Consider the following 57,671-nt stretch of genomic DNA (forward strand, 5'->3'; position numbering starts at 1 on the left):
TTCAAAAATTCATTCAAATTTTCTTGAAACGCTTTTTCTTCGCTTTGTTGTTCTTGTGTATAAGACCAAAGTTTTTTTACCATTTTAACATCTTGTAAAGTTTGGGGCAAATAAAGACTATCTAAAGTAGGTTTTGGAATCATTTTTTCTGACTGAAGTGCACTTGAAACTGTCTTATACACAGTGTTGTAAACATATCTTTCATCTCTGAACTTTATCTCAAGTTTTGCAGGATGAACATTTACGTCAATGTCAACAGGGTTTATCTCTATAAACAAAAATACAATAGGAAATCTACCTGTTAAAATTGAATTTTTAAAAGCCTCGTCAATACAAGTAGAAAGAAGCTTGCTTCTTATAAATCTTCTATTGACATAAAAATGATAACCACTTCTTGTTGATTTGCTCAAAACTGGGTTTACAAAAAAGCCCCATACTTTTAAACCTTTTTCTTGGTGTGAAAAGTCAATGAGGTTTTTTAAAATCTCTGACCCAAAAACTGAGGCAATAGCAGACTCTACTTTACTATCCCCTGGTGTAAAAAGTTGCCTTTTATTGTCTACCTGCATCCTAAAAGAAATCTCTGGATAGCAGATTGAAATCTTTTCAACAACTTCAATACAGTATTTTTGCTCAGTAGAAGGTGATTTTAAAAATTTTAGCCTCGCTGGTGTATTATAAAAAAGGTCTTCAATTGTAATTTTTGTTCCTTTTTCAAAAGGATATATGGTTTTTGAAAGAACTTTTCCACCTTCAACCTCTACCTTACACCCTTGTTCCTGTTCATAGTGCCTTGAGATAAGAGTGACTTTTGAGACGCTTGAAATTGCACAAAGTGCCTCTCCTCTAAAACCCATTGTTGTAATTTTAAAAATGTCGTCAACTGATTTTATCTTACTTGTTGTGTGCCTCTCAAAAACGTATTCAATGTCATCAGAGTGAATACCTTTGCCATTGTCATAAACCTCAATTTTTTTTATACCACCTTTTTCTAATTTAATATCAATCAAACTTGCTCCTGCATCAATGGAATTTTCAATTACCTCTTTTAAGCACGATGCAGGCCTTTCGACAACCTCACCAGCTGCTAAAATGTGAGTAATCTCCTCAGATAACCTATTTAACTCTTTCATAACAGTTGCCTCTCTCTTGCTTTAATTATCTCATGTTTTAACTCGCTTAAAATGTTTAGCGCCTGAATAGGAGTTATATTTAAAATGTCAAGGTTTTCAATCTTCTCTATTACCTCATCTTTCTTGTATGAAAAAAACTCTATCTGCTCAGTGAATTCTCTTTTTATCTCCTTTCTCAATCTCTTCGCCTCTTTCCGATTTATATCAGCCTCTTCAAGCTTTTTTAAGATTTGCTCTGCTCTTTGCAAAACCTCTTCAGGAATACCAGCAAGCCTTGCAACATGAATACCATAACTCGAATCACAGCCACCCCTTACAATCTTTCTCAAAAATATAATGTTTTTTCCCTCTTCTTTTACGTCAACCCTATAATTTTTTACACCTGAAATCTTCTCTTCAAGCTCTGTAAGTTCATGATAGTGAGTTGCAAAAAGAGTCTTTGCACCTATTTTAGATTTGTCAGCAACATATTCTAAAACAGCCCAGGCAATTGAAAGTCCATCGTAAGTGCTTGTACCTCTTCCCACCTCATCAAATATTATAAGGCTTTTCGGCGTTGCATTTTTTAAAATATTTGCAACTTCACTCATCTCAACCATAAAAGTGCTCTGGCCAGAGGAGATGTCATCTGATGCTCCAATTCGTGAAAAAATCTTATCCACTATACCAATCTGCGCTTCTTCTGCTGGAACAAAGCAGCCCATCTGTGCCATTATGACAATTAGTGCCACCTGACGCATGTATGTAGACTTTCCTGCCATGTTAGGTCCTGTGATTATCAAGACTCTGTTTTGGTCATTGTCAAGTTCTGTGTCATTTGGAACAAAGTTGCTATGGCCTATCATCTTTTCAACAACAGGATGTCGACCATTTTTTATATAGATTCTATCGCCTAAATAAACGGTGGGTTTTGTATATCTGTTGTCAATAGCAACGTGAGCAAATGAGCAAAGAGCGTCAATTATAGCTATACAACTTGCTGTCTTTTGAATTCTATCTATCTGACTTTCTACTTGGTCTCTTATCTCACAGAAAAGCTCATACTCAAGCTCAACAAGTTTTTGTTCTGCATTTACAATCTCATCTTCTAACCTCTTCAGCTCTTCTGTGACATATCTTTCTGCGTTTGCAAGAGTCTGTTTTCTTATATAGCGCTCGGGAACAAGTGAATAGTTAGATTTGGTTACCTCAATGTAATATCCAAAAACCTTGTTATAGCCTATTTTTAAATTTTTGATACCTGTTAGGTTCCTCTCCTTTTCTTCATATTGAATAAGAAGTTCTTTACTATTCTTTGAAATATTTCTCAGCCTGTCTACATGGTCATTAAATCCGTCTTTTATAATCCCGCCTTCTTTCAAGCCTACAGGTGCATCTTCGTTTATTGAAGAATCAATTAGATTATATACATCTTCTAACGTGTCAAGTCCATCATAAAGTTCTTTTAACAAAGGTGATTTAAACTCTCTCAAGAGTTCTTTCAGCTGCGGTAAAACCTCAATTGATTTTTTTAAACTTAGCAAATCCTTTGCGTTTACACTCTTGTAAGCAAACTTTGAAGATAGTCTTTCAATGTCATATATTCCTTCTAATAGTCCTTCAATCTGCATTAAAAGTGGAAAATTGTTGTAAAGTTCTTCAACTGCATCAAGTCTTCTGTTTATCTCCACAACATCAATTAAAGGTCTTTCAAGCCATTTTTTAATTAGTCTTGAGCCCATTGATGTTTTTGCCTGGTCCAAGATTCCAAAAAGACTATTTTTCTTTGAACGAGTAATTATACTCTCTGTCAACTCCAAATTCCTTTTTGTGTTAAAATCAATTTGAAGATAATTCTGTACTTTGTAAAACTCAAACTTTTTTATATAATTAAATGAAATCTTTTGGGTATCTACTAAATAATTTAGTAAATTCCCAACAGATAGTGCCATTTTGTCATTCAGATTGGTAATTTGCATCTGTTTATCTATTAAATCATAGCATTTATCAATATCAATAAACTCTACTTTTTGAATAAATGAGTTGTAGTTCTCTTTAATAAGCTCATAGAGCTCGTCATCCAAATGAGAAACTAAAATTTCACTTGGAGCATACTTACTAATCTCATTTATCATTTTTTGGATATCATTTTCAATTAAACAAGCGTACATCTCACCTGTTGATATATCAACAAATGTCAGAGCAAAATTAGTTTCAGCTCTTGCAACACAGCAGATAAAGTTATTTGCCTTGCTAAAGTTTTCATCAATAAATGTACCTGGTGTGATAATCCTGGTAATCTCTCTTTTCACAACACCTTTTGCAAGCTTTGGATCTTCCACCTGCTCACAGATAGCTACTTTGTATCCTTTTTCAATAAGCTTTGCAATATAACTATGTGCGGAATGATAAGGAACCCCGCACATAGGTGCTTTTTCATTGTTTCCACAATCTCTTGCTGTTAGGGCTATCTCAAGCTCTTTTGAAGCAACCATTGCATCGTCAAAGAACATCTCATAAAAGTCCCCAAGCCTGAAAAACAAAATACAGTCTTTTACCCTTTGTTTTATCTCCATGTACTGCTGCATCATTGGGGTAAGCTCTTGCATAGTTCATATCACCTCACCATAAAGCCAATGCCTTGAGGCTTCCAAAATCTTTACATTTACAAACTTGTACATAAACTCATCAGAACACTTCACATTTACTATCTTGTTAGTCCTTGTTCTTCCTTCAAGAAGATTATTCCTCTTCGAGTACCCATCTATCAGAATTTCATATACTTTCCCACGCATTTGCTGATTCTTTTTCAAAGCTATTTCTTCCACTAATTTTACAAGCCTTTGAAACCTTTCATGTTTTACCTCATCAGGCACCTGATTTGGCATTTGCGCTGCTTTTGTTCCTTTTCTCTTGGAGTACATAAAGGTAAACGCTGAGTCAAACTCAACTTTTCTGACTACATCTAAAGTATCTTCAAAATCTTCTTCTGTCTCGCCTGGAAATCCTACTATAATGTCTGTTGTAATTGCTATGTCAGGAATGTTGTTTTTTAGCTTTTCAACAAGTCGCAGGTAATCCTCTTTTGTGTAGTGCCTGTTCATCTTTCTTAAAATCCTTGTTGAACCCGACTGTACTGGTAGATGTATATGCTCACAAACCTTCTCCAAGTCCCTCATTGCAAAAATTAGCTCATCTGACAAATCTTTTGGATGTGAGGTCACAAACCTTATTCTCTCGATACCTTTTATATCATTTACCTTTTCAAGGAGTTTATAAAACGGAATTCCATCGGGCAAGTCTTTACCGTAAGAGTTCACGTTCTGCCCAAGTAGTGTGACCTCTTTTACTCCATTTGCTGCAAGCTGCTCAATTTCAAATATAATCTCTTCAGGTCTCCTACTTCTTTCTCTTCCTCTGACATAGGGTACAATACAATATGAACAAAAGTTGTTACAACCATAGATTATGTTGACAAAGGCACTGACACCTTCTCTTCTCGCAGTTGGAATGCCTTCTACAACTACATCTTCATCTTCTGCAACGTCAATTACTGTTTGTTGTGTAGTAATTGCTTTGTACAAAAGTTGAGGAAATCTATGAAGGCTTTTTGTACCAAAAATAATGTCTAAAAATGGAAATAACTTAGCAAGCTTTTGTGCAACTTCAAGTTGCTGAGGCATACATCCACATACACCTATTATCAAGTCTGGTTTTTTGTCCTTTAATCTCTTTAGAGGACCAATATTACCATACACTCTCGACTCAGCATGTTCTCTCACAGCACATGTGTTAAAAATGATAAGATCTGCTTCTTCGACATTTTGAGTCTCTGCATATCCCATTGCATTTAGCATTCCTGCCAATTTTTCAGAATCATGGACATTCATTTGACATCCATAAGTTATAATGTGATATGTTCTGTTTTTCCCATTTTTAAAATAATACTCTGAGTTCAACTTTTCAATCTCTTCAATGAACTGTGCTTGAGTACCAAAATCTATATAATAAATTCCTCTATTTTCCAAGTTTTATCCCCCTCAAAGTTTTTTCATTTAACAAGCTTTATTATAACATTTTGTGCATGGAATTATAATATCATATGGTCCCATTTTTTTCTTAATATTTGGAGCAAAATCAGAACAAAATTAATATTGAAATCTCAAACAATCATCGAGAAAAAAGGAGGAAAAATTCATGCCAAGGAGAAAAAGGCTTGTTCCAGAAGCTGCTCCTCAGCTGGATAAATTAAAACAAGAAACAGCCCAAGAGGTTGGTGTAACTCTTGACAACTACAATCCAAACATTACAACAAAGCAAGCAGGAACTGTTGGTGGATATATGGTCAAAAAGATGATTCAGGACTATCAAAACAGGGCAAAGAACCAGCAGTAACAAAAAACGGCAGAGGGAAATTCCCTTCTGCCTTTCACCTTATTCAGATTAATTCCTTACAGAGAATAAACCTCATTTGCTGACAGTATCCTAACATTGTTTTCTTTTAAGACGTTTACTGCATAATCGCCATTTTCAACTTTCAAGATTACAAGAGCTTCATCAGTTATCTTTCCTACAAAAGCATACATGTATTCAATTCCTATGTCGTTTTTATATAGAATCTCAAGCACTTTGGCAAGACCGCCTGGTTTGTCTTCAACAGCTATTGCAATCACGTCTGTTGCAGAGACTGTAAATCCATTTTCTTTTAAGACCTGCAAAGCTAAATCAGGCTTGTTAACAATTAGTCTCAAAATACCAAAGTCTGTGGTATCAGCAATTGAAAGAGCTGAGATGTCAATGTTGTTCTTTCCTAAAATACTTGTCACCTCAGCAAGTCTTCCTGACTTGTTTTCTAAAAACACAGAAATCTGCTTTACATACATTCTTAAAAACCCTCCTGAATATTTTCAAACTCCTTTACTAATTATATTAATACCCATTTTGCCTATATCTTTCTCTTGTCAATTACTCTTTTTGCCTTTCCTTCACTTCGCTCAATTGTTTTTGGCTCAACAAGCCTTACCTTAACTGAGATTCCAAGTGTGTCTTCAATTGCTTTTGTTATTTTCTTTTCAAGCTGTTCAAGTTTTCTGACCTCATCTGAGAACATTCTTTCAGAAACCTCTACCAAAACTTCCAAAACATCAAGATTATTGACTCTGTCAACGATTAACTGATAATGAGGTTCAACCTCGCCCATCTCAAGCAAAACACTTTCTATCTGAGATGGGAAAACATTAACACCCCTTATTATTATCATGTCATCAGTTCTGCCAATAACCTTTTCCATTCTAACAAGAGTCCTGCCACATTTGCACCTGTCATAATGAAGAGCTGTTATATCCCTTGTTCTGTATCTTATAAGAGGAAGCCCTTCTTTTGTTATTGTAGTAAATACAAGTTCACCATACTCACCCTCACTTAATACCTCTCCTGTTTCAGGATTTATTATTTCAGGTAAGAAATGATCTTCATTTATGTGCATACCACACTGGTATTCGCACTCAAAAGCAACACCTGGGCCAATTACCTCAGAAAGCCCATAGATATCATATGCCTTGATATTGAGCTTTGATTCTATCTCTTTTCTCATATTTTCAGACCATGGCTCTGCTCCAAATACACCTGACTTGAGCTTCAATTGAGACTTGTCAATTCCCATCTCTTCCATTGTTTCAGCAAGATAAAGTGCGTAAGATGGTGTACAAGCCAAAACTGTTGTACCAAAGTCAACCATTAGCTGAATCTGTCTTTTTGTATTGCCAGATGAAATTGGTATGACAGATGCACCAATTCTCTCTGCACCATAGTGTACTCCAAGACCACCTGTGAAAAGTCCATAACCATATGCAATCTGGACAAATGAATGCTTATCTGCCCCTGCTGCAACAAGTGTTCTTGCCATAACCTCAGACCAGATCCCGATGTCATGTTTTGTATATCCTACAACTGTTGGCTTTCCAGTTGTACCAGATGATGCATGAATTCTTACAATCTCGCTTAATGGCACAGCAAAAAGGCCGTATGGATAGTTGTCTCTCAGGTCTTGTTTTGTTGTAAATGGAAGTTTTTGTAGGTCGCTTAAGTCTTTTATATCCTCAGGAATAAGTCCTAACTCCTGCATCTTTTTTCTGTAATACGGAACACTTGTATAAACTCTTTTTACTGTCTCAACCAAGCGTTTTAGTTGAATTTCCTGCAATGTACCCCTCTCCATACACTCCATATGTTCATCCCAATATCTCATCTTAAATTTACACCTCACCTAAATCTACATTTCTACCTATCGCAAATGCCTTAAGATTTATCTCAACAAACTCTGGTTTTACATTATTCTCTATAGCCTTTCTAAAATAGCTTTCTTCAATTCCTATAAGTCTGCTAAACACGCCTAACATTATAGTATTCTGAACACGTGGACTTCCTATTTTAGTGAGCAAAGATGGGATATCAACCTTATAGAACTTTACTCCAAGCTTCTTTACAATCTTATCCACATCAGGATACTTATATACCCCAGTAATAACACTCATCGGAGTGATTTCATAGTCAGAGTAGATTAAAATCCCTTCTTTTTTTAAAAACTCAATCCAGCGCAGAGCTTCTAACTTTTCAAATGCAATTATATAGTCAGCCTCTGCTTTGTCTATAAGTGGTGAAAATACCTTTTTGCCTGCCTTTACATATGTTACAACACTGCCTCCTCTTTGTGCCATTCCATGGACTTCTGATATTTTTACATCATATCCTACATTCAAAAATACCTCTCCTAAAATCTTACTCAACAAAATATTTCCCTGTCCACCAACTCCGACAATTAATATGTTGAGATTTTCTTTCATCACGTCACTACTCCTTTACACTACTTATTGCTCCAAATCTGCAGATACTTTCACACATCCCACATCCAAGGCACAAGTTCTGGTCAATCGTAGGTACCTCTTTTAGTGATATAGCAGGACAGCCTAAGCTTAAACATAGCTTACAGTTTTTGCATTTATTTTTGTCAATGTATCTTTTTGATAACACATATTTATACCTTCTATGAAGTCTACAAGGTGCTCTGACAATTAAAACCTTAACACCTTGTACATCAAGAAGAGCACTTATTTTTTTGATGTTCTCATTGATATTGTATGGGTTTATCTCTTCGACAACTGAACATCCTATAGTCTTGCAAAGACTAACCAAGTCAAGTTTAAAAGTCTCCTCTCCCCTAATTGTATATCCAGTTGCTGGATGGTCTTGATGCCCTGTCATTCCAGTTGTGGAGTTATCTAAAATCAAAAGCAGTATGTCAGATTTGTTATAAACAGCATCAATAAGCCCTGTTATTCCAGAATGAACAAAAGTTGAATCACCTATGACTGCAACTGCTTTAGCCTTCTTATTTGAGGCCTTTGAAATGCCATGAGCCATTCCAACACTTGCACCCATACAAATACATGTATCCATAGCTTTAAAAGGCGAAAGAGCCCCCAACGTATAACAACCTATATCACCTGTTATTATAATGTCTTTAATTTTACCCAAAACGTAAAAAATACCTCTGTGAGGACACCCAGGGCACAAAATAGGAAGTCTTGGAGGAAGCTCTTCATTCAGTTTATAAGGAGGCTCAACTTGCGTCTTTTCAATTGCCGACTTTATGAACGAGGGCGAATATTCACCTGTCATCTTAAAGATCTCTTTGCCAACTGCATTTCTTATTCCCATTGCCTTTATATTTTCTTCTAAAAAAGGGTCAAGCTCTTCAACAATATAGACTTTTTCAAACTTACTGCAAAAATCTTTAATTAATTTCTCTGGCAGTGGCCAAACCATTCCCAGTTTTAAAACCCAAGCGTCAGGATATGCTTCTTTTACATACTGGTAAGCTATACCTGCTGTGATAAAGGCTAAATTACTTTCACCTTCCTCAATTCTATTAAGCTCTGTTTTTTCGGCAAACTCCTTTAAGTCATTTAACCTCTTTTCAACAATTTCATGCCTTTTTCGTGCCATTGCTGGCATCATAACATATTTTTGAATATCCTTTTTATATTCATAACCTCTTTCAACTCGGCTACCTTCTTCCACTACTGATTGAGAATGTGAAACTCTTGTTGTAAGCCGCAAAATTACAGGTGTATCGTACTTTTCACTTATTTCAAAACCTTCTTTCACAAAATCCACACACTCTTGGCTGTCAGCAGGCTCTAAAACTGGCACTTTTGCTGCCTTTGCAATATTTCTTGTGTCCTGCTCATTTTGCGAAGAGTGCATGCCAGGGTCATCAGCAACAGCTATTAAAAGTCCGCCATTTACCCCTGTGTAAGATACAGTAAAAAGCGGGTCTGCTGCAACATTCAAACCCACATGTTTCATCGAACATATTGCTCTTTTACCATAGATAGCCGCCCCAATCGCAACCTCTAAAGCCACCTTTTCGTTCGGTGCCCATTCACAGTAAATCTCATTGTACTTGGATATGTACTCTGTAATCTCTGTTGAAGGTGTACCAGGATAAGCAGTTGCAACCTTCACACCTGCTTCATAACATCCTCTGGCAACTGCTTGATTCCCAAGCATAAGTCGTCTCAATAGTCTCAGCCTCCAATTTATTCTTTGTTTTTTAGTTTGCTTGCTTCCTCAAATCAACAACTCTTTTTGCCTTGCCAGTTGTTCTTTCAAGAGTCTTTGGCTCTACCAATTTTACTTTTACATTTAAACCTAAAACTGTATAAATTCTGTGCTTTATCTTGTTTTCCAGCTTTTCAAGTTCAGCATACCTTTCTAAAAGCTTCCCATCTACAAGCTCAACATGTACTTCTAAATCATCTAAATATCCTCTTTTTGTAACAACCAGCTGATAATGTGGTCCAATTCCTTCTATTCCCATTAAAACACTTTCAATTTGCGAAGGAAATACATTCACACCTCGAATAATTAGCATATCGTCTGTGCGTCCTTTTACAGAGGTCATTCTGACATTTGTCCTTCCACATTTGCATGGTTCAAAAATTAGTGATGTAATGTCTCTTGTCCTATACCTTATGAGCGGCATTCCTTCTTTCGTGATTGTTGTCAAAACAAGCTCACCTGTTTCGCCCTCTGGTAAGACCTCACCCGTCTGGGGATTTATAATCTCTGGATAGAAATGGTCTTCATTTATATGAAGTCCTTCTCGAAACTCGCACTCTCCTGAAACACCCGGCCCAATAATCTCAGACAACCCATAGTTTTCTGTTGCAAAAAGACCCCATTTTTTCTCAATCTCTCGTCTCATCTCTACTGTTGAACTCTCTGCACCAAATAATCCTATTCTGAGTTTCAGCTTTGACCTGTCAATATTGAGTTCATTTGCAACCTCATCCATGTAAAGTGCGTAAGATGGAGTACAAACCAAAACTGTTGCGCCAAAATCTTGCATTACCATAAGCTGCTTTTCTGTATTACCACTTGAAATAGGAATTACAGTTGCACCAACTCTCTCTAAACCCTGATGAAGTCCAAACGCTCCTGTAAAGAGTCCATAGCCAAATGCTATCTGAGCAATGTCATGTTCTCTTACCCCTGCTGCTGTTACAATTCTTGCAACCACCTCTGTCCAGATTTCCATATCATGTTTGGTATATCCTACAACTGTAGGTTTTCCTGTTGTGCCTGAGGAGGCGTGAATTCTAACAATCTTTGAAAGAGGGACAGTAAAGAGTCCATATGGATAGTTCTCTCTCAAATCATCCTTTGTTGTGAAAGGAAGAAGCTGAATGTCTTTAAGAGTTTTGATGTGATGTGGCTTTACTCCAATTTCATCAAATTTCTTACGGTAAAAAGGAACATTTTCATAAACCCTTTCTACCGTCCTTTTAAGCCTTTCAAGTTGCAGTTCTTCATATTGTTTTCTGTTTAGTTTTTCATATTCTGACCATATCATTCCAACCTACCATCCTTCCTGATTATGTATATTGCAGAATATAATAAATTATAATTATGAGCTTTCTTAAGTTATTATATTGTAATATTTGATGATTTTCAAGCAAAAAGGCAAACAAAAAAGGGCTACCTCATTTGACTCCCCTTTGAGATAGCCCTACTTTATTATTACAAATCTGCCATCTTCAACGTCAATTTTAATACTATCCCCTTCGTTAATTGTACCTTTTAGGATTTCTCTCGCAATTAATGTCTCAACATTTTTCTGTAAAAACCTCTTTATCGGTCTTGCACCAAAGTTTACATCAAATGCATTTTCCATTACATATTCTTTTGCTCGCTGTGTGAGCACAATCGAAATTCCCTTTTCAATAAGCCTTTGCTGAATCTCAGCCACTCTAAGGTCAATAATCTTTATTACTTGTTCTTTTGTGAGAGGTTTGAAGATTATTATCTCATCAAGCCTGTTTAGAAACTCTGGTCTAAAGTGTGCTTTGAGTTCTCTGTCTATGAGTCTTCTTGTATTTTCATCTATTTCGCCGTTTGAGATGTTTGCATTCAAGAGATACTCACTTCCCAAGTTTGAGGTCATTATTATAATTGTATTTTTAAAGTCTACCGTTCTCCCTTTTGAATCTGTGAGCCTTCCATCATCCATTATCTGAAGCAAGATATTGAATACATCATGGTGAGCTTTTTCAACCTCATCAAATAAGACAACAGAATATGGTTTTGTTCTGACAGCTTCGGTAAGCTGACCTCCTTCTTCATACCCAACATAACCAGGTGGTGCACCAATAAGTCTTGATACAGAGTGTTTTTCCATGTATTCTGTCATGTCGATCCTTATCATGTTGTTCTCAGAGTCAAATAAAGCCTCCGCTAAAGCCCGTGCAAGCTCTGTCTTACCAACACCTGTTGGCCCTAAGAACAAAAATGTTCCAATTGGCTTTCTTGGGTCTTTTATTCCAGCCCGTGCTCTCATTATAGCATTGCAAACAGCCTCAATTGCTTCATCCTGACCAACAACTCTTCTGTGAAGTATTTTGTCAAGCTCTAAAATCTTTTGCCTTTCTGTTTCAACAAGCTTTGCAACAGGAATTCCTGTCCACCTTGACACAATCTTTGCAATCTCTTCTTCTGTAACCTCTTCTTTTAAAAGTCTTTTTTCTGGCGGAATCTTTTCTATTTCTTGGCGTTTTTGCTCAAGCTTCTTTTGAAGATCTAATAGACTTCCATATTTTAGTTCAGAGAGTTTATTCAAATCATAGTTTCTCTCTGCTTCTTCTATTAGAATTTTAACATCTTCAATTTCTTCTTTTATTTTTCTTATCTCCTTGATAAGTTCCTTTTCATATTCCCACTGAGCAGAAAGCTGGTTTGCTCTGTCATTTAGTTCTGCAATCTCTTTGTCTATCTCTTCCAATCGTTGCCTTGTACTTGGATTTTCTTCCTTTTGCAAAACATTCTTTTCAATTTTCAGCTGCATAATTTTTCTTGTAATCTCATCAAGTTCTGTAGGCATTGAATCTATCTCTGTTCTCAGAAGTGCGGCAGCTTCATCAATAAGATCAATTGCCTTGTCTGGTAAGAACCTATCTGTGATATACCTATCAGAAAGTTTTGCGGCAGCAATCAAAGCATCGTCTGTAATTCTTACACCATGGTGAATCTCAAACCTCTCTTTAAGTCCTCTTAAGATAGAGATTGTATCCTCTACAGACGGTGGATTTACTAAAACCGGCTGAAATCTTCTCTCCAAGGCTGCATCTTTTTCGATATATTTTCTGTACTCATCAATTGTAGTTGCACCTATACAGTGAAGCTCTCCTCTTGCAAGCATAGGTTTTAAAAGATTTCCTGCATCCATTGCACCTTCTGCTCTTCCTGCACCAACTATATTGTGAATCTCATCAATAAATAAAATTATTCTGCCTTCTGATGCCGTAATCTCGTTCAAAACCGCTTTTAGTCTTTCTTCAAACTCACCTCTGTATTTTGCACCAGCTATCAGCGCACCTAAATCAAGTGCAAAGATGGTCTTATCCTTCAAGCCTTCTGGAACATCACCTTTGACAATCCTTTGTGCAAGCCCCTCTACAATAGCAGTTTTTCCAACACCAGGCTCGCCAATCAAGACAGGGTTGTTCTTTGTCCTTCTTGAAAGAATCTGAATTACTCTTCTTATCTCTTCATCTCTTCCAATAACAGGGTCGAGCTTTCCTTTTTTTGCAAGGTCAGTGAGGTCACGACCATATTTTTTCAACACCTCATATGTTTCTTCCGGGTTTGGATTTGTTATCCTCTGGTTTCCTCTTATTTTATAAAGCTGTTGCAAGAATTTTTCGCGGATAATCCCATACTTTCTGAATATAGTTTTTGTAGAAGGATGGTCATAGTCTATCATTGCAAGATATACATGTTCAACACTGATATACTCATCTTTAAACTTTTTTGCCTCATCTTCAGCTCTCAATAGTATTTCGTTTAAAAATCTATTTACATACACAGCCGAAGCCCCAGGGCCATAAACCATTGGAATCTTTTTTAGTTGATCTTCTATATCTCTTTTGTATATTTCTGTATTTATTCCCATATTTTTTAGTATCTTTGCAACAAGCTTGTCATCTTCATTTACAAGGGCATAGTGCAAATGCTCTACTCCTATCTCCTGATGTTTATACAAGATTGCAGTATTTTGTGCGTCTAAAAGAGCAGATTGTAGGCTTTGTGTAAATTTTTCCATATTCATATGTCTTTCACACCTCACACCTAAGAGCTTTTTAGAATAAAACAATCAGGGAAGGTTACTGCCTTCCCTGATTGTTTCTATTCGATGTCAATTGTTCTAACATTTGGTTTTGATGGTCTTTCTTTTGGAAGAACAATTCGCAGAATCCCATCTTCATACTTTGCTTTAATACCGTCCTCTTTTACATTATCAAGGTAGAATGTTCTGCTAAATGCTCCATATCTTCTCTCTCTTCTTATAAAGTTCTCTCTTTCTTCTTTTTCCTCTTGCTTAGTTTCTGCCTTTATAGTGAGTTTATTGTCGTAAAGCTCTATTTTGATGTCCTCTTTTTTAACCCCAGGAAGCTCAGCTTCAATGATATACTCGTTTTCAGTCTCCTTGATGTCTGTTCTCATAAATCTTGAACCTCTTTCAAACGGAGCAAAGAAATCCTCAAACCAATCGTCAATGTCAAAGAACTCTCTTTCAATTCTTCTCATGATGTCAAATGGTTTTCTTCCAAATGGAACAATGTCTCTTAACATTTCACATCACCCTCCTCTTGACTTTTTTTGACTTTTGGAAGGTTTTTAAAGTGGCGAACCATCGCCACTTGTAATTTGATTTTGACTATCTTTGACTTTCACTTACTATTATACATTTTTTCACATTCATCTCAACTTTCAAATTTAATCAAATTTCTTGATTTTTTTAAGTTTTTCTCATTCAATATTTATTTTTCTCAGTCTTTCTTAAGATTATTCTATCTTTTCTGTCAAAAGTTTCTGAAGCTCTTCTATAAAGGTATTTATATCTTTAAATTGCCTGTAAACAGAGGCAAATCGCACATACGATATCTCATCAAGTTTTTTCAACTTTTCCATAACCATTTCGCCTATTTCCCTTGAAGAAATCTCATCTCTCATAGAGTTATAAATCTCATTTTCAATCTCATCTACTATTTTGTTCATCTGCTCAATAGACACAGGCCTTTTTTGACATGCTTTTATAATCCCATTGAGAATTTTGCTTCTGTCAAACTCTTCACGGCGGTTGTCTTTTTTTATAACCAAAATAGGCTGTCTTTCAATCTTCTCAAATGTAGTAAATCTCTTCTGACATTTCAAACACTCTCTTCTTCTTTTAATTGTCCTTCCTTCATCAGCAGGTCTTGTGTCAATTACCTTGCTATCTTCATATCCACAATATGGGCATCTCATACTTTCATCTCCAATTCCTGATTGTATATCACAGTACAATTTTTCCCACTGCTTTTTGCACGGTACATCGCAATATCAGCACATTTTATCAAATCCTTAACATTCTCGGCATGTGCTGGGTAAGAAGAGATTCCAAAGCTCACTGTAATCTTTGTCTGGACAAGATTATCTTCTATTGTTTCGTTCTCAATTGCTCTTCTTATCCTCTCAACAACCTTGTAAGCCTCCGAACTTTCAAGATGACTAAATACAATCACAAACTCTTCGCCGCCATACCTTGCCACAATATCTCCCTTTCTAATCTTTTCTTTCGCAATCCTAACAATTGTCTGTAGTACTTTGTCTCCAAACAAATGCCCATATGTATCGTTGAGTTTTTTGAAATTGTCAACGTCAAACAATGCAACACTAATAGGATATCTACCATTTGAAGCTTCAATTTCCTTTTCTAAAACTTCATATAGGTAAATACGGTTATATGCACCTGTCAAGCCATCAACCATTGCCATACTTCTCATTTGCTGATACAGGCTTGAGTTTTCTAATGCAATTGAAACCTGAGCAGCAATAGAAGTTAAAAACCTCAAATTGTCCTCTGTAAAAATATCTTCAAATACATGTTCAAGCAATATTACTCCATACTTGTCATTTTTTGTAGAAAGAGAGGCATACATAATCGCCTTTGTTGGTCTTCCGTCAATAAATGGGCAATCTTCTGCTCTTACTCTATTTCTATACCCACTCTCACAATTCATTGCAACGTTTTTAAGCCATTCAATTTTTTCTTGTTTAAAACTCTCTTTTTGTTCATTCTCAGGAAGATTAGAATATGCAACGTATAGCTCTGTTTTATCTCTATTAAATAGTAAAATAGAACTCTTGTCAACTCCTGTTACACCAATCAATACATCGTTTACAAATTTCAAAAGTTCGTTAGTATCTAAAATTTGAGTTATTATTTTACTGATTTCTTGTAGATTGAAAAACTCACCAAGAGAGATATTAAGTCTTTTATTTATCTCTTTAAGATAGCTTATTTCCCTTTCCAATTCCTTTATCTTCACATCTTTAGCCTTATTTAACTCTACGTAATTTTTTATCTTTTCTTCCATTTGTTGTACTTGCGCTTCTAAGCTGCTAATTGAATTTCTTTGAACAACTTCAACTTTACCAGCGTTGTAAATCCAAAAAACATAGAAAAGGATGTATAATAAATTTCTAAAAACTTCAATGTTTATATCGCCTGAAATAAAATTACGGAATATGAAAAGAATATAAGAGAATATTAAGATAACTACTACTTGTCTGATACCACTCATTTTAATTCTTCCGAGGTAAAATAAAAATACCAATGATATAATAAACATGAGGTCAAACAGTTTTTCATACCCAAAGAAAAAGATAAGATTTATAATCTCAAAAAATTTAAGGTACTTATAAATCTCTTCGCTAATCTCAACCCTGCCACTAAAAAGCCATACTTTAAAGAAGTTATAGCCTACTGATACAAATAAAAATATAATCGGCACAAGCCAATCAGAAAAATAGGAGAGATTGTAATTTTTCGAAAACAAAAGCCTATCAAAAACTAAGTACAGGCCAACTGCTCCTATTAAAAACCATGAAACTTTTATGTATTCTCTTTCAATAACTATCTTTTGAGCATTCACAAGACTTCCTCCCACCTTTTACAATCCATTACTTTGAAGTTCCAACTTTTTTTTTTTTTTTTTTCATAAATGTAATATATTTACATCAGGCTAAAATACAACACAATTATAAAGATATAAGTCTCTTATTAAAATTATATTACATATTGCACTTACTGTCCACAAAAAAAGTACCCTTTGAAAAGGGTACTTTTTAGTAAAGACTTTATTGGAAGATTGTACAATTTTACATATTTAACATAAGTGAAATTTTTCTTTGAAGTTCCCCTTCGCTCATATAAAGCTTTGCTATACCTTGCTCAATTGCCTTTTTTGCCACAGCCAAGGCTACCTCAAATGAAGTCCTTCTGTCAAATGCCTTTGGAATTATATAATCTTCACTTAAGTTCTCATCTGCAATCTTTGCTATCGCTTCTGCTGCTGCAATTTTCATCTCATCGGTTATTCTCCTTGCTCTTACATCAAGCGCTCCCCTAAAAATGCCAGGAAAAGCTAATACATTGTTTACCTGATTGCTAAAATCGGAGCGGCCTGTGCAAACAATCCTCGCCCCCGCTTTTTTGGCCCTATCTGGCATAATCTCTGGTATAGGGTTTGCCATTGCCATAACAATAGCATCTTTTGCCATATTCTTTATATCTTTTTCGTCAAGCACGTTTGCAACCGACAATCCAATAAAGACATCGGCACCTTTAATTACATCATGAACAGAACCTCTCAAGAGATCTTTATTGGTAATTTTTGCTATTTCTTGTTTGTATTTGTTCATATCTTCTTTTCTTCCATCATAAATTGATCCAAGCCTATCACAAATAATCACGTTCTGTGCCCCGTATTTTATCAAAAGTTTTGAGACTGCAATTCCAGCTGCCCCAGCTCCGTTGATAACTATCTTTACATCTGAGATTTTCTTGTTTACAAGCCTTAAAGAGTTTATCAAAGCAGCCAATACGACAACTGCCGTCCCGTGCTGGTCATCATGAAATACAGGAATATCAAGCTCCTCAATGAGCCTTTCCTCAACCTCAAAACATGCAGGAGCCCCTATATCCTCAAGATTTATTCCTCCAAATGAGGGTTCAATAAGTTTTATTACCTTTACAATCTCTTCCACATCATTTGAATTTATACAGATAGGAAAAGCGTCAACCCCGCCAAACTCTTTAAACAAAACTGCTTTTCCCTCCATCACAGGAAGACCAGCATAGGCACCAATATTGCCCAATCCTAATACAGCTGTTCCATTTGTAACAACTGCAACCCAATTTGACTTTGAAGTGTATTCATAAACAAGTTCTCTATCTTTTGCAATCTCTTTACATGGCTCTGCAACACCAGGGGTGTAATAGATGCTCAAATCATTTGCATCATTTATTGGCACTTTGCTTTTGAGCGCAATTTTGCCTTTGTGCTGCTTGTGAAGTTTTAAAGCTAAACTTGCAATTTCCATATTTTCTTTGCTCCTCTCATTTTACTTGATCTTTTAAAAAATCTCAGCTACTTTTGTTACCATCTTCTTTTTTAAGATTTTCTATATACTCTTTTATTTCTTTTTCTTTTCCCATTTCAGTAGGATAATAGTACCTTCTTCCAACAAGCTCATCAGGCAAATATTGCTGTTTTATCCAGTGATTTTTAAAATCATGTGGATACAGATACCCTACTCCATGTCCAAGTTTTTCTTCACCATGTGAAGCCATTCTCAAGTGCATGGGAATGCTTTTAATAGGAGTATTTTTAGCATCCTCAAGTGCCTTTTCAATTGCTAAATACGCTGAGTTGCTTTTTGGAGCACATGCAAGGTATATAGTAGCCTCAGATAAAATTATCCGAGCCTCAGGCATTCCAACAAACTCACAAGCCCATGCAGCAGATGTTGCCACATTTAGTGCCATAGGGTCTGCCAAACCAATGTCCTCTGCTGCTAAGATTATAAGTCTTCTGGCAATAAATTTTATATCCTCACCGCTATCCAGCATCTTTGCAAGATAAAATAGAGCAGCGTCAGGGTCAGAACCCCTTACGCTTTTGATAAACGCCGAAATTGTATCATAATGCATATCACCTGTGGCATCATAAAGACTTACCTTTCTGCTTGAAAGGTTGCCTATGGTGTCTTGGGTAATCATAATTGTTCCATCTTCCAAAGGCTTTGTTGAATAAACACAGGCTTCTAAAATATTTAAAGCAACCCTTGCATCACCATTAGAAAGCCGTGCAATAAGTATTTTGGCATTCTCTTCTACTTTTACATTCATTTTTCCAAGGCCGTTTTCCTTATCTGAGACTGCTCTGTCAATAATCTTTATAATATCCTCTTCCTTTAAAGGAAATAGCTCAAAGACAAGAGAGCGAGACACCAGTGCTTTGTTGACCTCATAAAACGGATTTTCTGTTGTGGCTCCAATCAAGACTATTATTCCCTCTTCAACAGAGGGTAAAAGTGCATCCTGTTGAAGTTTGTTAAATCTGTGTATTTCATCAATAAATAAGATTGTCTTTCGACCACCTTGTGAAAATTCAAGTTTTGCTTCTTCTATAATCTTTTTTATATCATTAATCCCAGCAATAGTTGCATTTATCGATTTAAAGATTTTGTTTGTAACCTGTGCAATAACATGAGCAATTGTGGTCTTTCCTGTACCAGGTGGTCCATATAATATTATAGAAGTAAGCTTATCATTTTTTATGAGATTGTAAAGAGGTTTACCTTCACCTAAAATATGCTCTTGCCCAACAATCTCTTCAAGTCGTTTAGGTCTTAACTTATACGCAAGAGGAGATTCTCTTTTTAGCCTTTTTTCTCCTAAATACTGAAAAAAATCCATTTTAAACTCACCAGAACTTTATTCCTATTCGCTAAATTCACTATAAAGTGGATACTTTTCACACAATGCTTTAACCCTTTGTAAGATGTTATCATCTGTATCAGAATTTGTCAAAGTATCATGAATAATATCCGCAACTTCTATCATGTCTTCTTCCTTAAACCCACGTGTTGTCACAGCTGGAGTACCCAGCCTTATTCCACTTGTCACCATTGGACTTTGAGGATCAAAAGGAATTGCATTTTTATTACATGTTATATTCAAGCTGTCAAGTCTTTTTTCTGCATCTTTACCAGTGATACCTTTGTTTCGCAAATCAACAAGCATTAAATGATTATCCGTGCCACCACTCACAAGTCTAAATCCTCTTTCCATTAGCCTTGAACTGAGTGCTTTAGCATTCTTTAAAATCTGAATCTGATAGTTTTTAAACTCTTCTGTCATTGCCTCCTTTAGAGCAACTGCTTTTGCTGCAATTACATGTTCTAAAGGTCCCCCTTGAATGCCGGGGAATATAGACTTGTCAATCAGCTTTGCATATTTTTCCTTACATAGGATTAACCCCCCTCGAGGACCTCTAAGTGTCTTGTGAGTTGTTGTGGTAACAAAATCGGCATATTCAACAGGCGATGGATGAAGTCCTGCTGCAACCAAGCCTGCAATGTGTGCCATGTCAACCATCAAATATGCACCAACCTCGTCAGCTATCTCCCTAAACTTTTTAAAGTCAATAACTCTCGGATAAGCTGAAGCACCTGCCAAAATTAGTTTCGGTCTGTGTTCTTTTGCAATTCTTAAAACCTCATCATAGTCTATTGTCTCTGTTTCAGGGTCAACACCATAGGAGACAATATTATAAAGTTTACCAGAAAAGTTAACAGGACTTCCATGCGTAAGATGCCCACCATGTGAAAGATTCATGCCGAGTATTGTATCTCCAGGATTCAACACTGCAAAATACACTGCCATATTTGCCTGAGCACCAGAGTGTGGCTGGACATTTGCATGCTCTGCTCCAAATAGCTTTTTTGCTCTCTCAATAGCAATTGATTCAATAACATCAATATACTCACAGCCACCATAATATCTTTTGTTTGGATACCCTTCTGCATATTTATTTGTCAAAGGTGAACCCATTGCTGCCATCACAGCAACAGATACAAAGTTCTCTGAAGCAATGAGTTCAATCTTGTTTTGCTGCCTTTTTAGCTCATTTTTGATTGCTTCAGCTATTTCAGGGTCAGTATCCTTTACTAAATTATAAAAATACATTTGCATGCCCCTTTCTGAATATTTTTTCATTTCCTATATACAATGTTTGCAATTTATGATTATACACTAAAATTGTCCTTGTGTATATTATATTTTAGCTGTACTTTCAAAGTCAATCATTTTGCTGGAAAAGCACTGCACAAACTTTAATGTTCACAAGATAGTTTGAAGTACTATATAATCTTATTATAGACTTTTGAAAATTAAACAAAAGGAGAGCTAACGTTAAAAATGATGAGTCCAAAGGAGCTTATTGAAGTTGCACTTTTAGCTGGTGAGATAATGTTAAAAAACGGAGCTGAGACTTACAGGGTTGAAGATACAATGGTAAGGATATGTTCAAAAGGAAACTTGAAATTTGCTGAAAGTTTTGTCATCCCTACTGGAATTGTTGCAACAGTTGCAGATGAAGAAAACAACCTTTTGACTATTTCGAAGCGAATAAAGAACAGAACTATCGATTTAAACAAGATATCTCTTGTTAACCAGTTTTCAAGAGATTTTCAAAAGCATGAGTATGGTTATGCCCAATCAATAAAGATTTTGAATGACATACAAAACAAAAAAGGTTACAGCAATAGGATGACACCAATTGCAGCAGCTTTGGTGTGTTGTTTTTCCACAATATTGTTTGGTGGAAAAATTGTTGATGCCATCTCCGCCTTTTTTGTGGGTTTATTTACACAAGCTATATTGAATATCTTAAATTCGCGAAAACTATCTTACTTTATTTCTTATATAATAGGCGGATTCTCTACAGCCACCTTGGCATTAATAACTGTAAATTTTCACCTTGGAATCAATTTAGATAAAATAATTATCGGGTCTGTTATGATTATGACCCCAGGTGTTGCAATAACAAATGCAATAAGAGATACAATTGCTGGAGACCTTCTCTCAGGTGTTGCAAGAGGAGTTGAGGCATTTTTAATAGCTATCTTTATCGCAGCTGGAGCAGGAATTGCTCTAAGTATTTTAAAATAGGCTTTTCGAAGGAGGATTAAAACTTGGAAAAAAGTCTCTGGTTTCAATTAATTTCAGCGTTTTTGGTGAGTTTCTCGTTTGCAATCTTGACAAATTCACCCAAAAAAACACTGATTTTTTGTGGCATAAGTGGTATGATAGGCTGGTTTGTAAACATAATATTTTTACGGTCAAATTTTTCTCCTATTATAGGTGTATTTTTTGCTGCCTTAATGGTGAACATATTTTCAGAAATCTTTGCAAGACTTTTAAAAAATCCTGTTCCAATCTTTCTTATACCCGGCATTATACCTCTTGTTCCAGGTGCAGGGATGTATAATACAATGACTGCACTTATAAAAAATAATTTTGACACCGCAATAAAGACAGGAATTCAAACACTTTTAATTGCAGGAAGTATTGCAATTGCCTTAATGCTTGTTACATCATTCAACTGGATTTTCAAAGTATTTCAAAAGATAAAATTTGGGAAATAAAAAATAAAAGAAAGCATAAGCCACTTTTTATGGTTTATGCTTTCTTTGTTATTTTGCTTTTCGCGAATATGTGACATTTAAAGCTTCCTTTCGAGAAAGTGCAATTCGGCCAAGTCTGTCAATTCCAATAACCTTTACTAATACAAGGTCTCCTACTTTGACAACCTCATCAACCGATTTTAGTTTCTTGTTGTCAAGCTGAGAAATATGAACAAGCCCTTCTTTACCAGGATATATTTCAACAAACGCCCCATATGAAGCTGTTCTTGTAACTTTACCCAAGAAGAACTGGCCTACTTCAATTTCACGACCTATACCTTCAATCATACTAATCGCTCTGTTACCTGAGATATCATCAGGTGCTGCAACAAATATCCTACCATCTGGCTCTATATCGATTTTCACATTTGTCTCTGCAATGATTTTATTAATCATCTTACCACCAGGACCAATTATATCACGAATCTTTTCTGGGTCAACTGTAGTTTTAAATATTTTGGGTGCATACGGAGAAAGCTCACTTCGCGGCTTGTCAATAACTGTTTGCATAAAGTCTAAAATCTTTAGTCTTGCTTCTCTTGCCTGATATAACGCCTTTTCAATTATCTCTTTTGTCAAACCATGGATTTTTATATCAAGTTGGATTGCAGTTATACCTTCACGAGTCCCAGCCACTTTAAAGTCCATATCACCAAAGAAATCCTCTATTCCTTGAATGTCGGTAAGTGTGATAAAGCTACCATCTTCTTTTGTAATAAGACCAATTGATATTCCTGCAACAGGTGCTTTTATAGGAACACCAGCATCCATTAGTGCAAGAGTGCTTCCGCATACACTTGCTTGTGAGGTTGAACCGTTTGATGTTAAAACTTCTGATACAACTCTTATTGTATACGGAAACTCATCTTCTGAAGGTATAACAGGCTCAAGTGCCCTCTCTGCTAAAGCACCATGTCCTATTTCTCTTCTACCAGGTCCTCTTACAGGTTTTGACTCCCCTGTTGAATACGGTGGGAAGTTGTAGTGATGCATATACCTTTTTGCCTCTTCTTCTTCAAGCCCATCTAAAAATTGCATCTCACCTTTTGTTCCAAGTGTTGCAACTGTCAGAACCTGAGTATAACCTCTTTTGAACAGGGCTGAGCCGTGAGTCCTTGGTAAAATCCCTACCTCAGCATATAGAGGTCTGATTTCATCAAATTTGCGTCCGTCTGGTCTTTTGCCCTCTTCAGCAATCATCTTTCGAACAATCTCTTTTTCAAGGTTGTAAAGTGCATCGTCAACCAAAAGGAGTGTGTCTTCTGTCTCGCCTTCAAATACCTTTAAAACCTCTTCTTTCAGTTCATCAAGTTTTTTATCTCTTTCTATCTTATCTGGTATCTGAACATACTGATATGCTTTTTCATATGCAAGTTCTCTTACCTTTTGCTTTATCTCTTCAGGAACTACTCTTTTTTCATATTGCATCTTTGGCTTTCCAACTTCTTTTACTATTCCCTCTATAAACTCAACAATCTTTTTAATCTCCTCTTGAGCTGTCATAATAGCTTCAAGCATTATGTCTTCTGAAATCTCCTGGGCACCTGCCTCAATCATCATTACTTTATCTTTTGTACCAGATACAACAAGGTGTAGCTTACTGACTTCTCTTTCCTTTGCTGTAGGATTGATTACAATCTTTCCATCCACATACCCAACCAACACAGAGCCTGTTGGACCTTCAAATGGAATATCAGATATTGATAGAGCAACTGATGAGCCAAGCATTGCCAAAACATCAGGTGGATTGTCAGGATCAACTGACAAAACTGTTGCGATGACAGATACATCATGATAAAAGTCTTTTGGGAAAAGAGGACGTATTGGCCTGTCAATTAATCTTGCAGACAGAATTGCTTTTTCAGAAGGTTTTCCTTCTCTTTTGATAAACCCACCTGGAATCTTTCCCACAGAATATAGTCTTTCTTCATAGTCAACTGTCAATGGGAAAAAGTTTATACCCTCTCTCGGTTTTTCTGAAGCACAAGCAGTTACTAAAACAGCTGTGTCACCGTATCTTGCAAGCACTGCTCCATTCGCCAAAAGTGCATATTTACCAATCTCAAAACTCAGCTCCCTTCCTGCAAGCTCCATTTTATAAATTTTACTTTCCAAACTCAACCACCTCTCTCTAAAATAATGGAGCGGCTACACCGCTCCAGTTTTGTGACTTTACTTTCTGAGTCCTAATTTTTCTATCAGCTCACGATATCTATTTATATCATATTCTTTCAGATAGTTGAGAAGTTTCCTTCTCTGACCTACCATCTTCAAAAGACCTCTTCTTGAATGAAAGTCTTTCTTATGAATCTGTAGGTGCTCGTTTAGCCTATTTATTCTCTCTGTCAAAAGAGCAATCTGAACCTCTGGAGAACCCGTGTCAGATTCATGAAGCTGGTACTTCTTGATTATCTCCTGCTTCTGTTCCTTTGTGAGCATTCTCTTTACACCTCCCTTTTCTTTTTTAAATGCCTGAATCTTTGTTAAAGGCTGGGAGTATCCTCTAACAAGGACTCAGGTTAGCACATAGCATATTGTAACAAAAATCTTTTGGGATGTCTATATGCTTGCTTTGCAAAATAGAGCTTTTACATATTCAATGTCTTTGTTAATCTGATTTTTGAGTTCTTGCAAATTGACAAATTTTTTTTCATCTCGAATAAAACTAATGAACTCAACAGTTATCTCCTTACCATATGCTTCTTTTTCAAAATCCAAAACATGAGTCTCAATTTTTATGTTCTGAGTTTTCGACACCGTAGGATTAAAACCTACATTTGTAAGCGAAAGATATCTCTTGTTGTCAATAATTGTATTTGTTACATACACTCCATTTTTTGGTACAACCTTGTTTTTTTCAAATCCTATGTTAAGAGTTGGAAAACCCATTTTTCTGCCCAATCTGTTTCCTCTTTTGACAATGCCCTTGATAAAAAAGTTATAACCCAGCAACAAATTTGCAAGTTTTATATTGCCATCCATTATCAAGTTTCGAATGAGTGTGCTGCTTACAACCTGTCCCTGGTATTTGACTGGTTCAATGACTACACACTTTCTGCCAAAGTTTTTGAGTTTTTCGCACAGATATTTGCTATTTCCCTCAGCCTTATAGCCAAATGTAAAGTCATATCCAACTACCACCAAGGAAACATTTAGCTTTTTAATCAAGATATCTTCAATAAACCTATCTTTGTCTATCTGCATAAATTCTTTGTTGAATTCAATAAAATATACATCATCAATTTCATATTTTCCAAAAAATTCTAACCTTTCACTATTTGTAAGAATATATTTGGTGTCAAGCCCAAGCAATTTGTCAGGGTGATTTTTAAAAGTAAAAACTACCTTTTTGCACTGATTAGCACTTGAAGTTAAAACCTCAAATAATTTTTTATGCCCTATGTGAAAACCATCAAAAAATCCTAAAGCAACTGCTGGCGCGTCATTTCTTGTGAGTATCCTCTGATAAATGTTCATCTGTAATTTTCCACCTTCAATAGATATTTAAATCTATCCCCCTCTCTTTTGTAAACAAAAAAAGTATCTTTCATACTGATTTTGTAAAAATCTTCAAAAAGACTATTATTTAATTTAACCTCTATTATATCTTTCCTTGTCAAAGGATTACCATTTATTAGCTTTTTATATGCAGACTCATTCACAACTATCTCATTGGAAATCAGATTTTCTAAAGGAATAATACTGTTTTTTGAAATAAAGTCTAATGAAGAAGCAGCCTTGATATCAAAAACCCCACTTTTTGCCCTTCTTAGCTGAACTAAAGTGGCAACAGTAGAAAGCTTATTTGCTATTTTTTCAGCCAAGCTCCTTATATATGTGCCATGACTGCACTCAACAGCAAATGTCATATAAGGATAGCAATAATTTATCATCTCTATACTATATATGATACTCTTAATCTTTGGAATTTCAATGTCAATTCCCTCTCTTGCGTACTCGTATAGTTTCCTACCATTTACTTTCTTTGCAGAGTAGATAGGAACTGAAAGTTCTACCTCTCCTTTTAAGTCTTTTAGGCAATCTTCAATTTCACTTTGCTCTATGAAGATATTATTCCGCAACTGCACTCTCCCTGTTGTGTCAAGTGTATCTGTTTTAATTCCAAACTGCATTGTAGCTATATAAGTCTTTTTTGTTTTGGTGAAGAAGGATGAAAGTTTTGTTGCCTCACCTATCAAAAGCACTAAAAGCCCACTTGCAAATGGGTCAAGTGTTCCGCAGTGCCCAACTTTTGTTTTAAAGAGTTTTCTTACATACTCAACAACATCATGAGAAGTAAGTCCCACTGGTTTATCAACCAATAGTATTCCATTCATTTAACATCACTTTTGAGCCTCAGTAATAGGTTATTCTTTATCTGGTTTAACTCTAAGTTACTTACACTAAAACCGGCTGCCCTAGGATGGCCGCCGCCTCCAAATTCTTTTGAAATGGCTGCTACATCAAGATAATATTTCGATCTAAGACTTACTTTTATTCTGCTGTCTTCTTCAATGAACAGGGCAGCCACTTCAACACCTTCAATGTTCTTTGCAAAGCTTATAATATTTTCTGTTTCATCTCGAGATGCGTTGTTTCTTTCGAACATCTCCTTCGTAATTGTCAAAAATGCTATCTTGTTCTCTTCAAAGAGCTCTAAAGTTTGCAAAGTATCCTTTAAAAGGTTAAACTTTGATAAACTCATCTCGTCAAACACTTTATTTACAATATACACAAAGTTAATACCCATATTTATAAGGTCGCCAGCAATTTGATGTGTTACTGATGTAGTATTTGAATATTTAAATCCACCTGTGTCTGTAAAAATACTTGTATAAAGACAAGTTGCTATATCTTTGTCGTTATCAATGCCCATAAGCTTTACCAACTGATATACAATTTCGCCAGTTGCTGCAGCAGATGAATTTATATAGTAATAATCTCCAATCCCTTCACTTGTTACATGATGGTCAATATTGACCAGTTTTTTATAACAACTTTTAATATTTTTTATACCAGTTCTCTCAAGCTCACCAGTGTCTAATAACACCAAAACATCAAACATTTCGTCAATCTCATCTTTAATCTCTATCTTGTTTGCAGCAGGTAAAAATGATAGATTCTTTGGGACATTGTTTTTTAAAAACATCCGTGGACTTTTGCCCTTCTTTGTCAAGGCTAAGTATAAGGCAAGCATAGAACCAATACAATCACCGTCAGGATTTTCATGTGAGACAATTGCAATTTTGTTTGAGTTCAAAAGACAATTTATAATCTTGCTCTCTATCAATTCTCCAGTTCACCTTCGCTTTCATCTAAAGATTTTTCTTCTTCCTCTTCCTCATTCTTTGTAATGTTCAATTGATTGAGGATTTTTGAAATTCGAGCACCATATTCAATTGAATCATCTAACTCAAATGATATCTCTGGTGAAAATCTCAAGTTTATCCTTCGAGAAATCTCTCTTCTTATATAAGGTTTGGCATTTTCTAAAGCTTTCATAGTACTTGTAATATTATCCTTATTTTTGTCAAAAATACTCACAAAGACTTTCGCATATCTTAAGTCTTTACTCATATTGACCTTCACTATACTTATGAGTTCTGCACATATCCGTGGGTCTTTAAGCTCATGCTGTATTATGTCACTTATCTCTTTTTTTATTTCCTCAGCAACCCTGTCGGCCCTTTCAAATTGCATCTTATGTTTTCACCTCTTTATATTTTAACTCTCAACCTTTTGCATCTCGTATGCTTCAACAATATCTCCTTCTTTTATATCATTGAACTTTTCAAATGTCATGCCACATTCATACCCAGCTGCAACCTCTCTTACATCATCCTTGAACCTTTTGAGCGAAGCCAATTTCCCTTCATATACAACAACACCGTCTCTGATAATTCGTGCATTAGACGTTCTTGCTATCTTACCGTCTAAAACATAACATCCAGCAATTGTGCCAACAGATGAAGATTTGAATATCTGCCTTACCTCAGCATGACCAATTATTACTTCTCTATAAACAGGCTCAAGCAAACCTTTCATTGCTGCTTCTATGTCATTTATAACATCATATATGATTCTGTACATTCTGATATCAACCTTTTCTTTTTCTGCAAGAGACATCGCTCCAACTTCTGGTCTTACGTTAAATCCAATTATTATGGCATCTGATGCAGAAGCCAAAGTCACATCTGATTCTGTAATTGCACCAACAGCTGCATGGATTACCTTCACTGTAACCTCATCGTTTGAAAGCCTTTCAATTGCCGATTTTAAAGCTTCTACAGATCCTTGAACATCTGCTTTTATTATAACCCTTAGTTCTTTTAACTGTCCTTTTTGAATCCTCTCAAAGAGTTCATCAAGTGAAATCTTGCTTTGCTGCATTTTTTCTTCTTTGAGTCTCTCTTGGCGAATTTGAGCAACTGTTTTTGCTGTTTTTTCATCCTTTACACAAACAAGCTCATCGCCAGCAGTTGGAACATCTTCAAGCCCTAAAATCTCAACAGGCATGGAAGGCCCTGCCTCTTTAATTCTTTGCCCTTTGTCATCAATCATTGCTCTTACTCTTCCCCATGTACTGCCAACAACTACATAATCGCCTACTTTAAGTGTACCTTTTTGAACCAAAACTGTGGCAACAGGTCCTCTTCCTTTGTCAAGCTTTGCTTCTATTACTCTACCACGAGCTGGCCTGTTTGGATTTGCTTTGAGCTCAAGCAGGTCGGCAACAAGCAAAATCATTTCCAGTAAATGGTCTATACCTATCTTCTTTTTAGCAGAGACGTTTACAAATACAGTATCTCCACCCCATTCTTCAGGTATAAGACCATACTCAGAAAGTTGTTGTTTTACTCTCTCTGGATTTGCCTCTGGTTTGTCAATCTTGTTAATAGCAACTATAATTGTCACATTTGCTGCTTTTGCGTGATTTATTGCCTCAACTGTCTGGGGCATAACACCATCATCTGCTGCGACAACCAAGACTGCAATGTCAGTTACCTGTGCACCACGAGCTCTCATAGCAGTAAATGCTTCATGACCAGGTGTGTCTAAAAATGTTATTTTTCTACCGTTTACTTCAACAACAGATGCACCAATATGCTGGGTAATGCCACCTGCTTCTTTTTCTGTAACATTTGTCTTTCGTATCGCATCAAGCAGTGATGTCTTACCATGGTCAACATGACCCATTACAACTACAACAGGTGGACGTGGTTGCAAAGATTCTGGTGTATCTTCTTGATCTTCTAAAAGTATCTCCTCTTCGCTCTTTATTATTTCTTTTTCAACCTTAAACCCATAGTCTTCTGCAATTAAAGAGGCCACATCAAAATCTATTTCTTGGTTAATATTTGCCATCACACCAAGCATTATAAGTTTTTTAATGACCTCGGCAGCAGGTTTACCTATAAGATTTGCAAACTCACCAACAGTAATTTTCTGGGGAATTTTTACAATCTCTTCCTTCTTCTCTTCCTGAAGAGTTTTTGTTTGAAGCTTTAATACCTCTTTCTGTTCTTTTGACTTTTTCTTGAGTTTCTCTTTCTTGCCACGTCTCACATGCTTTTCTTGCAAGTACTCCTCTTCTAATAAGGTATCCTCTACCTCTTTGTCAATCTTTTCAAGTTCTTCTCTATCAACAGTAACCTCTTCTTGAGTCAGTTCATCAACATGAAATAGCTGCTTTTTGTGTTTAGTAGCCTTTTCAGCTTTTTGCTTTGTTGCGGCTTTATCCTGATATCTTTTTTCAATCTTTTGTTCTTTTGTAACCTCATATTTTGGTTTTGCTGTCTGTCTTTTTTCAGGCTCTTGTTGTGGAAAGACTTCCACAACCTTTTGAGCATGTACGGTAGCCTTTTTCTCTTTGCTCTCAAATTTTTTGCCACTTTCTCTTGGAATCGCTTCTTGATGTTTTTCTCTTCTTTCTCTGTTAAGCTTTTGTCTAACCTCTTGTTGAGATTTCTGCGATACTTTTTGTTCTACTCTCTTGTCATAAGCATGCGACGGTTTTTCACCATGTCTTATGTGTTTTTTCTCATCATGAGTCTTTGTATGCCTTTCACCTGAACGACCTTCCTTATGACTTGGTAACCTTTCTCTTCTCTTCTCTGCATATTCTTTTTCCTTTTCTTGCAAGATATATTCTAAAACAAGGTTAATATCGTTTTCCTCTAAAGCGCTCATATGACTTTTGTGTTCAATATTTAACTTATTAAGTATATCCATCAAATCTTTATTTTGAATCTCTAAAAGCTTTGCAAACTCATATATCCTAAGCTTATTTGTCATTCTGACACCTCCGCCGATTTTTTAAAATTCTCAGCAAAAAACTTCTCAACCACGTCATAAAACTCCTTAGGAATAGCTACCTTCAAAGACCTCTCAAGCCCCTTTTTCTTCTTTGCAAGATGCAAGCATTTTCTATTTTTACAAAGATATGCTCCTCTTCCTGGTAGCCTTTGTTTTTCATCTATGAAAATACCATCATTATTTTTAGCAATCCTCAAAAGCTGGTATTTTGGTCTTATCTTTTGACAGCCAACACATTTTCTGTGTGGGACATATTCTTGCACCTTTTCACCCCACTCACTTTATTTACCTCTTATATCTATCTTCCAACCAGTGAGCTTTGCCGCAAGCCGTGCGTTTTGTCCACCTTTCCCAATAGCAAGCGATAACTGGTCATTTGGAACAAGTACAAATGCCTTTTTCTCAACCAAATTCAAATCAATATGAACAACCTCCGCAGGACTGAGCGCATTTTTGATAAACTCACCTATGTCATTGCTCCATTTCACTATATCAATCTTTTCACTTCCAAGATGTCTCAGAACATTCTGAATTCTTATTCCCTTTTCGCCAATACAAGCACCCACAGGGTCAACCTTTAAACTGTTAGAATAAACTGCAACCTTTGACCTTGATCCAGCCTCTCTTGCAATCCCTTTTATCTCGATTATCCCTTCTTGAATCTCTGGTACTTCATTTTCCATAAGTCTCTTAATCAAATTTGGATGTGTTCTTGAAAGATAAACAATTGGTTCTTTTTCTTTTGGAGGAATCCTGACATCTACAAGGTAAAACTTCATCATTGTCCCCGGCTTATACTCCTCACCTGGTATCTGCTCTTCCATTGGAAGTATTGCTTCTACCTTCCCACCTTCTATCTCAACAATGACGTTTTTCTTGTCTATTCTCTGAATAACCCCTGTTACAATATTGTCAATCTTGGCTGAATAATCTTCAAATATAATATTTCTTTTCTTCTCTCTTATCTTTCCTATAACTGTTTGTCTTACCGTCATTGCAGCTTTTCGGCTAAAGTCTGAGATTGGAACCTCTATTGCAACAATGTCACCAATCTGATAGCGTTTGTCAATCTTCCGTGCATCTTCCACCGAGATTTCGTTCCTTTTGTCCTTTACATTTTCTACTACTTTTTTGTATTCAAAAATTCTCACATCGCCTTTTTCAGGGTCAATTGAAACCTTTACATTTGAAAGGTTCTTGTCCCTTATCCCTCTTACCTGCTTATAAGCAGTTAAAAGTGCAGATTCTAAAACAGAATAGATATACTCTCTTTCAATCTTATATTCCCTCTCAAGTTCATCAATTGCAGAAAATAATTCCTGAAAATCTGTAGTTAGTTCTTTCTTTGTCATTTTTGTTAAAAGCCCCCTTTGTCTTTTCTTAGAATCTTATCGCAACCTTTACCTTCTTTATATTCTCAAATGGGACAGAAATATTTTCTCCATCTACCATTATAATCAGCACATCTTCTTTCTTCTCGACAAGCTCACCTGTTAGCTTGGTAGTATTCATAATTGGCTGTTTCAAGAAAACGTCAACCACCCTTCCCCTATTCCTTACAAAATCTCTGTCATTCACAAGCGGTCTGTTAACTCCCGGTGATGAAACCTCCAAATAATAGCTAAAAGGTATAGGATCAACAATATCCAGCTTATTAGACAATTCTTCACTCACACGTTGACAGTCGTCTATTGTAATTCCACAAGGCTTGTCTATATACACTCTCAGAAAATGGTTCTTCCCTTCTTTTTTGAACTCAATATCAACTAAGTCAAAACCATATTTTTCTAAAATGGGTTTCACAAGCTCCTCTACCCTTTTGGTCACCTTTGACACACTTAATCCTTCCTTTCAAAAACTTTATTTTCAACAAAGAAATTTCCTCTAAACAATATTAAAGAGTGGGGGATACCCACTCTCTTGCTAATTTACTTTATGTCAACAGAACTGATTATATATATTATACCATCTTACATTTATTTTAACAAGAATCCATTCAATTTTATTATTACCTAAACTCCTTCAATGAATTCTTTAATTTGTTTATAGCTTTTTCTACATCTCCACTTTCAAACACATACGATCCAGCAACAATTACATCTGCACCTGCCTTTACACACTCTACAATAGTCTTTTCGTTGATACCTCCATCTACCTCAATTTCAAAACCATATCCTTCTTTTTTCCTTATCTCAGATAAATTTTGAATCTTTTTTAAGGTGTAAGGAATAAACCTCTGTCCTCCATATCCAGGATTTACAGTCATAACCAAGACCATATCCACCATTTCAAGCACATTCTCGATTAGGCAAATTGGAGTTGCAGGATTTATTGCAACACTTGCTTTTTTACCAACACCTTTTATCTTATTTAAAAGAGCATCTAAATGATGAGTAGTTTCTACATGTACTGTGATGTTGTCAGCTCCGCTTTCTATAAATTTGTCAATATGTTTTTCAGGATTTATGACCATCAGATGCACATCAAAAAAAAGGTTTGTATGCCTTCTTAATGCCTTTACAACTTGAGCACCAATTGTAATATTCTCAACAAAACACCCATCCATAACATCTATATGTACCAAATCAGCACCAGCTTTTTCAAGCTTTTTAACTTCACTTTTTAAATCTGAAAAATCAGCAGATAAGATTGATGGTGCAACTTTTACCGACAACTTAAAAAACCTCCCCTTTAAAGTAAATATGCTTGTCACATTAGTTTTAATCATATTCCTTTTGGACAGGAAGCTGCATAAATATCTGCTTGTAACGTTCATACCTCTCAAAGTTTATCTTCCTATCGTTTACAGCTGCTTTTACACCGCATTCTGGTTCAAAGATATGATTACATCCTGGAAATTTACAATTCTCGTAATCATAGAATTCTGGATAATAGTACTTTAGCTCATCTTTGAGCATTCCCGTAATCTCTATTGAACTAAAGCCTGGTGTATCGGCAATATATGTGTCTTCACCTGCTCGTAAAAGTTCAACCACCCTTGTGGTGTGCCTTCCTCTTTCAATCTTTTTAGAAATCTCCCCAACCTTAAGATTCAAACCGGGGATTAAACAGTTCAAAATAGATGTTTTTCCTACACCTGACTGGCCTGCAAAAACAGATATCTTTCCTTTGATATGCTCTTTTAATTTTTCCATTCCTTCACCAGTCTTTGCAGACACTCCTATGACTTCAAATATACCATACTGATTTTTTACAACCTCTAATGTCTTGCCATTGTCAAGGTCAACCTTATTAACACAGATAAGGGGTTTAACTTTTTCTCTTAAAACATTTACAAGTAATTTGTCAAGGGTAATGAAAGAAACCTCAGGGAAAACAGAAGCTACTACAACAATTGCAGTATCTACATTTGCAATTGGCGGTCTTATAAGCTGGTTTCTCCGCGGAAGAATCTTATCTATTACATAAGCTCCTTTTGCTTTTTCCACAATTGTAACATTATCTCCCACAAGCGGAGTTATATCATCTTTCCTAAACACTCCACGTGCTTTGCACTCATAAATGGTACCTTCACGGTCATAGACGTAATAAAAACCCGCAATTGCTTTTACAATAACCCCATTTATCTCCATAGCTCTATTCCACCATCTCCTCTGATGATAATTGGTCATTGATATACATTCTAATAGTTGATGGTCCTGTGATTGGTACCTTTACCTGCAAAGGAGTTTCTTCTTTTTTCACAACTCTATCAAATACAATACTTTCATTGTTGTTTGAGACAACAACAATCTTTACATTTGCTTCATTTAAATCAGAAGGTAAAATAACTGTTTTTATGATAATCTTAGCAGTATTTTTTTGTTCAACCTTTTGGGAAACTACTAAGTCAACACTGCTACCTTTGTCCACAAGAGTATTTGCAACAGGTAGCTGGCTTATAACAATGTTAGAGTCACTGTCAGTTACTTCTTTATATGTGATACTGCCAGTATTTAGACCTGCTTTTTGCAAAAGTTCTTTTGCAGAAGCTATATCTAAACCAGTAACATCAGGTACAGGCACCTTTTCAATCTTAGGCCCTAAGCTCACAGTCAATACTACTGTTCCGTTTTTCTCAATCAATTCGTTAGCAGAAGGCTGCTGGAAGATAACAGTGTCAACAGGTTTATCAGAATAATCTCTTTTTATCTCTACATTAAGCCCAGCATTAGTCAAATCAATCTCCGCATCCTTCACATTTTGTCCAACAACATCTGGTACACGTACCATCTCTGGTCCTTTACTAACTGTAAGTTTTACAGTTGTATCTTTTTTAACTTTAATGCCCGCAGCCGGCTCTTGATTTATAACTGTCCCCTTTTCAGCTTGGTCGTTTTGTTCCTCTATTGTAAACTTTAGTCCAAGCTCATCTAATTTGCTTTTCGCATCATCAACTGAATATCCAACAAGATCTGGCATTGTAATTTCGTTATCTTGTGGTGTTAAACTCTTTCCAATAGCATTATAAAATATTAGCCAGCCAATCGCAACAATAACTAAAGCAGTTAAAATACCACTTACAACGTATATCCAATCTTTTTTGTTTGCTTTTTGCTTTTTCTCACCTTCTAAAACTATATCTTTTGACTTCAATTGTTCAAGTTGAAACTGCTTTGTTGCAACATTTTCATGAGTTTCTATCTTTACAAAATCCCCTTCAGGCTCAATTAATGAATTTTTCAAATCTTGCATCATCTCTGTTGCAGATTGGTATCTTAAAAGTACATCCTTTTGCATAGCTTTTAGGATAATTGCCTCTAAACTACGTGGAATATCCGGGTTGTATATAGTAGGACGAATTGGCTGTTCTTGTAAATGTTTTAATGCAATGGATATAGGGGTATCGCCATCAAATGGCAAAACGCCAGTCACCATCTCATATAATACAACTCCAAGCGAATACAAATCAGACCTATTATCAACATATCCACCTCTTGCTTGCTCTGGTGAAAAATAATGAACAGACCCTATTGTCAGATTTGTATTTATTATGGTTCCGGTTGAAACAGCCCGTGCTATGCCAAAATCTGTGACCTTAACTATTCCATTTTCGTCAATTAGAATGTTTTGTGGCTTTATATCTCTGTGAACAATTCCCTTTTTGTGCGCATGGTCCAGTGCTCTCAAAACCTGTATTGCAATTGTAACTGCATCTTTTGTACTGACTCTTCCTGTCTCTTTGATAAATTCTTTCAGTGTTTTCCCATTTACATATTCCATTACTATGTAGTGCATACCTTCTTGCTCACCAACATCGTAAATAGATACAATATTTGGATGTGAAAGCGAAGCTGCAGCTAAAGCCTCTGTTCTAAATCTTGACAAAAACTCCTCATCATTTGCAAATTCACTTCTTAATACTTTTATAGCAACATGTCTGTTAAGTACTTTGTCCTTTGCCTTGTATACAATCGACATACCACCACTGCCTAACTTTTCAATAACACTGTACCTATTACCTATAACAAAATCATCCATTTTCAACCATCACCTTCTTGAAAAAATTCTTTGAAATGGTCTTCCCTAAGCGGTAAAATAGAGTACTGTTATATTGTCAACGCCACCATTTTCAAGTGCCTTGTTTATTAGCACTTCTCCTACTTTTTCAAATGTATTTTTCGTAAAAACCCCTTTTATGTAAGATTCTGGAACCATGTTAGTAAGCCCATCTGTACACAGTAAAATACACCATCTTTCCCCCAGCTCTTCCTGTGTAAGTTCATAAATATCTATTTCTATCTCTTTGTCTACGCCAATTGCACGTGTAATTATATTCTTCTGTGGATGAGTATAAATCTCCTCTTTTGTAATTTTACCATCTTTGTACATTTCATAAACTAATGAATGATCTTCTGTTATTTGCATTATCTTCTCTGCATTAATAAGATAAACCCTTGAATCACCTACATTGCTAATAATTACCTTGCCCTTGAGAAGAAATACCCCCGCCAAGGTTGTCCCCATTCCAAACCATAGCGGATTTTCAACCTGAAGCTCTGTTATCTTTTGATTTGCATAAGAATATGCTTCCTTTATAACCTCTTTTGCTATTTCATTAAACCTTTTTAGATTTATCAAAAGATACTCCAGGACATATTTGCAGGCAAGGCTACTTGCAACCTCACCTGCATTGTGACCACCCATACCATCTGCAACCAAGAATATGCTAAAACTATCATCATTTGACTTAAATATCAAATAATAGTCCTCATTATTTGTTCTCACATTCCCTATTTCTGAGAGTGCAACGTACTTCACATACTTCATCTCCTATTTTTCGGATATATTATAATGTCTTGATCGTAGCTGACCACACGCTGCAGCAATACTACTTCCTAACTCTCTTCTTATTGTCACTTGAATACCAGATGACATAAGAATATTGTAAAATTCTTTAATTTTCTCTTTTGGTGGTCTTTTAAAGTCTCTTCCATCTATTGGATTTACAGGAATTAAGTTAACATGGACAAGTTTCCCTGACAACATTTTAGCAAGTTCGTTTGCACATTCAATTGAGTCATTTATTCCATCTATTAATGCATACTCAAATGTCACTCTTCTATTTGTTTTACTAATATAGTAGTCAACAGCTTTTAATATATCCTCAATAGGATATTTTCTATTCATTGGGACCAATTTGTTTCGTAAATAGTTGTTTGGGGCATGAAGAGAAATTGCAAGATTTACCTGTTTAGGATACTCAGAGAGCTTGTAAATTCCCTCTATAATCCCAACAGTTGAGATTGTTATATGCCTCGCGCCTATATTTTTTCCCTCTTTAGAATTTATAATATCAATGAACTTAAACACATTTTCAATATTGTCAAAAGGCTCACCACTCCCCATCAAAACAACATTAGAAATTCTCTTTTTTGTGACATTCTCAACATTGACTATCTGGTCTACCATCTCACCTGCAGAAAGATTTCTTATCATGCCACCAATGGTTGAGGCACAAAATGCACACTTCATCCTACAACCAACCTGGGTTGAGATACATATTGCATTACCATACTTGTATGGCAAAAAAACAGACTCAATAGCATTGCCATCAACAAGCTCAAGCAAAAACTTTATGCTTTCACCATCACTTTCATATTTTACAACCCTCAAAGAATTCAAAATAAACTCTTCTTCTATTCTTTTTCGCAATTGAGCTGGAATGTTAGTAAATGAATTTACATCAGTCGCATTCTTTTTGTACAACCATTCAAAAATTTGGTTAGCACGAAATAGCTTCTCTCCTGTCTCCTCCACCCATTTTTTTAGCTCATCCAAGGTAAAATCTTTAATGAGCCTTTTCATACTATGCTTTGCCTTCTTTCTTGAGTTTTGCAATAAAAAATCCATCACATTTATATTCATCAGGAAATATTGTATTTTGAGAGATTAGATTAAAATCCTTATGTTTCTCTAAAAATCTTAATACAGTGTCTTCATTTTCCCTGTGTCCAAGCGTGCATGTGCTGTAAAATATTATACCACCATCTTTTAAATACTGTGCTGCATTGTCAAGCATTCTTAGCTGAAGCTCATGTAAGTTCTCTATATCTTCTTTTGTTTTATTCCATTTAATGTCGGGCTTCTTTCTAATTGTTCCAAAACCAGAACATGGAAGGTCTGCAATTACAATATCGAATTTCCCTACAAAATCTTCATTCAACGTAAGAGCGTTATTTTCAGCAACTACAACATTGTCAAAGCCAAGCCTCAATAGATTTTCTCTCAAACGCTCAATCTTTGACTTATTTACATCACATGAAACAACAAAACCTCTTGTTACCTCTGCACAGTTAAATGTCTTACCACCTGGCGCTGCACATAAGTCCAAAATGGAGCTTGCCTTTTCAAAATCATCTCTGTTCCATTTTACAATGAATGAAGAGGCAAGGTCTTGATAATAAAAGTAACCATCTCTGTAAAGTTCACTTTCTTTTATATTACCTTTGACAATATAAACAATCTCTCTATTTAGTTCTGGCACTTCATACTCATACCCACAGGCTTCAAGCTTTTTTAAAAATTCTGCCTGGCTTATTTTTTTTGTATTTATTTTTATACTCTGCAGTGGTTTTGTATTTAAAAATTCCAAAATTTTTACTGTCTTATCAAATCCATAAGACTTTTCTAAATAATCAATCAAAAACTTAGGGTATGAAAGTTTTATAGAAAGAAAATCCTTGATGTTTACCTCTTTTACTCTTTCAAGTGCTTTTTCTATTTCGTCTTTTCTCCTTATTATGTTTCTCAATATCGCATTGACAAAGCCCTTTTGATTTTTATTGACCTTCTCTGCAAGCCCACATGCTTCACTGACTGTAGCATAGTCTGGAATCTTGTCAAGAAATAATAGCTCGTATGTTGCAACTCTCAAAATGTTAAGTATTTTCTTGTCCTTTACACCTTTTTTTGCAACAAAGTTTATATAATAGTCAAGAAGGTTTTTATATCTTAGCACACCATGTACAAGCTCAACAAAAAGTGCTCTATCTTTTGTTTTTTTGAGCTTTTGATGGTACTTTTCCATCAAAGTATCTGCATTTATATTTTTTTTACTCTCAATCTCAAAAATGACTGAAAAAGCAGCGCTGCGCGTATTAATCTTCAATCATCCCTTCTTCTTTGAACTAAGCTTAAATAATATAAAAGCTGAAGTATTGCAACAGCGACGGCTGCAACATATGTCATTGCTGCAGCCCTCAAAACCTTCTTAACACCCTCTTCTTCTGAAGGCATAACCACTCCTGCCAATTTCAAGGCCTGAATAGCCCTTTTGCTTGCATTTACCTCAACTGGCAAAGTAATTAAGGTAAACAAAACTGCAAGACAAAATAGAAGTATTCCAAGATTTATAAAAATATCACCGTTTCTGAACAAAAGACCTATTAATATTAACGGAAACGCAAGGTTTGAACCTATATTTACAACTGGGACCATTGCACTTCTCAAAGAAAGCCAAGGATATCTTTCGTAATGCTGTATTGCATGACCTGCTTCATGGGCAGCAACACCTATTGCTGCAATTGAATTTGAATCAAATACACCGCTTGATAACCTCAAAACCTTAAAGCGTGGGTCATAATGGTCTGTCAAAAGACCAGGGACATATTCCACCTTAACATCGTAAATACCATTTGCCCACAGGATACTTTTTGCAACCTCTGCTCCTGTCAGCCCAGAAAAACTTCTCATCTTAGAGTACTTTGAAAAAGCTGCTTGAACTTTTATTTGGGCAAATATTGAAATCAAAAATGCAGGGATCGCAAAGATTAAATACATTGGGTCAAAGTAGTAAAACATTTTAGAAACCTCTCCTTTTTTAGCTCAAAATATCACCTTTTTTTATTTTATACCCGTTAACAAAATCTCTTGCACTCATTTTTCTGCCGCCTTCTAATTGAAGTTCTTTTAATTTAATTACACCACCTTTTACCTTAACAAGAATCCCGGTCTCATTAATTCCCAATATTGTGCCATTTTGTACATTTTCAAGATTGTCAAGTTTTGCAATCTCCATCTCATGAATCTTTAGAAGTTTCCCTTTATAAATTGTAAATATGCCAGGCCAAATTTTTAAAGCTCTGAACCTGTTGTAAATCTGCACTGCACTCATATCCCAAGAAATTTGACCTTCCTTTTTATCAATTGGAGGAGCGTATGTGGCTTTTGTAGAGTCTTGTTTTACTGGCACAATATTTGAGATATTCTTTAAAGTCTCAATCAAAAGCTTTGCACCAAGCTCAGACAACTTCTTAGAAAGGGTTATAACATCATCATTTTGCTCTATTTCTATTCTCTCTTGAAGTAGAATATCTCCCGTGTCAAGCCCTTCATCCATCTTCATAATTGTAATGCCTGTATAATTTTTCCCATCCATCAGCACTCTTTGAATAGGTGCAGCACCTCTGTATTCAGGCAAAAGCGAGGCATGGACATTAATGCATCCGTACTTGGGTATTTGCAAAACTTCTTTTGGAAGTATTTTCCCATAAGCCACAACCACAATTACCTCTGGATTTATCTTTTTCAAGACTTCAAAAAACTCTTCATTGCCTTTTAACCTATCTGGCTGGATTACATTAAGATTAAATTTTAACGCAAATTCTTTGACTGGTGGTGGGGTTAAAATCTGTTTTCTTCCAACTGGCTTGTCTGGTTGAGTTACTACGAGTTTTATATTAAATTGCGGTTCCTCAATTAATTTCTGTAAAATATTTGCTGCAAAATCTGGTGTGCCCATAAAAACAATGTCCAAGGCTCATCTTATCTCCTTTCAAAAAGCAAATATTTTTTATCAACTATGCAATATTACTCCAAATCCATCTTTTGCTCTTTTGAGCGTCTTTTTTCAATTTCTTCCTCAGTAACAAACCTTATCACCTTGTCAATAAACAAGATTCCATCAAGATGGTCTATCTCATGGCACAAAGCTCTTGCAAGCAAATCCTCAGCTTCGATTTTAATCTCTTCTCCGTGCCTGTTTTGTCCTCTTACAATCACTCTTTTTGGTCTTTCAACCTCTCCCCATACATTTGGAACAGAAAGACACCCTTCGATATCTATCTGACTTCCTTCAGAATACTCTATTTGTGGATTTACAAGCTCAATTGCACCATCACCTAGGTCAACCACAATGGCTCTTTTCAAAATTCCAACTTGTGGTGCAGCAAGTCCAATCCCATTTGCCTCATACATTGTCTCTTTCATGTCGTCAAGAAGGTCATGTAGCCTTTTATCAAACTTCTCAACAGTTTTAGACTTTTTGTGAAGTATCTCATCTTCATAAATCCTTATCTTTCTCAAAGCCATCTTCTCTATCTTTTACCCTCCTGTTTACAGTGTGTTTAAAGGATTAACATCAATTATGAGTTCAGCATTATTATAATTATATCTTTCTTTTATCGTATTGGCTATATCAATCATCTGCAAAGCTTTTTCAAACTTGACAAGTATATGATACCTATATTGATTTTCAACCTTGAAAATTGGACTTTCGCTGGGCCCGTAAATTTTGAGATTAACAATCTTTGTACATTCTTCAAGTAATCTATACACAATTTCTATCCCTTTTTTAGCATAGCCTTCATTTTGTGATACTACAATGAAATTTACAATATATGAATATGGTGGATATCCAATTGTTTTGCGAATCTTTACCTCTTCTCTAAAGAAGCTTTCATAGTCATGATTTGAGGCTGCAACTATACTATAATCGTCAGGGTTAAATGTCTGAATTACTACTCTTCCTTGTTTTTCTCTTCCAGCTCTCCCTGCCACCTGAGTAAGAAGTTGAAATGTCCTTTCTTTGCTTCTAAAATCTGGCATATTTAAAATGGTATCAGCATTTATCACTCCAACCAAAGTCAAATCAGGAAAGTGCAATCCTTTTGCAATCATTTGAGTACCTACCAAGATGTCGGCTTCTTTTGACTTGAATTTGCTCAAAATCTCTTCAACTGCGTCTTTTCTCGTGGTAGTGTCTTTGTCCATACGTAGCACTCTTGCGTCTTTAAAATACGTTTTTATCTCATCTTCTATTCTCTGAGTACCACTTCCATACTGGCGGACATATTTGCTGCCACATTTTGGACATATACCTGTATACTCTTGTTTGTAATTGCAATAATGACACCTCAAATATCCGTCTTTATGATAAGTAAGTGAGATACTACAATTTTTGCACATGTAAACATAGCCGCACTCACGGCATATCACAATGGGAGAATACCCTCTTCTGTTCAGGAAAAGTAAAACCTGTTCTCCTATTTGCAAGTTCTTCTCTATCTCACTTAATAAAAGCCTACTAAAGATTGATTTGTTACCATCTAAGATCTCTTTTTTCATGTCAACCACAAATACCTCTGGTAGTGCCTTGTTTATTCTCTCTCTCAAAGTACAAATAGCATATTTTCCTGTTAGTGCATAATAAAAGTGTTCAACTGTTGGAGTTGCTGAACCTAAAACAATTGGTATACTATTTATTTTTGCTCGCATCTGAGCAACTTCTACAGCATTTACACGAGGTGATTTTTCTGATTTATAACTTGTCTCATGCTCCTCATCAACAATTATAAGTCCTAACTCTTTTGCCGGAGCAAATATTGCAGACCTTGGCCCAATTACTACTTTTGCCTCTCCACTTTTTAGCTTGAGCCAGGCTCTCTGTCTTTGTGAACTGCTCATCTTACTGTGATATACAACAACTTCACTTTCTATTCTTCTTTTGACATTCTGAATCATTTGTGGCGTCAGTGAGATTTCAGGTACCATAAGAATTACGCTTTTACCTTTGCTAATCACATATCTCATTGCTTGAATATATACTTCTGTTTTTCCACTTCCAGTTACTCCAAACAAAAGAATATTTTTGTATATTCCTTTGTCAAACGTAGAGGTTATTAATTCAAGAGCTTTCTTTTGGTCTTCTGTCAAGCTATATTGAGGTTCAACTAATGTGTCTTTTTTTTCTTCATTTGAACTCTTCAATAGTTTTAATTCAAATTTTAGTAATCCTTTTAAAAACAAGTTCATAATTTTATCTTTATTTTCTTTTGCAAATCTTGAATTTGCTGAAACTGGCCTCTTTAGAATTCTATTGTAAATTTCTTTAAGTTCATTTTCTAAGGTCAAATCTGAAGTTTGTTGAGCACAAATCATGTATATTTCGTTATTGCTCACAAACGGAGGAACAATCAAGCCCAATGCTTGCCCTAATTTAATGGCATAATAATTTTTTATGGAAAATGCAAGTCTTATTTGCTCATCTGAAACAATTGGAATTTTGTCAATTACAGCAAGCACACACTTTAGTTTTTCTCTTTCAACATTTGTATCTTCTTTTACATTGACAATAAGTCCTTCTACAACTCTATTTGAAACTCCAAAGTTTACATACACTCTTTTACCAACTTCAACAAGTTCTTCAAGATGTCCTGGGACCAAATAGTCGAATGTCCTGTCCACATTTGCATCTTGATAATTAATACACACCTCAACAATCATCATAAAAAACTCCACCCATTAAAAGTATTACCTCTGCTACTTTCTGCAGAGGTAATCTACTATGAAGTCAAATATTCTGCCTGCCACTTCTTCTTTGCTAAGCTTAGGAAGCTCTAAAACCTTCTCTTTTGAGATTAGCGTGACAATGTTCGTATCCACATCAAATCCAGCACCTTCTTGTAAAACATTGTTAGCAACAATCAAATCTGCATTTTTCTCATAAAGTTTTTTCTTGGAATTTTCAATTAAATTTTCTGTCTCAGCCGAAAATCCTACAACAATTTGCCAATCCTTCTTAGTCTCCCCCGCATATTTTAAAATGTCAGGATTTTTCTGAAGTTCAATCTGTAGTTCTTGTTCTTGTTCCTTTTTTATTTTCGATTCTCTAAAGTTTTTTGGTTTAAAGTCTGCAACTGCAGCAGAGAATATGAGTATGTCATATTTATCCTTTATACTTTTTACTTCTTCATACATCTCATAAGCTGTCTCAACATTAATTATCTCGATATCTGCATAAGTTTGAATGTTTACAGGACCTGAAATGAGAGTAACTTTTGCTCCTCTTTTATAGGCTTCTTCTGCTAATGAAAAACCCATCTTACCTGATGATCTGTTAGAAATAAACCTCACAGGATCTAAGTATTCTCTTGTTGGGCCAGCTGTGATGAGAACCCTTTTGCCATCCAAATCTTTTTTTTCAAGCAGTCTTTCAATTTCAATTACAATTCTTTGATTTTCAGGATAACGTCCTTTCCCATATGCTCCACAAGCTAAAAGTCCTGCTTCAGGCTCTAAAACATTTATGCCAACCTGTTTTAGCTTTTGTACATTTGCCTGCACAATTTTGTTTTCAAACATGTTTGAATTCATTGCAGGAACAATTAAAATAGGCTTATTGAATGCTAAAAAAGTGGTTGTCAAAAGGTCATCAGCAATGCCATTTGCAAACTTTCCAATGACATTTGCTGTTGCAGGAGCTACAACTAAGATATCTGCCCAGGCTGTCAATGATATGTGTTCTATATCATAGGAATACTCACTTTCAAATGTGTCAAGATAAACTCTGTTTTGCGAAAGAGTTTGCACTGTTAAAGGGGTTATAAACCTTTGTGCATTTTTGGTCATAATTACCTTTACATTTGCCTCAGACTTTTTCAAAAACCTTATGAGCTCACACACTTTATATGCTGCAATCCCGCCACATATTCCTATCAAGATGTTTTTATTTTTTAGACTCATTCTTCTTCACCGGCTTTATATACTTATAAGAAATCTTACCAGTGGCAATTTCATTTACTGCCATTGTGACGTATTTGTCAGATTCTAAGTTTATATCCACCTTTTTTGCATTTGTTCTAAAAGTTGCCTTGCACGCTTTGCAACAAGCACAGACAGTGTATACTTATTGTCAACATACTGCAAAAGCTCATCAAGCCCTGGTCGAAGTAACATCCTCTTTCACTCCTTTAAAAAGCTTTGTACATCAAATCTTCTTGTCCTAAGCTTTTCCACTTCAATAATCTTTTCAATTGCCTCAACAGCTTTGTCAACATTGTCATTGATAACACAATAGTCATACTTTGGTAAAAGTCTAATTTCGCCTCTTGCAATATTAAGCCTTGCTTCAATTTCCTCTTCAGTTTCTGTTGCCCTTTTTTTAAGCCTATTATACAGCTCTTTCATAGAGGGGGGTAATATGAATATGAGCACCGCATCTTCAAATGTAGACTTGACTTGCAAAGCACCTTTGGTTTCAATCTCTAATATTACATCAAAGCCCTTTTTCAATGTTTCCAAAACAAAATCCTTAGGTGTACCATAATAATTGTTGTTATACTCAGCATATTCTAAAAAATTGTGGTTTTTTATATCATCCTCAAACTGCTGCCGAGAGACAAAAAAATAGTTAACACCTTCTCTTTCACCAGGTCTTGGCTTTCTTGTTGTCTTCGAAATTGAAAGTTTAATATTAGGATTCCTCTCTAATAGTTTGCCCACAACCGTGCCCTTCCCAACACCTGCTGGACCTGATATAACAATTAAAAGTCCTTCTTTCATCTCTTGTCAACCTCGTCCTCAACATCAATATCTTCTTCAAAATCTTCTTCCGGTTCAATTACCCTGTGCGCAACAGTCTCTGGCTGAACAGCGGATAGTATTACATGGTCAGAATCTGTTATAATCACTGCCCGTGTTCTTCTTCCATATGTTGCATCAATTAGCATTCCTCTTTCTCTTGCCTCTTGGATTATTCTTTTTATTGGAGCAGAGTCAGGACTAACAATTGCAATCAGCCTGTTTGCCGAAACTATGTTCCCAAATCCAATGTTGATAAGTTTTATATTACCACTGTTACTCAAAGAAACTCACCTCTACTCAATATTTTGAACTTGCTCACGGATTTTTTCAAGCTCATCTTTTAAGTACACAACACAGTTTGAAATTTCATATACTGTTGACTTTGCACCAATTGTATTTGCTTCTCTGTTCATCTCTTGGATAATAAAGTCAAGCTTTTTACCAACAACTCCACCTGCATTTAAACATTCTACAAACTGCACTATATGACTTTTTAGCCTCACCAACTCTTCTGTAATATCACTCTTGTCTGCAAAAAGTGTTATTTCTAACATCAGCCTGTTTTCATCAATATTCTTTAGCTCAAAGTACTCATTTATTCTTTTATAGAGTTTTTCACGATAGCTCTCTACAAGAGATGCAGAATATCTCTCTATCTTTTGTACTATCTCATTTATCCTTTCAATTCTTTGTAATATGTCTCTTTTTAAATTTTCACCTTCAGTTTTTCTCATGCTATCAAGGTTCTTCAACGCAACTTCAATACAACTCAAAAGCTCATTTTTTATTACGTCACTATCAAATTCTTGATTTTCAATCACAAGTGCATCTGGAAGTTTTATGAAGGTTGACAAGCTAAAATCGTCTTGGACCTCAAGAAAGTTCTCTCTTACAATATTTATTGCTTCTAAGTACTGCTTTAATAATCCTAAATTTGGTGTTATTTTATAATCTTTTTCACTAAAACTTTTAAAACTCACATATACATCAACTTTTCCACGTTGAATATATCTTGATATGAGATTTTTTATATCACCTTCAAATTTAATAAATTCCTTTGGTACCCGCAGGTTTATCTCCAAATATCTATGATTTACACTTTTTATATCAACCGAGTATTCTCGTTGCTGTGTGACTTGCTTGGAACCACCATAGCCTGTCATACTTTTAATCATTGTGATACAATCATTCCTTTCAAAACATTTAAAACAAAGCGTAAAAACTTTTTTGCACTATTTATTTTAAAGTATTTTTACCCATAAAATCAAGAAAGGGTTATAATAATAATTGTACACCATTCTAAAAAGCAGGTGAATTTGAAATGATAATCGGTCTTGATGTGGGTGGAACAAACATTGACATTGTTGCAATTGAGAACAACAATGTTGTGGACCACAGAAAATTTAAACGTGGTGAAGACCTTCTTTTTTCTATATTGACAAGCTTAGAAGAATTTATAACAAAAGATTATATCTCCAATCTTAGTCGTATTGTGCTTAGCACTACAATTACCACAAATGCAATCGTCCAGAACAAGCTTGACAAGGTTGGAATGATAATTGAAAACGGCATTGGAGCAAATCCAGATTTTCTCATGTGTGCAGATGTTAATATCTTGCTTGACGGCTATATAAACAACAGAGGTATTGAGGTTAAGAGTTTCAACAGGGAGAGAGTAGAAAAGGCAATTTTGACCTTCAAAAAAGCTGATATAAAGAACATAGGAATTGCGTGCAAGTTCTCTGTTAGAAATCCAAAGCACGAGATCGATGTCTATGATATCGTAAAAAGACATGGTTTTGAGTTTGTTTCTTTAGGACATAGGATTTCTGGTAAATTGAACTTCCCGCGCAGAGTATTTTCTACATATTTAAATTCAGCTGTCTATAGTAATTTTAAGGCATTGTGCAATGCCATTTTAGAGTTCTTAAAGGAAAAAAATATACCTTCTTACTTGGTATTTATACAAAAACCAGATGGAGGAATTGTCAATTTAGAAAATTTAAAGGAATTTCCCATTTTCTCAATCTTATCAGGCCCCGCAGCTTCAGCACAAGGCGGCTACATCTTATCAAAACCTCTTTCTGATGCAGTTATAATTGACATTGGTGGAACAACTACTGATATTTCATTTGTCTGCAATGGCCAGTTTGTTTTAGAACAGTATGGGGCAAGAATAGCAAATTACCCAACCTTAGTCCGTGCTATTTATTCAAGGTCTGTAGGAATAGGTGGTGATAGCATAGTAAAAGTTGAAGATTCCATCTCAGTTGGTCCTGAAACAGTAAAATCTTGTAATATCAATAGAAAAAATATTGTTACCTTTACTGACGTGTTACAGTATCTAAATTCTTCTTCGGATGATGAAGCACAAAGTCGACTTAAAAATTTGTCAAATAAAGCAAATATGCCACTTGAGCTCTTTTGCAATAAAGTAGTAAAGGTAGCTTTAAATACAATTTGTAAAAAAATAGAAGAAGGGATTGATTACATCAATAACACCCCCATTTATACAATTCAAAAACTTTTATATGGTGAGAAATTCATCCCCAAAAAAATAGTAGTAATTGGTGGAGCAGCTGATTTGATAAGTAAACATTTAGAAAAAGAGTTAAAAATTAAAGTAGAAGTTCCTCGATATTATATGGTGGCAAACGCAATAGGGTGTGCGCTTGGCTCAGTCTCAAGAGAATATAATTTGGTTGCAGATACAGAACAAGGAAAAGTTTATATACCTGAGCTTGATAAGTATGAAAGTGTTAATATAGATTTTTCTCTTGCTCAAGCAAAGGATTTTTTGATAAACAAGATTATAGAAGCAGGTGATGCTCTTTCAGCGGATGATATAGAAATTGTCGAGGAGAATTCGTTTAATATGATTAGAAATTTTAGATATTGTGGAAAGATAATCAAGATAAAGGCACAGCTAAAACCTAAACTTCAAGAATTAAAATAAATGGAGGTCTTCAAAATGCAAAGAGCACAGAACAAGCTTGGGCTTATCCTCTTTCCTGCATTTGACTGGAGAATTACCCCTACACATCCTGAAAGAGAAGAGAGACTTCTTTACACCATTGACCAAATTGAAGAAGAAGGTTTTTTTGACTATGAGAATGTATTTGTATTTAATCCTGAAATAATTGACGAGAAGTATATAAATCTTACACACTTTTGTGTCCCTAACTTTGATTCAATTGCAACCATTTCACATAAAATTGCCGCAAGTAGCACTATTACCATAGCTAAGAAGGTTATCTCAAAAAAAGTCGAAAAAGGTTTTGCTTTGATTCGCCCACCTGGTCATCATGCTCATAGGATAACCTATGGTGACAGAGGTTTTTGTATAATAAACAATGAGGCAATAATGGTTGAGTACTTGAGAAAAGAGTATAAAATTGGCAGAATAGCAATCATTGACACAGACTGCCATCATGGGGACGGAACACAAGATATATTTTGGAATGACAAAGATGTTCTGTTCATTTCTTTGCATCAAGATGGAAGAACTCTTTATCCTGGCAGTGGATTTATAGATGAAGTAGGGGGCCCCGCTGCAATTGGATACACTCTCAATTTGCCTTTGCCACCATATACTTCTGATGAAGGATTTTTATATTGCTTAGAAAATTTGATCCTCCCTATCTTAGAAGAATTCAAACCTGACATTATCATAAATTCAGCTGGACAGGATAATCATTATTCAGACCCCTTGACAAATATGAACTTTTCAGCGCAAGGATATGCTAAACTCACCGAAAGATTAAACCCTCATATTTCAGTGTTAGAAGGTGGGTACTCTGTTGAAAGTGCTCTTCCATATGTCAATCTTGGTATAATATTTGCCCTTGCTGGTATTGATTATTCTAATATAAAAGAGCCTGACTATGACTATGAAAAGTTAAGACAATCTCCAAAAATAAGTGAATATATTAAAAGATTGTGCGAAAACGTGTACACTATATGGAAAAACAAAGAACAGACTGCACATGAGTTCAAGAAAAAATACCAGAAATATTATACACGAAAAAAATCAATATACTACGATACCATGGGATTTTTAGAGCAGCAGCTTGAGAACATTAAAATTTGCAACAAATGCTCAGGGTTAATAACTATTGAGTCGCGTTGTTTGAATTATAAGGTTTTTGCAATCACAATACCACATGATGCATGTGATGAGTGCTGTGATGAAGGTTATAAACTTTTTACAACTTATGATCCTGTCAACTTTTCCCATATAATCTTGCAGGATAAAAAGAATTTTGAATTTTACAAAAAAGGAAACTTAAAATAGCACTGGGTTGTTTGTCACTTTCTTTTTTTTAAATTTTCTCCATTGATTAACACTAAATCTCCATGTTTGAAATTAAGTTTCTTTGCCAAGTATTCACATTTAATTTTAAGAAGGTAAAATATATTGTCTTGAATTTCCTCAAATTCATCTAAGGATTCAAAATTTGCCTGACCTTTTGAAATTACAATATCCACATTTAAGATTAACTGTTTAAGCTGAGATGATACAAATTCCTTAGGAATACCTAACAAGCCTAAACCTGTCTCCACAATGGTTGCAACTTTATCCATGCCAACTTCTTTTGCATCTTCTAATGTTGCGTCATTTAGTATAGGTTTTGTCTTTACTATGTAATATACATTCTTGCCCATTTGATTTAATACTTCCACTAAAACTTTGTCAAACACAATCTCCCCTGCGTTATCTCCTGCAATCACAATGTTTTTACTGTTTTGAAGCTTCTTTTTTAAGAGAGGATAGTCATCTATCGAAAATCCGAAATCAAAAGCGTGCGAAAGCTCACTTTCGATGTCAAACTCTCTTTTTATGCCTAAATCAATTACATTGCCCGCTACAGCAGCCTTTAGAGACTCATAAAGTGGATCTTTTGATTCAAAAACCTTTTTTCTTACACTTTCGAAAAGTTCAAGTGCCAAAGCATTTGATTGCTTTTTCGCAGAGTAATAGGGATCGTTATTTTGTATTATTTCATACGTTTTAAGCAAAACAAGTGAAGAATTATAAGCTGGTGAATCCTGTGGATTTAAAGTTTTTATAAAGTCCATTAGCTCATACAAAACTTCTTTCTTTCTCTCGTCAGGTATATTAGCCATTTCCATGCATGAAACAGCTTGTTTTAAATAACAGTGAATACAATCTATAAGAGCATTCATAGTATTAGAATTCTCCTTTCATCATTTTGTATGCTGAGATGAGGTTTAACATTTTAAATTAATATAATAACTCTTGATTTATTGTCAAGATAGATATTATAATTTTATTGTACTTGCTCCATTAGCTCAGTGGTAGAGCAGTCGATTCGTAATCGACTGGGCGGGGGTTCGAATCCCCCATGGAGCTCCAATAAAATCAAGGGGTTTGAGGATAGGTAAAATATAACAAGTGCATTTTCTACAGCTATCTTACTGCTACCCGAGAAACTGTAAAATTTTAGGGTAACTACTCCACTATCTTAGGAGTGGTTACCCTTTGTTTTTATATCCTCAAATAAGCTGTTTAATTTCATTGCAGCAGCTTTCTTTATTTCAGGCATAACATGAGAATAAATATTGAGGGTTGTAGAAATATCTTTGTGTCCTAAAAGCTCTTGAACAACTTTTGGATGTTCGTTCGCTTCTAAAAGCCTTGTTGCATATGTGTGTCTTGGTGTATGAAAATTTACTCTTTTGTCAATACCTGCTTTTTCTCTTATTCTGTAAAAAAGCCTTTCAAATTTCCCTATGTCAATTGGAGTGCCAAACTCTGTTGTAAATACTAATCATTATCTTCATAAAGCATTCCAGCTTTTAATTTTTCTTCTAACTGTTTTTTCCTGTGCTGCTTTAACTCTTCAATTATTACTGGTGGCAAAGGTACTATTCTTTTACCAGCCTCTGTTTTTAGCTTTTGAAAAGCAAGTGCAGTCTTTTTGGAGCTACTACCATCAAAAATCTTTACTTGCTGCAGTGTCCTTCTAACTTCAATGTATCCATCCTTAAAATTCACATCTTTCCAGCGCAAAGCTAAAAGTTCACCTATTCTAAGTCTACTTGCTAACTCAACAAAAAATGCAGTTTTTAGTTTTTCCCCTCCAAAGCTGCAATAAATCTTTTTTGTTCTTCTAAACTCAGTATTCTTATTTCCATTTTTGGCTTGCCTTTTGGCAAAGTGGTTGCCTCTGAAACATTTCTGTTGACAAGTCCATTTTTCAAAGCTTGGTCTAAAGCTGAATGTAAAACAACATGAATCTGCTTAATCGTACTTATACTCAAACCTTCTTGATATTTGGTATTATACAAAGCTTGAAGATGCTCAGGTCTCCAATCCTTTAGCTTATAATGACCAATGGCAGGATTTATATGTCTTTCTATATAGCACAAATAATCTTTGAACGTTGAAGGTCGCAATGTCTGTTTTTTATATTCCCAAAGCCATGGGTTAAGCCAATCTTTCAACGTTGTCTTTGTAGGGTCAACATAAACACCTGTTGCTACGTCATTAAATGCCTTTGCTATCTTTTCAGTAACCTCTTGTCTTGCCATAAAAATATTGCCGCTTTTGTCTGCCGTTTTCATCTCTTCCTATGGTAATTTGACCACACCAAAGCCCGTCTTTCCTTCTGTATATGCTGCCTTCATTGTTTCCTCTCTTTTTAGTATTTGCAGGCATATTATAACACCTCTTTTATTTGGGCAAAGTCTATTATAAGGTCTTCAAAAATACCAACCTTGACCTTGTCACTGAAGGTATAAGCTTCTGGTGGCAAGTAATCTTCATTGTCTTTGAGTCTGTACACCAAGATTGTTTGATTTTTAGGATTGACAATCCAGTATTCTTTAACCTTAAATTGTGTATAAAGATTGAGCTTTCGGATATAGTCATGTGAAAAATTGCTCTCAGATACAACCTCAATTATCATCTCAGGAGCTCCAACACATCCTTTATCAGTAAGCTTTCTCTTGTCGCAAATAATTGAAATATCAGGCTGCACAACGTTGATTGCTTGTTTTTCATCCTGTCCTTCCTCTGTTAGGACTACATCAAATGGAGCTGTGTATAACTTGCAGGGCTTATTAGAAGATTTGAGATAATTCTTTATCAATGTTGCAAGCTCTATTACAATTTCTTGGTGCACTCTTGAAGGAGCAGGGCTCATATCGTAGATGACACCTTCAATCAGCTCCACCCTTGCGTCTTCTGGCAGCTGAAGATAGTCTGTATAGGTGTATATTTTAGGTATTCTGGTTTCCATCAGATTCACCTTCCTTGGAATAATCAATACTTTTATCTTTTTTCTTATATTCTTTAACTTTTTCTACAAAAATTCCTTCTGTCTTAAACAATGCTAAATATAAAGCTTCTGAATAACTTCTTGACATATCCTCTAAAAAATCAAAAAGCACAGAAAAATTATCCCTAATATTTTTGTAAATTTCACCCATTTCATTTAATACTCTCTCAAAATAATCATACTTGCTCTTTATTTTCTCATCTTCCTTCTTAAATTCCTCATAAGTTATTTGACCATCAATAAAATCTGCAAACAATTTTTCAACTTTATCATTTGGATACAAATCATCTAAAGCAATGAATCTATTCTCTTCATCTTCTAAAAATGTTCTAAATTTTTCAAAGAATAAGTTTATATGACTTATTAAACGATAGATTAAATCAGTAATAAAATCTCTATTTCTTTCTTGTTCATGAGCAAAAAAGTAAATAATAGCAGTATTAACTAACAAAGGTTCTAATACCTGTTCAATAAATGTTGCAACTTTTTTTTCAATTTTTTCATCCCAAATTGCATAAGGTAGATTTTCAACTACAAATTTCTCAAACTTTGTTCTTTTGGAAAATTGTTCTTCTACTGTCCTATACTCACTTCTACCAATAAGATAATCAACTGTGACACCAAAATAGTCTGCAATTTTTATAAGTAATTCATATTTGGGTTCTCTTCCATTTTCATAATACGAAAGATTTTGGACAGATATTCCTAATTCTTTTGCTAATTCAGCTTGGGTTAATCCTCTTTCCTCACGCAATTCTTTTAATCTTTTACCAAACATTATCATCTTCCTTTTCAGTATATCTTAATTTAATTTTAACACTTTCCTTTTATCTTATCAATAAAAAGTTGATAAAAAGTTATTGACATAAACAAAAAATTGATTTATAATTAAATTTGTTTATAGATTGAATATAAATCAACAATTTATTGATTTATGGAGAATAACGCTTATGAAAATTTCTTATATTCCTGTAAAAGGTTTTAAAATAAGAACACTTGGAATAAAACAAAGATACACAATAAGAGACTTAGCAAAATTGGCTGGCGTTCACTATTCTACCATAGCACTCATTGAAAAAGGTATTTAAAATCCATCACCTAAAACTGCTAAAGCTATAGTTGAAGCGTTAAAAGTAGATTTTGAGGAAATTTTTGGTATTAAATTTGAAGATAAAGGAGGCAATTCTGATGGAAATCTACAATCCTCAACCTCAAAGAGACAAAATAGAGAAATTGACAATTAGCAACAAGGAAGCTGCCCAAATGCTGGGGATATCATACAACGTAATGCTTACCTTAATCCACAGGAGAGACTTCCCAAAAATCTTAGCAGAGCAGCGAAGAATACTCAGAGACTTGTCAAGAATTTTGTGTTTCCACATCAATAAGCGTATATTGTAGAGCTGTAATATATTGTAACTACATTTTTTAAGAATAGACATCCCGTTTTTCCACTTGCCCCGACGCAAGTTTTCTCTTTGTAAATAAAGGTTCTAAGTGTGTGTACGAGGAATAGAAATTTCAAGACACAAGGCAGGTGTTGCAAGTTTTCTCTCATAGAAGCCATTGTCTTTGTCATTTTCGTTTTTAGCAAGGTAAACAGTTCTTTCCGATAACATAAAGCAATCGAGCAAGTTTTACTTTTTTAGCTGTTTTAGAGCTGGGCGAGTAGGATCATCACAGGAACCAATACATATTTAGCACTTGTTCGATAGCCATATTTTTAGCGGTCTCAAAAATTTCATTTTTCTTTATAATCGTGAGCCCCTTTGGTGATTATTATTTCAATGCTAATTATAAAGTGGACATAATTTTATTTTAACTCCCGAAAATAGTAATAATTCAAATTGAAGAGGTGATAGATTATCATGGGAAGGAAAAAAGATGGAAAAGAAGAATTGATTGCTATTCCACCTGGTGAGACTATAAAAGAAAATCTTGAGTACTTAGGTATGACACAGGCTGAGTTTGCTCAAAGGATGGGACTTTCAGAAAAAACGGTAAGTGAAATAATTAACGGTATTGCTCCAATTACTTATGAAACAGCTCTTAAGTTAGAAAATGTAATAGGTGCTTCTGCTGAATTTTGGATGAACTTAGAAGCTAATTATCAACTTGCTAAAGCAAGAATAGCTGAAAAACAAAAATTAAAGGAGGAAAAAAAATAATGAATCTTAGAAATTTCTTTGGAGTATCATCTTTAAATTTTATTCCTCAAACTTTGGAAGTTTGTTTTCGAAAAGCTAATAACGAAAAAACTCCATGTTATGCTTTAGCAGCATGGATTAGGAAAGCCGAAACAGAAACTCACAAGATAGAAACAAAACCTTTTAATAAAGAAAAAAATTTATCAAATCATATCTGTTATTAGAGAACTCACAAAACATTCTTGGGATGAAATTTACCCAAAGCTGATAAACCTTTGTTCAGAATGTGGAATTGCTTTAGTAACACTTCCACATTTAAAAGGCACTTATGTAAACGGTGCTACAAAGTGGCTAAAAAAAGATAAGGTGTTGTTAGCTTTAAGTTATGGATACAAGTTTGCTGACGCTTATTGGTTTTCATTTTTTCATGAATTAGGACATATATTAAAACATGGTAGAAAAGAGGTTTTTATTGAAAGTAATGATGGAATTTTAAAATGCGAACTGGAAGAAGAAGCAGATAATTTTGCTGCAAATATATTGATACCATATAAAGATTAAAAAAAGTTTATTACTGAAAATAAGTCCTTCACAAAAGACAAAATAATTTCTTTTGCCAACTCTCTCAACATTCATCCATGCATTGTAGTAGGAAGATTAATGCATGATAAAAAGATTAACCATTGGGATTTTACTGAATTGAGACCAAAAATTACTTGGCAGAAGTAGGAGTGAAAAAAATGAAAAAAGAGAGTTATATTTTCCCTGTCATTTTTACTTTTGATGATGACGGCATAACAATTGAATTTCCAGACCTGCCCGGCTGTATTTCATATGCTGATACTTTGGATGAAGCAGTGAAAAAGCAAAAAAGAAATATTAGGGCTGTATCTTTGGAGCATGGAAAAAGATAATGAACCAATACCAGAGCCAACACCTGTGAACAAATTAAAACTTGAACAAAATCAAATACCAATGCTGTTTGAAGTTTGGATGCCACTTGTTAGGCATGAGGTGGACAACAAGGCAGTAAAAAAGACTTTGACAATTCCTCAGTGGTTGAATATATTAGCTGAAAAACATAACATAAACTTTTCACAAGTGCTCCAAGAGGCATTAAAAGAAAAATTAGGGATAAATGACTACAAACACAAGTGAAATTTTTCTACAGCTAATACAGCTACACTACAGCTACTGAAAATAAAAAAATGTGTTTTTTATTGAGTTGGAATAAATTTTCAAAGTCTTGTAATTAAGATGTATCAAGCTGTTTGTAGTTTGTTAAAGTTTGTAAAAAGGTATCTCAGCGATTTCGTAATTGACTGGTCGGGGGTTCGTATCCCCCATGGAGCTCCATGATCTATCAAGATAAATAAAAAACTGTCAGGTTTAAACAGAAAAACCTGACAGTTATTTTTTTAAGGAATTTAAAGTCACTAAAATGCAGGCATTATAAATGGGAATTAGACTGAGTTCTTTGCACATATCAATAAGCTTAATACTTTCTGCACCTGGCTGAAACCAGATATATTTAACTCCTAAGGCTGCTGCTTCTTTTACGTATTTCTCGCCTTTGTCTGGTGAGACAATCATACTCACACACTCAATATTGTCAGATACTTCTTCCAGACTTTTATAAACCTTGTGACCTTCAATCTCGTTATAAAATGGGTTTACGGCAAACACATTGTAACCTCTTTCCATCAATCTTTTGAACACCAAGTAGCCATATTTTTCCTTCCTTGGGGTTGCACCAACAACCGCCCAATTTTTAAGTTTTAGAGCATTCTCAATTACCTGTTCCATTTTTCAAATCCTCATTTCCTACTCATAATAAAGTTATAAACTATATCTAAACGTGTATCATCAAATTCAAAGGTATCCTTGCCAATTGAAATCAGTAGTTTATTCCCCACAACATTCATTCTTAAATCTTCGCCATATTTGTCTTTGTACATCCTTTTCAAGCTTATCATAAACTGTTTTACATTTTCTTTTCTGTATTCAAACAAAAATTCATCCACTGCATCTACAATGTCATATTCTTTTACCACAACAGGATCGCGTAAAACCCCTTCACCCTTAATTTCAATAGAATTAGACCTTCTATCAACTATAATTTTAAACTCGTTCGCCTTTGTTTCGAACATAAGTTCCTTAAAACTTTCAGAGACATTGTAAGTAATCACAGAGAAAAATCTATCCGAAGGATATATTATCCGGGAAATATCTACACAAGCTTCAATAATATTATCAATCAAATATCCGTCCATTTTTTCTACTAAAGCTGCATCCTTGAATTTTGTTGCAAATTCATTATAATCTTTATAGGGAATAACAGTGTATTTATCTTTTTCAAGCTCTTTTAAATCATCTACGAAAAAGTAAGCAAAACCTGCATTCCCATTTTCGATGTCATATTCCTCAAAGGAGTAGCCCATTACAACAACGTACCTTTTCATGGCTCTCCCCTCCAATCTAAAAAACATTTCTTATATATTATATACCACTCAAACGCTCATTTGTATTAAAAATTTTTTAAAAAATATTTTCAATCTTGAGTAAAGCCATAT

At 35.1% G+C, this 57,671-nt stretch carries 60 protein-coding genes, 1 tRNA gene and 2 pseudogenes (2 of these 63 cut by a window edge); 12 read left to right on the forward strand and 51 right to left on the reverse strand.

The genetic code is table 11. The features are described from left to right. The 3 genes in view from mutL to miaB are tightly spaced (at most 3 nt apart) and all read right to left on the reverse strand, a layout consistent with a single transcriptional unit that may run on beyond the window. A protein-coding gene (gene mutL, locus H964_RS02615) for a DNA mismatch repair endonuclease MutL (protein WP_039764401.1) crosses the window boundary here: on the reverse strand, nucleotides 1-1,133 show its 5' portion. The gene continues 667 nt to the left of window position 1, outside the view; 1,133 of the gene's 1,800 nt are visible here — the first part of the coding sequence; its start codon is at nucleotides 1,131-1,133; the stop codon falls past the left edge of the window. Further along, nucleotides 1,130-3,721 (reverse strand): DNA mismatch repair protein MutS, encoded by a 2,592-nt coding sequence (gene mutS, locus H964_RS02620; RefSeq protein ID WP_039764402.1) that lies wholly within the window; start codon nucleotides 3,719-3,721, stop codon nucleotides 1,130-1,132. Before mutS ends, mutL begins: the two co-directional genes overlap by 4 nt. A 3-nt stretch (nucleotides 3,722-3,724) precedes the next feature. Continuing rightward, nucleotides 3,725-5,140, reverse strand: a complete 1,416-nt coding sequence (gene miaB, locus H964_RS02625) for a tRNA (N6-isopentenyl adenosine(37)-C2)-methylthiotransferase MiaB (protein WP_039764403.1) — start codon at nucleotides 5,138-5,140, stop codon at nucleotides 3,725-3,727. A 169-nt stretch (nucleotides 5,141-5,309) separates the two neighbouring features. Here miaB and H964_RS02630 point away from each other — a divergent pair, with 169 nt between their 5' ends. Beyond that, nucleotides 5,310-5,507, forward strand: coding sequence for an alpha/beta-type small acid-soluble spore protein (locus H964_RS02630; protein ID WP_039764404.1), 198 nt, complete (start codon nucleotides 5,310-5,312; stop codon nucleotides 5,505-5,507). Nucleotides 5,508-5,563: 56 nt separating this feature from the next. On the opposite strand, the gene H964_RS02635 is transcribed toward H964_RS02630, so the two are convergent. The 12 genes from H964_RS02635 to glyA form a co-directional block, all read right to left on the reverse strand. Continuing rightward, entirely contained in the window at nucleotides 5,564-5,995 is a 432-nt protein-coding gene (locus tag H964_RS02635; protein WP_039764405.1) for an ACT domain-containing protein, read from the reverse strand. 62 nt (nucleotides 5,996-6,057) lie between these two features. Continuing rightward, nucleotides 6,058-7,359, reverse strand: a complete 1,302-nt coding sequence (locus tag H964_RS02640; RefSeq protein ID WP_039764407.1) for a phenylacetate--CoA ligase family protein — start codon at nucleotides 7,357-7,359, stop codon at nucleotides 6,058-6,060. Between the two features lie 7 nt (nucleotides 7,360-7,366). Beyond that, nucleotides 7,367-7,954, reverse strand: coding sequence for an indolepyruvate oxidoreductase subunit beta (locus tag H964_RS02645; protein WP_039764408.1), 588 nt, complete (start codon nucleotides 7,952-7,954; stop codon nucleotides 7,367-7,369). A gap of 7 nt (nucleotides 7,955-7,961) precedes the next feature. Further along, nucleotides 7,962-9,695: an indolepyruvate ferredoxin oxidoreductase subunit alpha gene (iorA, locus tag H964_RS02650; protein WP_039764410.1), complete on the reverse strand. Its 1,734-nt coding sequence runs from the start codon at nucleotides 9,693-9,695 to the stop codon at nucleotides 7,962-7,964. A 31-nt stretch (nucleotides 9,696-9,726) separates the two neighbouring features. Further along, a complete protein-coding gene (locus tag H964_RS02655) occupies nucleotides 9,727-11,028 on the reverse strand; it encodes a phenylacetate--CoA ligase family protein (protein ID WP_039764412.1) in 1,302 nt (433 codons plus the stop codon). A gap of 156 nt (nucleotides 11,029-11,184) precedes the next feature. Then, complete coding sequence (gene clpB / locus H964_RS02660) at nucleotides 11,185-13,779, reverse strand: ATP-dependent chaperone ClpB (RefSeq protein WP_039764414.1); 2,595 nt, start codon at nucleotides 13,777-13,779, stop codon at nucleotides 11,185-11,187. Between the two features lie 77 nt (nucleotides 13,780-13,856). Further along, nucleotides 13,857-14,303: an Hsp20/alpha crystallin family protein gene (locus H964_RS02665; RefSeq protein WP_039764415.1), complete on the reverse strand. Its 447-nt coding sequence runs from the start codon at nucleotides 14,301-14,303 to the stop codon at nucleotides 13,857-13,859. A gap of 213 nt (nucleotides 14,304-14,516) precedes the next feature. Continuing rightward, nucleotides 14,517-14,978, reverse strand: coding sequence for a transcriptional regulator NrdR (gene nrdR, locus H964_RS02670; protein WP_039764417.1), 462 nt, complete (start codon nucleotides 14,976-14,978; stop codon nucleotides 14,517-14,519). Continuing rightward, nucleotides 14,975-16,648, reverse strand: coding sequence for a sensor domain-containing diguanylate cyclase (locus tag H964_RS02675; RefSeq protein ID WP_039764418.1), 1,674 nt, complete (start codon nucleotides 16,646-16,648; stop codon nucleotides 14,975-14,977). Before H964_RS02675 ends, nrdR begins: the two co-directional genes overlap by 4 nt. Before the next feature lie 226 nt (nucleotides 16,649-16,874). After that, a complete protein-coding gene (locus H964_RS02680) occupies nucleotides 16,875-18,098 on the reverse strand; it encodes an NAD(P)-dependent malic enzyme (RefSeq protein WP_039764419.1) in 1,224 nt (407 codons plus the stop codon). A 43-nt stretch (nucleotides 18,099-18,141) separates the two neighbouring features. Next, a complete protein-coding gene (locus H964_RS02685) occupies nucleotides 18,142-19,476 on the reverse strand; it encodes a replication-associated recombination protein A (RefSeq protein WP_039764420.1) in 1,335 nt (444 codons plus the stop codon). 24 nt (nucleotides 19,477-19,500) lie between these two features. Continuing rightward, a complete protein-coding gene (gene glyA, locus H964_RS02690) occupies nucleotides 19,501-20,748 on the reverse strand; it encodes a serine hydroxymethyltransferase (RefSeq protein ID WP_039764421.1) in 1,248 nt (415 codons plus the stop codon). Between the two features lie 231 nt (nucleotides 20,749-20,979). Between glyA and H964_RS02695 the strand changes: the two genes are divergently transcribed. Together H964_RS02695 and H964_RS02700 are read left to right on the forward strand one after the other, a co-directional pair. Beyond that, nucleotides 20,980-21,732, forward strand: coding sequence for a threonine/serine exporter family protein (locus H964_RS02695; RefSeq protein WP_051109291.1), 753 nt, complete (start codon nucleotides 20,980-20,982; stop codon nucleotides 21,730-21,732). A gap of 23 nt (nucleotides 21,733-21,755) precedes the next feature. Continuing rightward, nucleotides 21,756-22,208, forward strand: a complete 453-nt coding sequence (locus tag H964_RS02700; RefSeq protein WP_039764423.1) for a threonine/serine exporter family protein — start codon at nucleotides 21,756-21,758, stop codon at nucleotides 22,206-22,208. Nucleotides 22,209-22,256: 48 nt separating this feature from the next. Here the strand turns inward: H964_RS02700 and H964_RS02705 are convergent, their stop codons facing one another. From H964_RS02705 to H964_RS02825, 25 genes are all read right to left on the reverse strand, one after another. After that, entirely contained in the window at nucleotides 22,257-24,362 is a 2,106-nt protein-coding gene (locus H964_RS02705) for a polyribonucleotide nucleotidyltransferase (protein WP_039764424.1), read from the reverse strand. Between the two features lie 57 nt (nucleotides 24,363-24,419). Then, complete coding sequence (gene rpsO / locus H964_RS02710) at nucleotides 24,420-24,686, reverse strand: 30S ribosomal protein S15 (RefSeq protein WP_011917585.1); 267 nt, start codon at nucleotides 24,684-24,686, stop codon at nucleotides 24,420-24,422. A gap of 120 nt (nucleotides 24,687-24,806) precedes the next feature. Then, the gene (locus H964_RS02715) at nucleotides 24,807-25,724 is read right to left on the reverse strand and encodes a bifunctional riboflavin kinase/FAD synthetase (RefSeq protein ID WP_039764426.1); all 918 of its coding nucleotides are present in this window, start codon (nucleotides 25,722-25,724) and stop codon (nucleotides 24,807-24,809) included. Further along, nucleotides 25,721-26,584, reverse strand: a complete 864-nt coding sequence (gene truB / locus H964_RS02720; RefSeq protein WP_039764428.1) for a tRNA pseudouridine(55) synthase TruB — start codon at nucleotides 26,582-26,584, stop codon at nucleotides 25,721-25,723. Before truB ends, H964_RS02715 begins: the two co-directional genes overlap by 4 nt. After that, nucleotides 26,581-27,537, reverse strand: coding sequence for a DHH family phosphoesterase (locus H964_RS02725; protein WP_039764429.1), 957 nt, complete (start codon nucleotides 27,535-27,537; stop codon nucleotides 26,581-26,583). Before H964_RS02725 ends, truB begins: the two co-directional genes overlap by 4 nt. Further along, nucleotides 27,534-27,947, reverse strand: coding sequence for a 30S ribosome-binding factor RbfA (gene rbfA, locus H964_RS02730; RefSeq protein ID WP_039764431.1), 414 nt, complete (start codon nucleotides 27,945-27,947; stop codon nucleotides 27,534-27,536). The genes H964_RS02725 and rbfA overlap by 4 nt, the downstream gene beginning before the upstream one ends. A 24-nt stretch (nucleotides 27,948-27,971) precedes the next feature. Next, nucleotides 27,972-30,542: a translation initiation factor IF-2 gene (gene infB, locus H964_RS02735; RefSeq protein WP_039764432.1), complete on the reverse strand. Its 2,571-nt coding sequence runs from the start codon at nucleotides 30,540-30,542 to the stop codon at nucleotides 27,972-27,974. Beyond that, nucleotides 30,539-30,826, reverse strand: a complete 288-nt coding sequence (gene rnpM, locus H964_RS02740) for an RNase P modulator RnpM (RefSeq protein ID WP_039764433.1) — start codon at nucleotides 30,824-30,826, stop codon at nucleotides 30,539-30,541. Before rnpM ends, infB begins: the two co-directional genes overlap by 4 nt. An 18-nt stretch (nucleotides 30,827-30,844) precedes the next feature. Next, nucleotides 30,845-31,915 carry a transcription termination factor NusA gene (nusA, locus tag H964_RS02745; RefSeq protein WP_039764434.1) on the reverse strand — a complete coding sequence of 357 codons (1,071 nt, stop codon included), beginning with the start codon at nucleotides 31,913-31,915 and terminating at the stop codon, nucleotides 30,845-30,847. 28 nt (nucleotides 31,916-31,943) lie between these two features. Next, entirely contained in the window at nucleotides 31,944-32,399 is a 456-nt protein-coding gene (gene rimP, locus H964_RS02750) for a ribosome maturation factor RimP (RefSeq protein WP_039764436.1), read from the reverse strand. Nucleotides 32,400-32,571: 172 nt separating this feature from the next. Next, nucleotides 32,572-33,237 carry a ribulose-phosphate 3-epimerase gene (gene rpe / locus H964_RS02755; protein ID WP_039764437.1) on the reverse strand — a complete coding sequence of 222 codons (666 nt, stop codon included), beginning with the start codon at nucleotides 33,235-33,237 and terminating at the stop codon, nucleotides 32,572-32,574. Between the two features lie 46 nt (nucleotides 33,238-33,283). Beyond that, nucleotides 33,284-34,156, reverse strand: a complete 873-nt coding sequence (rsgA, locus tag H964_RS02760; protein WP_039764438.1) for a ribosome small subunit-dependent GTPase A — start codon at nucleotides 34,154-34,156, stop codon at nucleotides 33,284-33,286. Nucleotides 34,157-34,160: 4 nt separating this feature from the next. Next, on the reverse strand, nucleotides 34,161-36,044 hold the full coding sequence (pknB, locus tag H964_RS02765) for a Stk1 family PASTA domain-containing Ser/Thr kinase (protein ID WP_039764439.1): 1,884 nt from the start codon (nucleotides 36,042-36,044) through the stop codon (nucleotides 34,161-34,163). 45 nt (nucleotides 36,045-36,089) lie between these two features. Continuing rightward, nucleotides 36,090-36,833 carry a Stp1/IreP family PP2C-type Ser/Thr phosphatase gene (locus tag H964_RS02770; RefSeq protein WP_039764440.1) on the reverse strand — a complete coding sequence of 248 codons (744 nt, stop codon included), beginning with the start codon at nucleotides 36,831-36,833 and terminating at the stop codon, nucleotides 36,090-36,092. A 3-nt stretch (nucleotides 36,834-36,836) separates the two neighbouring features. After that, a complete protein-coding gene (gene rlmN / locus H964_RS02775; RefSeq protein WP_039764441.1) occupies nucleotides 36,837-37,871 on the reverse strand; it encodes a 23S rRNA (adenine(2503)-C(2))-methyltransferase RlmN in 1,035 nt (344 codons plus the stop codon). A gap of 1 nt (nucleotide 37,872) precedes the next feature. Further along, nucleotides 37,873-39,174, reverse strand: coding sequence for a 16S rRNA (cytosine(967)-C(5))-methyltransferase RsmB (rsmB, locus tag H964_RS02780; RefSeq protein ID WP_083931426.1), 1,302 nt, complete (start codon nucleotides 39,172-39,174; stop codon nucleotides 37,873-37,875). After that, entirely contained in the window at nucleotides 39,171-39,866 is a 696-nt protein-coding gene (locus tag H964_RS02785) for a zinc metallopeptidase (protein WP_039764442.1), read from the reverse strand. Before H964_RS02785 ends, rsmB begins: the two co-directional genes overlap by 4 nt. 19 nt (nucleotides 39,867-39,885) lie before the next feature. Then, a complete protein-coding gene (gene fmt, locus H964_RS02790; RefSeq protein WP_039764631.1) occupies nucleotides 39,886-40,806 on the reverse strand; it encodes a methionyl-tRNA formyltransferase in 921 nt (306 codons plus the stop codon). A gap of 68 nt (nucleotides 40,807-40,874) precedes the next feature. After that, the gene (def, locus tag H964_RS02795; protein WP_039764444.1) at nucleotides 40,875-41,375 is read right to left on the reverse strand and encodes a peptide deformylase; all 501 of its coding nucleotides are present in this window, start codon (nucleotides 41,373-41,375) and stop codon (nucleotides 40,875-40,877) included. Nucleotides 41,376-41,399: 24 nt separating this feature from the next. Then, nucleotides 41,400-43,571 (reverse strand): replication restart helicase PriA, encoded by a 2,172-nt coding sequence (priA, locus tag H964_RS02800; RefSeq protein ID WP_237738171.1) that lies wholly within the window; start codon nucleotides 43,569-43,571, stop codon nucleotides 41,400-41,402. A gap of 33 nt (nucleotides 43,572-43,604) precedes the next feature. Then, on the reverse strand, nucleotides 43,605-44,807 hold the full coding sequence (coaBC, locus tag H964_RS02805) for a bifunctional phosphopantothenoylcysteine decarboxylase/phosphopantothenate--cysteine ligase CoaBC (RefSeq protein WP_039764446.1): 1,203 nt from the start codon (nucleotides 44,805-44,807) through the stop codon (nucleotides 43,605-43,607). Between the two features lie 90 nt (nucleotides 44,808-44,897). Continuing rightward, nucleotides 44,898-45,020 (reverse strand): DNA-directed RNA polymerase subunit omega, encoded by a 123-nt coding sequence (gene rpoZ / locus H964_RS12765; protein WP_237738172.1) that lies wholly within the window; start codon nucleotides 45,018-45,020, stop codon nucleotides 44,898-44,900. 6 nt (nucleotides 45,021-45,026) lie between these two features. Then, nucleotides 45,027-45,626 (reverse strand): guanylate kinase, encoded by a 600-nt coding sequence (gene gmk / locus H964_RS02815; RefSeq protein WP_039764447.1) that lies wholly within the window; start codon nucleotides 45,624-45,626, stop codon nucleotides 45,027-45,029. Further along, a complete protein-coding gene (remA, locus tag H964_RS02820) occupies nucleotides 45,623-45,910 on the reverse strand; it encodes an extracellular matrix/biofilm regulator RemA (RefSeq protein ID WP_039764634.1) in 288 nt (95 codons plus the stop codon). The genes gmk and remA overlap by 4 nt, the downstream gene beginning before the upstream one ends. 30 nt (nucleotides 45,911-45,940) lie before the next feature. Next, on the reverse strand, nucleotides 45,941-46,822 hold the full coding sequence (locus tag H964_RS02825; RefSeq protein WP_039764448.1) for a YicC/YloC family endoribonuclease: 882 nt from the start codon (nucleotides 46,820-46,822) through the stop codon (nucleotides 45,941-45,943). A gap of 146 nt (nucleotides 46,823-46,968) precedes the next feature. Here H964_RS02825 and H964_RS02830 point away from each other — a divergent pair, with 146 nt between their 5' ends. Together H964_RS02830 and H964_RS02835 are read left to right on the forward strand one after the other, a co-directional pair. Continuing rightward, nucleotides 46,969-48,603 (forward strand): hydantoinase/oxoprolinase family protein, encoded by a 1,635-nt coding sequence (locus H964_RS02830; protein ID WP_039764449.1) that lies wholly within the window; start codon nucleotides 46,969-46,971, stop codon nucleotides 48,601-48,603. Nucleotides 48,604-48,618: 15 nt separating this feature from the next. Further along, nucleotides 48,619-49,941: a histone deacetylase family protein gene (locus H964_RS02835; protein WP_039764450.1), complete on the forward strand. Its 1,323-nt coding sequence runs from the start codon at nucleotides 48,619-48,621 to the stop codon at nucleotides 49,939-49,941. 14 nt (nucleotides 49,942-49,955) lie between these two features. On the opposite strand, the gene H964_RS02840 is transcribed toward H964_RS02835, so the two are convergent. Beyond that, nucleotides 49,956-50,834 (reverse strand): damage-control phosphatase ARMT1 family protein, encoded by an 879-nt coding sequence (locus H964_RS02840; RefSeq protein ID WP_039764451.1) that lies wholly within the window; start codon nucleotides 50,832-50,834, stop codon nucleotides 49,956-49,958. 115 nt (nucleotides 50,835-50,949) lie between these two features. Between H964_RS02840 and H964_RS02845 the strand changes: the two genes are divergently transcribed. Continuing rightward, nucleotides 50,950-51,024 (forward strand) — tRNA-Thr (locus tag H964_RS02845). Between the two features lie 109 nt (nucleotides 51,025-51,133). Here the strand turns inward: H964_RS02845 and H964_RS13150 are convergent. From H964_RS13150 to H964_RS11915, 6 genes are read right to left on the reverse strand one after another with little or no spacing between them, the layout of a single operon-like run. Then, nucleotides 51,134-51,409, reverse strand: coding sequence for a tyrosine-type recombinase/integrase (locus H964_RS13150; RefSeq protein WP_307189054.1), 276 nt, complete (start codon nucleotides 51,407-51,409; stop codon nucleotides 51,134-51,136). 26 nt (nucleotides 51,410-51,435) lie between these two features. Next, nucleotides 51,436-51,681 carry a hypothetical protein gene (locus H964_RS13155; RefSeq protein ID WP_271629796.1) on the reverse strand — a complete coding sequence of 82 codons (246 nt, stop codon included), beginning with the start codon at nucleotides 51,679-51,681 and terminating at the stop codon, nucleotides 51,436-51,438. A 56-nt stretch (nucleotides 51,682-51,737) separates the two neighbouring features. After that, on the reverse strand, nucleotides 51,738-52,202 hold the full coding sequence (locus tag H964_RS12775; protein WP_237738173.1) for a tyrosine-type recombinase/integrase: 465 nt from the start codon (nucleotides 52,200-52,202) through the stop codon (nucleotides 51,738-51,740). Further along, nucleotides 52,180-52,329: a hypothetical protein gene (locus tag H964_RS12780; protein ID WP_237738174.1), complete on the reverse strand. Its 150-nt coding sequence runs from the start codon at nucleotides 52,327-52,329 to the stop codon at nucleotides 52,180-52,182. Before H964_RS12780 ends, H964_RS12775 begins: the two co-directional genes overlap by 23 nt. 1 nt (nucleotide 52,330) lies before the next feature. Beyond that, on the reverse strand, nucleotides 52,331-52,912 hold the full coding sequence (locus H964_RS02855) for a Uma2 family endonuclease (protein WP_039764452.1): 582 nt from the start codon (nucleotides 52,910-52,912) through the stop codon (nucleotides 52,331-52,333). Then, on the reverse strand, nucleotides 52,893-53,729 hold the full coding sequence (locus H964_RS11915; RefSeq protein WP_237738175.1) for a helix-turn-helix domain-containing protein: 837 nt from the start codon (nucleotides 53,727-53,729) through the stop codon (nucleotides 52,893-52,895). The genes H964_RS02855 and H964_RS11915 overlap by 20 nt, the downstream gene beginning before the upstream one ends. 172 nt (nucleotides 53,730-53,901) lie before the next feature. Here H964_RS11915 and H964_RS12325 point away from each other — a divergent pair, with 172 nt between their 5' ends. Together H964_RS12325 and H964_RS02865 are read left to right on the forward strand one after the other, a co-directional pair. After that, complete coding sequence (locus tag H964_RS12325) at nucleotides 53,902-54,039, forward strand: helix-turn-helix domain-containing protein (protein WP_156823655.1); 138 nt, start codon at nucleotides 53,902-53,904, stop codon at nucleotides 54,037-54,039. 100 nt (nucleotides 54,040-54,139) lie between these two features. Next, the gene (locus tag H964_RS02865) at nucleotides 54,140-54,352 is read left to right on the forward strand and encodes a hypothetical protein (RefSeq protein ID WP_051109292.1); all 213 of its coding nucleotides are present in this window, start codon (nucleotides 54,140-54,142) and stop codon (nucleotides 54,350-54,352) included. 95 nt (nucleotides 54,353-54,447) lie between these two features. Here H964_RS02865 and H964_RS12065 read toward each other — a convergent pair. Beyond that, nucleotides 54,448-54,706 (reverse strand): annotated as a pseudogene (locus H964_RS12065) (IS256 family transposase); the annotation flags it as partial. 113 nt (nucleotides 54,707-54,819) lie between these two features. On the opposite strand from H964_RS12065, the gene H964_RS02870 reads away from it, so the two are divergent. The 4 genes and pseudogenes from H964_RS02870 (at nucleotide 54,820) to H964_RS13475 (ending at nucleotide 56,256) form a co-directional block, all read left to right on the forward strand. Then, nucleotides 54,820-55,119 (forward strand): HigA family addiction module antitoxin, encoded by a 300-nt coding sequence (locus tag H964_RS02870; RefSeq protein WP_039764453.1) that lies wholly within the window; start codon nucleotides 54,820-54,822, stop codon nucleotides 55,117-55,119. After that, entirely contained in the window at nucleotides 55,119-55,322 is a 204-nt protein-coding gene (locus tag H964_RS02875) for a hypothetical protein (protein WP_039764454.1), read from the forward strand. The genes H964_RS02870 and H964_RS02875 overlap by 1 nt, the downstream gene beginning before the upstream one ends. Before the next feature lie 145 nt (nucleotides 55,323-55,467). Then, nucleotides 55,468-55,659: an ImmA/IrrE family metallo-endopeptidase gene (locus tag H964_RS12470; RefSeq protein WP_162151430.1), complete on the forward strand. Its 192-nt coding sequence runs from the start codon at nucleotides 55,468-55,470 to the stop codon at nucleotides 55,657-55,659. A 179-nt stretch (nucleotides 55,660-55,838) separates the two neighbouring features. Then, nucleotides 55,839-56,256, forward strand: a pseudogene (locus H964_RS13475) (type II toxin-antitoxin system HicB family antitoxin). Nucleotides 56,257-56,508: 252 nt separating this feature from the next. Here the strand turns inward: H964_RS13475 and H964_RS02890 are convergent. The 3 genes from H964_RS02890 to H964_RS02900 all read right to left on the reverse strand — a co-directional run. Further along, nucleotides 56,509-56,904: a CoA-binding protein gene (locus tag H964_RS02890; protein WP_039764457.1), complete on the reverse strand. Its 396-nt coding sequence runs from the start codon at nucleotides 56,902-56,904 to the stop codon at nucleotides 56,509-56,511. A gap of 11 nt (nucleotides 56,905-56,915) precedes the next feature. Further along, nucleotides 56,916-57,560 (reverse strand): hypothetical protein, encoded by a 645-nt coding sequence (locus H964_RS02895; protein WP_011917624.1) that lies wholly within the window; start codon nucleotides 57,558-57,560, stop codon nucleotides 56,916-56,918. A 76-nt stretch (nucleotides 57,561-57,636) separates the two neighbouring features. Beyond that, a protein-coding gene (locus H964_RS02900; RefSeq protein ID WP_039764458.1) for a DUF4363 family protein crosses the window boundary here: on the reverse strand, nucleotides 57,637-57,671 show its final stretch. It continues 346 nt past the right edge of the window; the window shows 35 of its 381 coding nt (coding positions 347-381); its start codon lies off the right edge, out of view — the gene reads right to left on this strand; it ends in the stop codon at nucleotides 57,637-57,639.

The organism is Caldicellulosiruptor sp. F32, assembly GCF_000404025.1.
Lineage (GTDB): Bacteria > Bacillota > Thermoanaerobacteria > Caldicellulosiruptorales > Caldicellulosiruptoraceae > Caldicellulosiruptor > Caldicellulosiruptor saccharolyticus.

What these genes read in the sequence shown, in the direction of transcription:
- mutS (WP_039764402.1), bottom strand. Translation starts at nt 3,721, where the DNA reads ATGCAAGAGCTTACCCCAATGATGCAGCAGTACATGGAGATAAAACAA.
- H964_RS02630 (WP_039764404.1), top strand. Translation starts at nt 5,310, where the DNA reads ATGCCAAGGAGAAAAAGGCTTGTTCCAGAAGCTGCTCCTCAGCTGGAT.
- H964_RS02635 (WP_039764405.1), bottom strand. Translation starts at nt 5,995, where the DNA reads ATGTATGTAAAGCAGATTTCTGTGTTTTTAGAAAACAAGTCAGGAAGA.
- H964_RS02640 (WP_039764407.1), bottom strand. Translation starts at nt 7,359, where the DNA reads ATGAGATATTGGGATGAACATATGGAGTGTATGGAGAGGGGTACATTG.
- H964_RS02645 (WP_039764408.1), bottom strand. Translation starts at nt 7,954, where the DNA reads ATGAAAGAAAATCTCAACATATTAATTGTCGGAGTTGGTGGACAGGGA.
- H964_RS02655 (WP_039764412.1), bottom strand. Translation starts at nt 11,028, where the DNA reads ATGATATGGTCAGAATATGAAAAACTAAACAGAAAACAATATGAAGAA.
- clpB (WP_039764414.1), bottom strand. Translation starts at nt 13,779, where the DNA reads ATGAATATGGAAAAATTTACACAAAGCCTACAATCTGCTCTTTTAGAC.
- H964_RS02665 (WP_039764415.1), bottom strand. Translation starts at nt 14,303, where the DNA reads ATGTTAAGAGACATTGTTCCATTTGGAAGAAAACCATTTGACATCATG.
- nrdR (WP_039764417.1), bottom strand. Translation starts at nt 14,978, where the DNA reads ATGAGATGCCCATATTGTGGATATGAAGATAGCAAGGTAATTGACACA.
- H964_RS02680 (WP_039764419.1), bottom strand. Translation starts at nt 18,098, where the DNA reads ATGGAAATTGCAAGTTTAGCTTTAAAACTTCACAAGCAGCACAAAGGC.
- H964_RS02685 (WP_039764420.1), bottom strand. Translation starts at nt 19,476, where the DNA reads ATGGATTTTTTTCAGTATTTAGGAGAAAAAAGGCTAAAAAGAGAATCT.
- glyA (WP_039764421.1), bottom strand. Translation starts at nt 20,748, where the DNA reads ATGTATTTTTATAATTTAGTAAAGGATACTGACCCTGAAATAGCTGAA.
- H964_RS02695 (WP_051109291.1), top strand. Translation starts at nt 20,980, where the DNA reads ATGATGAGTCCAAAGGAGCTTATTGAAGTTGCACTTTTAGCTGGTGAG.
- rpsO (WP_011917585.1), bottom strand. Translation starts at nt 24,686, where the DNA reads ATGCTCACAAAGGAACAGAAGCAGGAGATAATCAAGAAGTACCAGCTT.
- H964_RS02715 (WP_039764426.1), bottom strand. Translation starts at nt 25,724, where the DNA reads ATGAACATTTATCAGAGGATACTCACAAGAAATGACGCGCCAGCAGTT.
- truB (WP_039764428.1), bottom strand. Translation starts at nt 26,584, where the DNA reads ATGAATGGAATACTATTGGTTGATAAACCAGTGGGACTTACTTCTCAT.
- rbfA (WP_039764431.1), bottom strand. Translation starts at nt 27,947, where the DNA reads ATGCAATTTGAAAGGGCCGACAGGGTTGCTGAGGAAATAAAAAAAGAG.
- infB (WP_039764432.1), bottom strand. Translation starts at nt 30,542, where the DNA reads ATGACAAATAAGCTTAGGATATATGAGTTTGCAAAGCTTTTAGAGATT.
- nusA (WP_039764434.1), bottom strand. Translation starts at nt 31,915, where the DNA reads ATGACAAAGAAAGAACTAACTACAGATTTTCAGGAATTATTTTCTGCA.
- rsgA (WP_039764438.1), bottom strand. Translation starts at nt 34,156, where the DNA reads ATGGAGATAAATGGGGTTATTGTAAAAGCAATTGCGGGTTTTTATTAC.
- pknB (WP_039764439.1), bottom strand. Translation starts at nt 36,044, where the DNA reads ATGGATGATTTTGTTATAGGTAATAGGTACAGTGTTATTGAAAAGTTA.
- H964_RS02770 (WP_039764440.1), bottom strand. Translation starts at nt 36,833, where the DNA reads ATGAAGTATGTGAAGTACGTTGCACTCTCAGAAATAGGGAATGTGAGA.
- rlmN (WP_039764441.1), bottom strand. Translation starts at nt 37,871, where the DNA reads ATGAAAAGGCTCATTAAAGATTTTACCTTGGATGAGCTAAAAAAATGG.
- H964_RS02785 (WP_039764442.1), bottom strand. Translation starts at nt 39,866, where the DNA reads ATGTTTTACTACTTTGACCCAATGTATTTAATCTTTGCGATCCCTGCA.
- fmt (WP_039764631.1), bottom strand. Translation starts at nt 40,806, where the DNA reads ATGGGCACACCAGATTTTGCAGCAAATATTTTACAGAAATTAATTGAG.
- def (WP_039764444.1), bottom strand. Translation starts at nt 41,375, where the DNA reads ATGGCTTTGAGAAAGATAAGGATTTATGAAGATGAGATACTTCACAAA.
- priA (WP_237738171.1), bottom strand. Translation starts at nt 43,571, where the DNA reads ATGATGATTGTTGAGGTGTGTATTAATTATCAAGATGCAAATGTGGAC.
- coaBC (WP_039764446.1), bottom strand. Translation starts at nt 44,807, where the DNA reads ATGAGTCTAAAAAATAAAAACATCTTGATAGGAATATGTGGCGGGATT.
- rpoZ (WP_237738172.1), bottom strand. Translation starts at nt 45,020, where the DNA reads ATGTTACTTCGACCAGGGCTTGATGAGCTTTTGCAGTATGTTGACAAT.
- gmk (WP_039764447.1), bottom strand. Translation starts at nt 45,626, where the DNA reads ATGAAAGAAGGACTTTTAATTGTTATATCAGGTCCAGCAGGTGTTGGG.
- H964_RS02825 (WP_039764448.1), bottom strand. Translation starts at nt 46,822, where the DNA reads ATGATTAAAAGTATGACAGGCTATGGTGGTTCCAAGCAAGTCACACAG.
- H964_RS02830 (WP_039764449.1), top strand. Translation starts at nt 46,969, where the DNA reads ATGATAATCGGTCTTGATGTGGGTGGAACAAACATTGACATTGTTGCA.
- H964_RS02835 (WP_039764450.1), top strand. Translation starts at nt 48,619, where the DNA reads ATGCAAAGAGCACAGAACAAGCTTGGGCTTATCCTCTTTCCTGCATTT.
- H964_RS02840 (WP_039764451.1), bottom strand. Translation starts at nt 50,834, where the DNA reads ATGAATGCTCTTATAGATTGTATTCACTGTTATTTAAAACAAGCTGTT.
- H964_RS12775 (WP_237738173.1), bottom strand. Translation starts at nt 52,202, where the DNA reads ATGGCAAGACAAGAGGTTACTGAAAAGATAGCAAAGGCATTTAATGAC.
- H964_RS12780 (WP_237738174.1), bottom strand. Translation starts at nt 52,329, where the DNA reads ATGCCTGCAAATACTAAAAAGAGAGGAAACAATGAAGGCAGCATATAC.
- H964_RS02855 (WP_039764452.1), bottom strand. Translation starts at nt 52,912, where the DNA reads ATGGAAACCAGAATACCTAAAATATACACCTATACAGACTATCTTCAG.
- H964_RS11915 (WP_237738175.1), bottom strand. Translation starts at nt 53,729, where the DNA reads ATGTTTGGTAAAAGATTAAAAGAATTGCGTGAGGAAAGAGGATTAACC.
- H964_RS12325 (WP_156823655.1), top strand. Translation starts at nt 53,902, where the DNA reads ATGAAAATTTCTTATATTCCTGTAAAAGGTTTTAAAATAAGAACACTT.
- H964_RS02865 (WP_051109292.1), top strand. Translation starts at nt 54,140, where the DNA reads ATGGAAATCTACAATCCTCAACCTCAAAGAGACAAAATAGAGAAATTG.
- H964_RS02870 (WP_039764453.1), top strand. Translation starts at nt 54,820, where the DNA reads ATGGGAAGGAAAAAAGATGGAAAAGAAGAATTGATTGCTATTCCACCT.
- H964_RS02875 (WP_039764454.1), top strand. Translation starts at nt 55,119, where the DNA reads ATGAATCTTAGAAATTTCTTTGGAGTATCATCTTTAAATTTTATTCCT.
- H964_RS02890 (WP_039764457.1), bottom strand. Translation starts at nt 56,904, where the DNA reads ATGGAACAGGTAATTGAGAATGCTCTAAAACTTAAAAATTGGGCGGTT.
- H964_RS02895 (WP_011917624.1), bottom strand. Translation starts at nt 57,560, where the DNA reads ATGAAAAGGTACGTTGTTGTAATGGGCTACTCCTTTGAGGAATATGAC.